Source organism: Paraburkholderia graminis C4D1M, assembly GCF_000172415.1.
GTDB classification, from domain to species: domain Bacteria; phylum Pseudomonadota; class Gammaproteobacteria; order Burkholderiales; family Burkholderiaceae; genus Paraburkholderia; species Paraburkholderia graminis.
In genome coordinates this window covers 566,029-622,635 of the sequence record NZ_ABLD01000002.1, presented here as the reverse complement: position 1 = coordinate 622,635, position 56,607 = coordinate 566,029, and the positions used below count along the sequence as shown (strand labels likewise).

Annotated in this window: 48 protein-coding genes and 1 pseudogene (1 of these 49 only partly in view); 24 read left to right on the top strand and 25 right to left on the bottom strand. The window is 62.1% G+C overall.

Going from position 1 to position 56,607, the window contains the following annotated elements; translation table 11 throughout:
* Positions 1-227 carry the final stretch of a 2OG-Fe(II) oxygenase gene (locus BGRAMDRAFT_RS05770; RefSeq protein WP_006047738.1) on the top strand. The gene continues 526 nt to the left of window position 1, outside the view, so only the last 227 of its 753 coding nucleotides appear in the window; its start codon lies off the left edge, out of view; it ends in the stop codon at positions 225-227.
* A gap of 104 nt (positions 228-331) precedes the next feature.
* On the opposite strand, the pseudogene BGRAMDRAFT_RS05765 reads toward BGRAMDRAFT_RS05770, so the two are convergent.
* The 6 genes and pseudogenes from BGRAMDRAFT_RS05765 to BGRAMDRAFT_RS05740 all read right to left on the bottom strand — a co-directional run.
* Positions 332-1,369 (bottom strand): annotated as a pseudogene (locus BGRAMDRAFT_RS05765) (SEL1-like repeat protein); the annotation flags it as partial.
* Positions 1,370-1,407: 38 nt separating this feature from the next.
* Positions 1,408-2,688: an SEL1-like repeat protein gene (locus BGRAMDRAFT_RS05760; RefSeq protein WP_457920689.1), complete on the bottom strand. Its 1,281-nt coding sequence runs from the start codon at positions 2,686-2,688 to the stop codon at positions 1,408-1,410.
* A 3-nt stretch (positions 2,689-2,691) separates the two neighbouring features.
* Complete coding sequence (locus BGRAMDRAFT_RS05755; protein ID WP_006047735.1) at positions 2,692-4,725, bottom strand: phospholipase D-like domain-containing protein; 2,034 nt, start codon at positions 4,723-4,725, stop codon at positions 2,692-2,694.
* Positions 4,726-7,368, bottom strand: coding sequence for a type VI secretion system Vgr family protein (locus tag BGRAMDRAFT_RS05750; RefSeq protein ID WP_006047734.1), 2,643 nt, complete (start codon positions 7,366-7,368; stop codon positions 4,726-4,728).
* Between the two features lie 236 nt (positions 7,369-7,604).
* Complete coding sequence (locus BGRAMDRAFT_RS05745; protein WP_006047733.1) at positions 7,605-8,417, bottom strand: CbtA family protein; 813 nt, start codon at positions 8,415-8,417, stop codon at positions 7,605-7,607.
* An 11-nt stretch (positions 8,418-8,428) separates the two neighbouring features.
* The gene (locus tag BGRAMDRAFT_RS05740) at positions 8,429-8,650 is read right to left on the bottom strand and encodes a CbtB domain-containing protein (RefSeq protein ID WP_006047732.1); all 222 of its coding nucleotides are present in this window, start codon (positions 8,648-8,650) and stop codon (positions 8,429-8,431) included.
* Between the two features lie 217 nt (positions 8,651-8,867).
* On the opposite strand from BGRAMDRAFT_RS05740, the gene BGRAMDRAFT_RS05735 reads away from it, so the two are divergent.
* Positions 8,868-9,488 carry a histidine phosphatase family protein gene (locus BGRAMDRAFT_RS05735; RefSeq protein ID WP_006047731.1) on the top strand — a complete coding sequence of 207 codons (621 nt, stop codon included), beginning with the start codon at positions 8,868-8,870 and terminating at the stop codon, positions 9,486-9,488.
* Positions 9,489-9,508: 20 nt separating this feature from the next.
* Here BGRAMDRAFT_RS05735 and BGRAMDRAFT_RS05730 read toward each other — a convergent pair whose 3' ends face one another.
* Entirely contained in the window at positions 9,509-9,949 is a 441-nt protein-coding gene (locus tag BGRAMDRAFT_RS05730) for a hypothetical protein (RefSeq protein WP_006047730.1), read from the bottom strand.
* Positions 9,950-10,115: 166 nt separating this feature from the next.
* Between BGRAMDRAFT_RS05730 and BGRAMDRAFT_RS05725 the strand changes: the two genes are divergently transcribed.
* The 6 genes from BGRAMDRAFT_RS05725 (at position 10,116) to BGRAMDRAFT_RS05700 (ending at position 18,242) form a co-directional block, all read left to right on the top strand.
* Entirely contained in the window at positions 10,116-11,633 is a 1,518-nt protein-coding gene (locus BGRAMDRAFT_RS05725; protein ID WP_006047729.1) for an ATPase domain-containing protein, read from the top strand.
* Positions 11,634-11,637: 4 nt separating this feature from the next.
* Positions 11,638-13,296 carry an ATP-binding protein gene (locus tag BGRAMDRAFT_RS05720; RefSeq protein ID WP_006047728.1) on the top strand — a complete coding sequence of 553 codons (1,659 nt, stop codon included), beginning with the start codon at positions 11,638-11,640 and terminating at the stop codon, positions 13,294-13,296.
* Between the two features lie 89 nt (positions 13,297-13,385).
* Positions 13,386-15,488, top strand: a complete 2,103-nt coding sequence (locus BGRAMDRAFT_RS05715) for an FUSC family protein (RefSeq protein WP_006047727.1) — start codon at positions 13,386-13,388, stop codon at positions 15,486-15,488.
* Positions 15,489-15,521: 33 nt separating this feature from the next.
* Positions 15,522-15,731: a DUF1656 domain-containing protein gene (locus BGRAMDRAFT_RS05710; protein WP_006047726.1), complete on the top strand. Its 210-nt coding sequence runs from the start codon at positions 15,522-15,524 to the stop codon at positions 15,729-15,731.
* Between the two features lie 7 nt (positions 15,732-15,738).
* Positions 15,739-16,704, top strand: coding sequence for an efflux RND transporter periplasmic adaptor subunit (locus BGRAMDRAFT_RS05705; RefSeq protein ID WP_044020365.1), 966 nt, complete (start codon positions 15,739-15,741; stop codon positions 16,702-16,704).
* Positions 16,701-18,242 (top strand): efflux transporter outer membrane subunit, encoded by a 1,542-nt coding sequence (locus BGRAMDRAFT_RS05700; protein WP_006047724.1) that lies wholly within the window; start codon positions 16,701-16,703, stop codon positions 18,240-18,242. Before BGRAMDRAFT_RS05705 ends, BGRAMDRAFT_RS05700 begins: the two co-directional genes overlap by 4 nt.
* A 226-nt stretch (positions 18,243-18,468) precedes the next feature.
* On the opposite strand, the gene BGRAMDRAFT_RS05695 is transcribed toward BGRAMDRAFT_RS05700, so the two are convergent.
* The 6 genes from BGRAMDRAFT_RS05695 to xylA all read right to left on the bottom strand — a co-directional run bounded on the left by BGRAMDRAFT_RS05695 (position 18,469) and on the right by xylA (position 26,794).
* Positions 18,469-18,927 (bottom strand): (2Fe-2S)-binding protein, encoded by a 459-nt coding sequence (locus tag BGRAMDRAFT_RS05695; protein WP_006047722.1) that lies wholly within the window; start codon positions 18,925-18,927, stop codon positions 18,469-18,471.
* A 14-nt stretch (positions 18,928-18,941) separates the two neighbouring features.
* Positions 18,942-21,209, bottom strand: a complete 2,268-nt coding sequence (locus tag BGRAMDRAFT_RS05690; protein ID WP_006047721.1) for a xanthine dehydrogenase family protein molybdopterin-binding subunit — start codon at positions 21,207-21,209, stop codon at positions 18,942-18,944.
* Between the two features lie 251 nt (positions 21,210-21,460).
* Positions 21,461-22,660, bottom strand: a complete 1,200-nt coding sequence (locus BGRAMDRAFT_RS05685) for a sugar ABC transporter permease (RefSeq protein ID WP_006047720.1) — start codon at positions 22,658-22,660, stop codon at positions 21,461-21,463.
* The gene (gene xylG / locus BGRAMDRAFT_RS05680; RefSeq protein WP_006047719.1) at positions 22,657-24,216 is read right to left on the bottom strand and encodes a D-xylose ABC transporter ATP-binding protein; all 1,560 of its coding nucleotides are present in this window, start codon (positions 24,214-24,216) and stop codon (positions 22,657-22,659) included. Before xylG ends, BGRAMDRAFT_RS05685 begins: the two co-directional genes overlap by 4 nt.
* A gap of 79 nt (positions 24,217-24,295) precedes the next feature.
* Positions 24,296-25,324: a D-xylose ABC transporter substrate-binding protein gene (gene xylF / locus BGRAMDRAFT_RS05675; RefSeq protein ID WP_006047718.1), complete on the bottom strand. Its 1,029-nt coding sequence runs from the start codon at positions 25,322-25,324 to the stop codon at positions 24,296-24,298.
* 147 nt (positions 25,325-25,471) lie between these two features.
* Entirely contained in the window at positions 25,472-26,794 is a 1,323-nt protein-coding gene (xylA, locus tag BGRAMDRAFT_RS05670; RefSeq protein ID WP_006047717.1) for a xylose isomerase, read from the bottom strand.
* Positions 26,795-27,062: 268 nt separating this feature from the next.
* Between xylA and BGRAMDRAFT_RS05665 the strand changes: the two genes are divergently transcribed.
* The 6 genes from BGRAMDRAFT_RS05665 (at position 27,063) to BGRAMDRAFT_RS05640 (ending at position 31,286) form a co-directional block, all read left to right on the top strand.
* Entirely contained in the window at positions 27,063-28,286 is a 1,224-nt protein-coding gene (locus BGRAMDRAFT_RS05665) for a XylR family transcriptional regulator (RefSeq protein ID WP_006047716.1), read from the top strand.
* Positions 28,287-28,320: 34 nt separating this feature from the next.
* Positions 28,321-29,394, top strand: a complete 1,074-nt coding sequence (locus tag BGRAMDRAFT_RS05660) for an aldose epimerase family protein (RefSeq protein ID WP_006047715.1) — start codon at positions 28,321-28,323, stop codon at positions 29,392-29,394.
* Between the two features lie 173 nt (positions 29,395-29,567).
* Positions 29,568-29,861: a DUF4148 domain-containing protein gene (locus BGRAMDRAFT_RS05655; protein ID WP_006047714.1), complete on the top strand. Its 294-nt coding sequence runs from the start codon at positions 29,568-29,570 to the stop codon at positions 29,859-29,861.
* A 71-nt stretch (positions 29,862-29,932) separates the two neighbouring features.
* The gene (locus BGRAMDRAFT_RS05650) at positions 29,933-30,313 is read left to right on the top strand and encodes a hypothetical protein (RefSeq protein WP_006047713.1); all 381 of its coding nucleotides are present in this window, start codon (positions 29,933-29,935) and stop codon (positions 30,311-30,313) included.
* A gap of 23 nt (positions 30,314-30,336) precedes the next feature.
* Positions 30,337-30,534: a hypothetical protein gene (locus BGRAMDRAFT_RS05645; protein ID WP_006047712.1), complete on the top strand. Its 198-nt coding sequence runs from the start codon at positions 30,337-30,339 to the stop codon at positions 30,532-30,534.
* Between the two features lie 119 nt (positions 30,535-30,653).
* Positions 30,654-31,286, top strand: coding sequence for a helix-turn-helix domain-containing protein (locus tag BGRAMDRAFT_RS05640; RefSeq protein ID WP_029971560.1), 633 nt, complete (start codon positions 30,654-30,656; stop codon positions 31,284-31,286).
* Positions 31,287-31,295: 9 nt separating this feature from the next.
* Here the strand turns inward: BGRAMDRAFT_RS05640 and BGRAMDRAFT_RS05635 are convergent, their stop codons facing one another.
* Together BGRAMDRAFT_RS05635 and pcaQ are read right to left on the bottom strand one after the other, a co-directional pair.
* On the bottom strand, positions 31,296-32,429 hold the full coding sequence (locus tag BGRAMDRAFT_RS05635) for a 4-hydroxyphenylpyruvate dioxygenase family protein (protein WP_006047710.1): 1,134 nt from the start codon (positions 32,427-32,429) through the stop codon (positions 31,296-31,298).
* A 247-nt stretch (positions 32,430-32,676) separates the two neighbouring features.
* Positions 32,677-33,675, bottom strand: coding sequence for a pca operon transcription factor PcaQ (gene pcaQ / locus BGRAMDRAFT_RS05630; protein WP_006047709.1), 999 nt, complete (start codon positions 33,673-33,675; stop codon positions 32,677-32,679).
* 107 nt (positions 33,676-33,782) lie between these two features.
* On the opposite strand from pcaQ, the gene pcaH reads away from it, so the two are divergent.
* Entirely contained in the window at positions 33,783-34,487 is a 705-nt protein-coding gene (pcaH, locus tag BGRAMDRAFT_RS05625) for a protocatechuate 3,4-dioxygenase subunit beta (RefSeq protein ID WP_006047708.1), read from the top strand.
* Positions 34,488-34,490: 3 nt separating this feature from the next.
* The gene (gene pcaG, locus BGRAMDRAFT_RS05620) at positions 34,491-35,078 is read left to right on the top strand and encodes a protocatechuate 3,4-dioxygenase subunit alpha (protein WP_006047707.1); all 588 of its coding nucleotides are present in this window, start codon (positions 34,491-34,493) and stop codon (positions 35,076-35,078) included.
* Between the two features lie 153 nt (positions 35,079-35,231).
* Here the strand turns inward: pcaG and BGRAMDRAFT_RS05615 are convergent, their stop codons facing one another.
* Together BGRAMDRAFT_RS05615 and BGRAMDRAFT_RS05610 are read right to left on the bottom strand one after the other, a co-directional pair.
* On the bottom strand, positions 35,232-36,464 hold the full coding sequence (locus BGRAMDRAFT_RS05615) for a serine hydrolase (RefSeq protein ID WP_006047706.1): 1,233 nt from the start codon (positions 36,462-36,464) through the stop codon (positions 35,232-35,234).
* Between the two features lie 167 nt (positions 36,465-36,631).
* Positions 36,632-36,898, bottom strand: coding sequence for an H-NS family nucleoid-associated regulatory protein (locus BGRAMDRAFT_RS05610; RefSeq protein ID WP_029971552.1), 267 nt, complete (start codon positions 36,896-36,898; stop codon positions 36,632-36,634).
* A gap of 452 nt (positions 36,899-37,350) precedes the next feature.
* Between BGRAMDRAFT_RS05610 and BGRAMDRAFT_RS05605 the strand changes: the two genes are divergently transcribed.
* The 4 genes from BGRAMDRAFT_RS05605 (at position 37,351) to BGRAMDRAFT_RS05590 (ending at position 40,786) form a co-directional block, all read left to right on the top strand.
* Positions 37,351-37,986: a LysE family translocator gene (locus BGRAMDRAFT_RS05605; protein ID WP_006047704.1), complete on the top strand. Its 636-nt coding sequence runs from the start codon at positions 37,351-37,353 to the stop codon at positions 37,984-37,986.
* A 319-nt stretch (positions 37,987-38,305) separates the two neighbouring features.
* Positions 38,306-38,509, top strand: a complete 204-nt coding sequence (locus BGRAMDRAFT_RS05600; RefSeq protein WP_006047703.1) for a cold-shock protein — start codon at positions 38,306-38,308, stop codon at positions 38,507-38,509.
* A gap of 291 nt (positions 38,510-38,800) precedes the next feature.
* Entirely contained in the window at positions 38,801-39,025 is a 225-nt protein-coding gene (locus BGRAMDRAFT_RS05595) for a hypothetical protein (protein WP_029971551.1), read from the top strand.
* A 201-nt stretch (positions 39,026-39,226) separates the two neighbouring features.
* Positions 39,227-40,786, top strand: a complete 1,560-nt coding sequence (locus tag BGRAMDRAFT_RS05590; protein WP_006047701.1) for a methyl-accepting chemotaxis protein — start codon at positions 39,227-39,229, stop codon at positions 40,784-40,786.
* A 101-nt stretch (positions 40,787-40,887) separates the two neighbouring features.
* On the opposite strand, the gene BGRAMDRAFT_RS05585 is transcribed toward BGRAMDRAFT_RS05590, so the two are convergent.
* From BGRAMDRAFT_RS05585 to BGRAMDRAFT_RS05580, 3 genes are all read right to left on the bottom strand, one after another.
* Positions 40,888-42,030, bottom strand: coding sequence for a porin (locus BGRAMDRAFT_RS05585; RefSeq protein WP_006047700.1), 1,143 nt, complete (start codon positions 42,028-42,030; stop codon positions 40,888-40,890).
* A 782-nt stretch (positions 42,031-42,812) separates the two neighbouring features.
* Positions 42,813-42,986: a hypothetical protein gene (locus tag BGRAMDRAFT_RS34900; RefSeq protein WP_006047699.1), complete on the bottom strand. Its 174-nt coding sequence runs from the start codon at positions 42,984-42,986 to the stop codon at positions 42,813-42,815.
* Between the two features lie 165 nt (positions 42,987-43,151).
* Complete coding sequence (locus tag BGRAMDRAFT_RS05580) at positions 43,152-43,358, bottom strand: hypothetical protein (protein ID WP_006047698.1); 207 nt, start codon at positions 43,356-43,358, stop codon at positions 43,152-43,154.
* A 433-nt stretch (positions 43,359-43,791) separates the two neighbouring features.
* On the opposite strand from BGRAMDRAFT_RS05580, the gene BGRAMDRAFT_RS05575 reads away from it, so the two are divergent.
* The 3 genes from BGRAMDRAFT_RS05575 (at position 43,792) to BGRAMDRAFT_RS05565 (ending at position 47,301) form a co-directional block, all read left to right on the top strand.
* Positions 43,792-45,111: an MFS transporter gene (locus BGRAMDRAFT_RS05575; RefSeq protein ID WP_006047697.1), complete on the top strand. Its 1,320-nt coding sequence runs from the start codon at positions 43,792-43,794 to the stop codon at positions 45,109-45,111.
* Between the two features lie 40 nt (positions 45,112-45,151).
* A complete protein-coding gene (locus BGRAMDRAFT_RS05570; RefSeq protein WP_006047696.1) occupies positions 45,152-46,102 on the top strand; it encodes a dihydrodipicolinate synthase family protein in 951 nt (316 codons plus the stop codon).
* A 107-nt stretch (positions 46,103-46,209) separates the two neighbouring features.
* Positions 46,210-47,301 (top strand): LacI family DNA-binding transcriptional regulator, encoded by a 1,092-nt coding sequence (locus BGRAMDRAFT_RS05565; protein WP_006047695.1) that lies wholly within the window; start codon positions 46,210-46,212, stop codon positions 47,299-47,301.
* On the opposite strand, the gene BGRAMDRAFT_RS05560 is transcribed toward BGRAMDRAFT_RS05565, so the two are convergent.
* The 5 genes from BGRAMDRAFT_RS05560 to BGRAMDRAFT_RS05540 form a co-directional block, all read right to left on the bottom strand.
* Positions 47,298-48,515 carry an aminotransferase-like domain-containing protein gene (locus BGRAMDRAFT_RS05560; RefSeq protein WP_006047694.1) on the bottom strand — a complete coding sequence of 406 codons (1,218 nt, stop codon included), beginning with the start codon at positions 48,513-48,515 and terminating at the stop codon, positions 47,298-47,300. The two genes, BGRAMDRAFT_RS05565 and BGRAMDRAFT_RS05560, sit on opposite strands and share 4 nt — an antisense overlap.
* Before the next feature lie 50 nt (positions 48,516-48,565).
* Entirely contained in the window at positions 48,566-49,738 is a 1,173-nt protein-coding gene (locus BGRAMDRAFT_RS05555) for an NAD(P)/FAD-dependent oxidoreductase (RefSeq protein WP_006047693.1), read from the bottom strand.
* 148 nt (positions 49,739-49,886) lie between these two features.
* Positions 49,887-51,386 (bottom strand): L-piperidine-6-carboxylate dehydrogenase, encoded by a 1,500-nt coding sequence (gene amaB, locus BGRAMDRAFT_RS05550; RefSeq protein ID WP_006047692.1) that lies wholly within the window; start codon positions 51,384-51,386, stop codon positions 49,887-49,889.
* 80 nt (positions 51,387-51,466) lie between these two features.
* On the bottom strand, positions 51,467-54,502 hold the full coding sequence (locus tag BGRAMDRAFT_RS05545; protein ID WP_006047691.1) for an FAD-binding and (Fe-S)-binding domain-containing protein: 3,036 nt from the start codon (positions 54,500-54,502) through the stop codon (positions 51,467-51,469).
* A gap of 37 nt (positions 54,503-54,539) precedes the next feature.
* Positions 54,540-55,568 carry a DUF1338 domain-containing protein gene (locus BGRAMDRAFT_RS05540; protein WP_006047690.1) on the bottom strand — a complete coding sequence of 343 codons (1,029 nt, stop codon included), beginning with the start codon at positions 55,566-55,568 and terminating at the stop codon, positions 54,540-54,542.
* Between the two features lie 113 nt (positions 55,569-55,681).
* Between BGRAMDRAFT_RS05540 and BGRAMDRAFT_RS05535 the strand changes: the two genes are divergently transcribed.
* Positions 55,682-56,587 carry a LysR family transcriptional regulator gene (locus BGRAMDRAFT_RS05535; protein ID WP_006047689.1) on the top strand — a complete coding sequence of 302 codons (906 nt, stop codon included), beginning with the start codon at positions 55,682-55,684 and terminating at the stop codon, positions 56,585-56,587.
* Positions 56,588-56,607: the final 20 nt, after the last annotated feature.

The window sequence follows — 56,607 nt, the reverse complement described above, 5'->3', positions numbered from 1 at the left end:
ACGACTTTACCGGCGGCGAATTCGTCATGACCGAGCAGCGTCCGCGGATGCAATCGCGGACGGAAGTCGTGCCGCTGCGCAAGGGAGACGCCGTGGTGTTCGCAGTTCATCATCGGCCTGTGCAGGGCACGCGCGGGGCGTATCGGGTGAATCTGCGGCATGGGGTTAGCCGGTTACGGTCGGGGCGGAGGTGTACGGTGGGGGTTATTTTTCATGATGCCAGTTGAGGGGGTTGTGCGGGTTACCTGCTGCCAATCGACGTAGTGCCGGGACAGGCAACGCCCACCACGCGAGACCGCAATGGCCTGCATGTTCTCAATGGTCAACGGCTTCGTTCGGCTTCCGCGGTTTTGGCGGGCACGAGTGGCAGCCCTGTCGCCGGGTCGAGATTCTTTTCACGCGCCAGTTTTGCAACGAGCGATTCGGCAGGCTTCTGCGGCGGCTTGGCCGCGTCCTGTTCCTTCTGCCACTGGAACGTGCCGTCCCATGCGGGCAGTTGCGCCGGCGGCAGCGGCACGATCTGGTCGACATCGGGGACTTTCGGATTCAGACCTTCGTTGTCGTCGAGGAGTTTACCGATCGCTCTGTAGCGGCGCGAGCGTTCGGGATCGTTGGGAACAGCAAGGTAGTACAGGCGATCGTCCGGCGGGGGGCCCTTGAAGCCGTTTTCCATGAACGACGCAGCTTGGCTGTTTCCCGCCAAGACGCCCTGCTGGAAAGCCCTAAGGGCCTCGACATAGAACTTATCCGTCAAACGATCAAGAGCCAGTGAGGTCGCGGCCTTGCCATGTCCCTGGTCGGCTGCACACCGGTACATCTGCAACGCAACCGCGGGGGCGGCATCAATTGGGTCCAGCTTCTCCGCGAGGTAATACTGTGCATCCGGGCTGCCGAGGTCCGCCGCCTTGCGGAAATAGCGCAAGGCCGTCACGCTATCCTGCTTAAGGCCGTAGCCGAGTTCGAGGTAATGCGCGACGTCGTAATAGCCGCCCGGCACGCCCTGTTTCACCAGTTGCACCGCCAGATCGACCGCCTCTGTCTGTGCGTTAGGTGAATCCGCCAGGCCCGTCGACACCAGCGCCTGAAGATTGGTGTTGGCCTTGTAGTGATCGTGGGCTGCCGCAATCCGGTAATACCGCGCGACATCACTGAAATCCTTTGGGCCGTCCTGCTTCTGCAGCCAGCGGGCATATTTGAACAACTGGTCCGCATCCGGATCGAGGGGGGGCAGGTGGTCGGCCTCACGCACGCAGGTAAAGGCGAGATTCGCGCGCACGGCGCTCAGGTCAGGCAGTGAAGCCAATGGGCTCCCCTTCGTGCACGCGCAGACAAGACTCGCCAGCACGGCGACAACAACGCCTCGCCTCATGAAATTGCCCCGGAATTATCAACGGCTTCATACATGGTTCAGGCTGTCTCGTCGGTGTAAGCCACAAGACGCCAGCGCGCATTGGTCCGGTAAATGCGCATGCCGAGCAGCGCGTCGAGTCCCGGAATGGGCCGGGGATTCTTCATGGCAAGTTGCGGCATCGTCTCGCCTTTTCTGAAACGGCATGTCGCTTCGAGATTCCGGTCTGCCCAGCGCCCGTCGCTCCAGATGCCGTCCTGCGGACATACCGCGCCCGTGGACACCACCGTGCCGAGCGGCACGCGTTCGGCTTCCGCGGTTTTGGCGGGCACGAGTGGCAGCCCTGTCGCCGGGTCGAGATTCTTCTCACGCGCCAGTTTTGCAACGAGCGATTCGGCAGGCTTCTGCGGCGGCTGGGCCGCGTCCTGTTCCTTCTGCCACTGGAACGTGCCGTCCCATGCGGGCAGTTGCGCCGGCGGCAGCGGCACGATCTGGTCGACATCGGGGACTTTCGGATTCAGACCTTCGTTGTCGTCGAGGAGTTTACCGATCGCCTTGTAGCGGCGCGAGCGTTCGGGATCGTTGGGAACAGCGAGGTAGTCCAGAGTATTGGACGGAGGCGGGCCCTTGAAGCCGTGTTCCATAGACGACGCAGCCAGGCTGTTTCCCGCCATGACCCCCCGTTGGTAGGCTATGAGTGCTTCGCCGTAGGACTTATGTATCGTACGGTCAATCCCTAGTTCGAGCGCCGCCTTGCCGTGTCCCTGGTCCACTGCGCATCGCCACATCTGCTGGGCAACATCCGGCGCCCTGTCGATCGGAAACAGTTGTTGAGCGATGTAATACTGCGCATCCGCATTACCCAGATCCGCCGCCTTGCGGAAATAGCGCAAGGCCGTCACGCTATCCTGTTTAAGGCCGTAGCCGAGTTCCAGGTAATGCGCGATATCATAATAGCCGCCCGGCACGCCCTGTTTCACCAGTTGCACCGCAAGGTCGATTGTCTCTTTCTGTGCGTTAGGCGAATCGGCCAGTCCCGTCGACACCAGCGCCTGAAGGTTCGTGTTGGCCTTGTAGTGATCGTGCGCTGCCGCTATCCGGTAATACCGCGCGACATCGCTGAAGTCCTTTGGGCCATCCTGTTTTTGCAGCCAGCGGGCGTATCTGAACAACTGGTCCGCATCGGAATCGAGCGACGGCAAATGATCGGCCTCATGCACGCAGGTAAAGGCGAGATTTGCGCGCACGGCGCTCAGGTCAGGCAGTGAAGTCAATGAGTTCTCCTTTGTGCAGGCGCACGCAAGGCCCGCCAGCAGGGCGATAAAAATGCCTCGTCTCACGGCTCAGTCCGCGTAAGTGCGCTTGGGCGACGTACGCAGAAAGCCCACGACAGATGCCACCGGGGGCAGCTTATTGCCCTGGTTCTGAGTGTTCCGAAAAATGACGCGACTCCACTGCTTGTACGCCTCCGGAATGTCGTCCTGCGCGCCCAGATCGTTCGTATGAAGCGCCCACAACTGCTTGCGCAGAGCGCGCGTCGCTCCGCCGTGCTCATGGCAGATATTCAGTTCGCTGTCGACTTCCATGCTGCGCCGGTTGACGTTGGCCGAGCCGTGCGTCGTAAACACGTCGTCGACAATCATCAGCTTCTGGTGGATGTAGACGTAATCCCACTCCTTACCTGCCGGCATGTCCGGGGCGACCAAAGTACAGACCAGCACTTTCATTCCGGGCATATCCTGCGGCGGCACGAGATCCCCGTCCTTCGTCAAGCCGTCCGCGCTGACGCTCGCCGTCCGGCGTTGCTCCTGCCTCGTCTGCTCGAGTTTCTGCTGTAACTCGCTCTGCCGGGCCTGTCCGTCCTGAAGGTAGTTGGCCAGCCCTTGCATATGCGAGAAATCCGCGCCCTGCATCATCGCGTGCTTGCTGGCGGCCTGTTCGTCGGCGAGCTGCTTCTCCAGCGCCTGTTCCTGCTGCGCAAGCTGGTCGTTCCTCTCCAGTTTCTCGATACCCGGCATCCGGTCGCCGTATCCGAGTGCATCGAGCATCTGGTAGGTGCTGACCGTCCCGAGCCCGATGCCGTCGTCGTTCGAATTCGTGATCACGAACAGATAGACGACGCCGTGCTTCGCGGGATTGCGTCCGCCCGCTATCTGCGCGTTGACGTTCTTCCGCAGCTTGTCCGCCACGGGCATGTAGCGGAAATACTGGTTTTCGATATACACAAACTTCGTCGTGTTGTTCACCGCCTGGAGGTACAGCGCTGAGATGTCCTTGGTGGCGTCCTTGCTGCCCTTGCCGTTCTTGCCGAACTGTGACTGCGTGCGCACAATCTGCGCCATGACCGGCGTACCGTTTTTCGGGTCGCGGCGCAGCGTCAGTCTGCCAGCCAGTGCCGCCCGAGCGTGAGTCAGGTTCTGGCCGGTTGCGTCGTCCCAAGCCTGGCAGAAGTTACGGTTCAGGCAGTCGAGGATCGGCCCCGTTACCTTGGCGGACATGTCTTGTCTGGGATGAAGGCCGTTGCGCCCCATCCGCGGCGCCTGCCTCAGGTAGGTGTGGTCGTCCCTGTCCCAGTATTCGTCAAGCGTGTTGTGCCCCATCACGAACCCGATTGCCTGTTCCGGAACCTCGTAATCGACAAGCACCATCTTCTGGTGATGCGAGGGCTCAGCCGTCATCGCCGCAGTGTTGACATCTCTAAGCTTGGGATCGCCGTGCGGGCCGCTCATCCACGTCCGCCATGCGATTTCAGCGCGTTCCCTCAGATCGAAATCGCGCGTGGCGAATTCGATGTTCTTCAATGGCTTCAACGCGCCCGGCAATGCGCCGAGTACCGCCGTGGCGGTAGACTTTGCCTTCGACAACGGATTAACTCTCGTCTCGGCTGAAGTCCGCGTCACATTATTCAGGTTAGCTCGTCGGTACCAGAGCTGATCGAACTCCTGCTGGGCACGGGTACGGCCGTCGCTTGCGGCACCCGCCAAGCCGAATATTCCGTGGTTACCAGGCATCATGTCTTCCGAGAAGGAAGCCACGTGCAGCGAATCGCTCCAGACCAGCAGCCGGATCTTGATGCCGGGTTTTTCGAGCCCCTTGAATTCGAGCAGTTCACCAATTGACGGCGAACCGTGCGCATCGCCGCCGCGTCTGAAATACATCGACGGCTGGAAACCCCAGCACAAAATATCGATGCTGTGCTCCGCCTGCCGTATCGCGTCGAACACAGCCCCAAATGCCGCCTCGCCGTTCACGAGCGGAAGGTACGTTGCGGGCGCAGGGTTGTATTCGGTGTTCTGCACAAACCACGGGGACGGGACCGTTGCACTGCGGGTGCTGGACAGCGCGACCGGAACGGTAATGGATTGTTGTTTTGTCATTCAGACGTCCGTATCAGGGTTGAGCAGCTTGTTGTAACTCGTGCGGTGTTCCGCGCGATCAACCGCCCCAGCAGCCGTACCGGGCCGGCCTTGGTGAAACGGAATGCCCTGATTGGCGAGTGCGCCGTTGTCAGCGTTGCCCCGGTATTCTTCCGCAACGGGAATCGTGTAGCTGACGCCGTTCGCGAGCTTCAGCGAGTATTCCTGCGTCGTGGGATGGTGATCGATCTGAAGCAGCCCGGTTTCATCGAATACACCCTGCTTAACCAGCGCGCCGCCAGCGAAAAGCTTGTAGGGCATGCCGGCCGACATAGCTGCTCTCGTCGCCGGCGATCCCGCTGTATTTACCGTGAACGGCACGGTCGGCAGACCGGCCAGCGAAGGATGGTTCAAGTCGAGCGGCATGTTCAGCGACGCTTTCCCCTTCTTCTGAACGGTAATGGTCTTGATGAACAGATCGAGCGGGCCGCCCAGCGTGATGCTGCCGTCCTTCAACTGGATGAACGCGCCGCCTGACTCGAGTATGAGTTCCTTCTTCGCACTGATGCGCACTGTGCCGTTGACGCTTGCCATCGTCAGGTCTTGTGCGGCGATCAGCGACATGGCATCGCTCTGCGCCTGAATTTCAACCGGGCCTTTGGCCGCAAAAATCTTCACGCCGAGCTTCTGCGCGAACAGTGAGATCTTGTCGCCCGCTGCAACCGTGAAGCGTTTCGTCACGCTCCAGTCGGCGTTCTTGCCGGCAACGGTTGAGATACTTTCCTGCGCCGCGAACTGCACGCCGTCGCCCGCGACAATGCCCGCTGATGCGGGCGTGCTCATCAGCAGTCCCGGCTTCTTCAGGCCGTCGAAATCCTCCTTCATCTGCTGCTGTGCGGCCGTGTCGGCAGGCTCGGCCTTTGCGCTGCTGGCGGACGCAGCGAGTGCCTTTGCAAGTTCCAGCGCGCTCTCAAGCTGCGCAATGGTTTCCTGCATGTCGAGCTGCTTGCCGCTCGCGCCGGGGCGGTCATAAGTCGTGACCATGATGCCCTTGCCCGCGCGCAGCGCCCCCCAACCCGATGACCTTAGCTCATAGCCTTCGCCCCGATATTCGAGCTTGCTGTTGACGAGGTAACCAAGATTGAGTTGCGACTTGCCCGAATGCTCGGTGCTCAGCTTGATGCCTTCCTGGCCCGCCCAGTCTTCCATGCGCAGCTTGTTGTTCGCCTGCGTGCGGATCATGTTGCGTGAGAGCCAGCGACGGTCATTCGTCACCAGGTCGCGCGCCTGGCTGTGATGGTGGAACGCGGTGATTTCGGGCTTGTCAGGATCGCCGTCCCGGAAGGCAATCACGGCCTCGTCGTTGTCCAGCGCGACGAAGTGCATGCCGGTTTGCAGCTTGCCCGCGAACGGCTTTGCAAGCCGCAGCGGTACGCTCTCAGCACCCTTGGGCCAGTTGCCGAAGTCAGCATCCAGACGGACGATGTAATAGCCTGCGGCATTCAGATAGCCGTAGGTGTATTTGTCCGGGCTGCAGATACGGGCGCTGAGCGTGCCAGAAATGCGGGCCCATTTGTCGGGTTCGAGCGGGAGCCGGAAACGCCGGTCGGCGGGGATCGCCTTGTAGCTGTTCGAATACGACGCATCGCGCGCGCCGCTGTGCGTGACCTCGGTAATCACCATACCTTTCGGCGCGTCGGGCAGGACAATATCCGTCTCCAGCACGCTTGCGCACTGCAATGCGAGTACGTTGCTTTCGCCCTCGTAAATGACCTGTCGTGCGATGACCGCCTCGTGGCGCAACTGCGCTTCCCACCTGGCGCCCGCCTGGTCGAGATGATGCGTGCCGTAGACATACGGCTGGCCATACGTCGTCGGGTCCTGCGGTGCGACATTGGCACTGTCCCGAAAGCGCTCCCACGCGCTCTCAGGGTTGTAGTCCGCGACCATGAACGACTGCGGCACGGTCGTCGTGTGCGTCTCGATCTTCGTCACCGCCTCCACGCCGCCCGCTTCCAGACCGGCCGCTTCGCGGTACGGCACGATCCGCTGTGGATCGTCGTAGAGGTAATGATCGATGTCATCTGCAAAGACGATCTGGTCACCGTATTCCGTTTCCACGATAAAGCAGTAGATCCCAGCCTTCTCCATCAGCATGTGGACATAATCGAAATCCGTCATCTGGTGCTGGAAGCGCCAGAGATGGACCGGATACTGACGGCGCAGACGGAACGATGTCTGGTGATCCCGGATGCCATGACGGCGCAACACCGCCATGAGGATCTGCGGTGTGGTGACGCGTTGGTAGACGTGCGTGTCCGTAACCGCCTGGAGCCGTCCGAAGTGTGACTTCACCACGACCTCGTACTTTACGTAGTCCTTCGTGGTCCGGATGGTGGAGAAGCGCTCGATGAAACCACTGAATTTCCGCACTGTTCCATCGTCATTCTCGATGCCGAAAACCGCATCAAGGTTCAGATAGTCAGCCCGTGCAAGCTGCTGCGGGTGGGTCAACTCGATGCGCACCTCGGTGGGCGCGCCCATCTTCTCGATTGCCGTGAACGACACGACCGACAGCGCCGCCGCGCTGTCCGTGCCAGGTACGTCGAGAAAATATGCCTGGCGCCCGGTTATGGCACGCAGCGCGTCTTGCAGGTCTGCCATGACCCGGCCTCCTTGCTGATTGTGGGAGACGCGGCCGGGTACATGAGGACTGCAAACGTCAGGCTGGCCGCGATCTGGAGCCATTTCAGCTCTTCACGCGTTTTTACCTGGCGGGGTGATTCACTTCAATCAGATGTGTCTGAAAGTCCGTAGTCTGTTGTCAAACGGAAAAGGGCGACCGAAGTCGCCCTGTCGCCAAAGAACTGTCATGGACCGAATAGCGTCGCCCAACAACCTCAAACCACCCTCGCCCCCACCCGCCGATTATCTGCACGCATGAATGAACTGTGCTCAACAACCGCCCCAAACAGCAACCCAATCGTCGCCCACATAATCGCCTGCATGCCAAGCGCAGCGACGCGGAATTTCCACAGCAGCGCTGCCGGAAAACCCGCAGGGACTTCATCGATAACCGGCATCGACACCTGCACAACGGCAATGATCGCGACGAACACGAGCCCAGCCACGATCGAGCCGTTCCATGCACCGAGCTTGATGGCCGCGCGGCGTCGGACCTTCAGCGAAAAGACCAGCGCGGTCAGCGAAATCGCGATCATCAGAAAGAAGAGTCCCGTGCGCGGTCCGATCGTCGCGGGGTCGCCGACCGCGGGCGGATTCGCCGGATACTTGATGTTCGGAACGATCACCAGCGCGACGAATGCACCAAGCGCGAGCCACGCCGACAACGCGCGCGCACTCATCGGGCCGACTCGCCCGTAAGCGTAGGCAAACACGAGCGAGAACAATCCGCCGAACGCCGCGCCGTACACGACCACGCCGGTCAGCAATCCCAAACCGGCTTGCGTATCGCGACTGACGAGTTCCTCCTCATGTGCATGCTGGTGCTCATCGGCATCGGCAGCAGCAGTAGCCGCACCCGCATGTCCATGCTCATGCCCATGCGCTGCACCACCCGCCTCGCCGGCTTTCTCTTCGAACGCAATCGCCTGATTGACCTGCGGCTCGCCCACCACTCGGGCGAACGCGAACGTGACGAGTCCTGCGGCGATGCCTGCAAGCATGCCGCGCAACAACAACTTACCGACCATGTTCTGCTCCGTTAGTGGCAGGGAAAGCCGAGCAGATGGCGGCCGTCGTGCACGAACTCATGCACGTACATGCCAGGCACGAGAGACGTGGCGCCCTGTTCCGCGCCGACGAAGTACAGCGCGAGCAGCAACAGCAATCCGCCGAACACGGCCCAAGGCAACAATTCGCGCAGCGGAATCGGCGTGGGCTGAACAGCGGGCTCGCGAGCGGGATCGAAAACAGCTTCAGTCATGAAGGACATCTCCTGGGGTAACGCGCCCCGTAGTCGATTGCAGAGGAATGGTGCGAAGCTCAGGTCTGGCTTTCGGCTTGCGATGCCGATTACAGTGGCGCGACCGCGCCGGGCTCTCACCGGCTTCCGCGCTTCGCAGTCCGGCTATTCTACGCGGTAAACTTCGGCGCCAGCTAGCGCGGACTGACGCGCGCGCATATTGAATGGAACGCGAAAAATGAACCTTCGGCTGCTGCTGATCAGCCATGCGCCAACCGCGGCCATGCCCGCGGGCCGCTTTCCCGCCGACGATCCACTCGACGCTCGCGGCCTCGCTGAAGCGCAAGCCGCGCAAGCGCGCTTGTCGCATCTATCGCATCTGACCGCGCTCAACGAAGCACCCGCTTTCGTCAGCCCGGCCGCTTGCGCCCGCGATACGGCCTCGGCCCTGGGTCTCAACGCGAAGGTGGACGCAGCGCTCGCCGACATCGACTACGGCAACTGGACAGGCCGTCGTCTTGCCGACCTCGCGGCGCAAACGCCAATCGACCTGAGCGCATGGATGCACAATCCCGACGCCGCCCCGCACGGCGGCGAGTCGTTTAGTCAGGCAGTGAAGCGCATCGGCGAATGGCTCGACACGCTCGACGTTGCGCTCCACGATGCACAAGGCAAAGCGCCAGGCAACGCGCGCGACGTCATCGCCGTCACCCACGCCCCGATCATCCGCGCCGCTGTCATACATGCGTTGAGCGCCTCGCCGGCCATCTTCCCACGCATCGAAATCGCACCGCTAACAGTGGTCGAACTGCATCGCTCGCAACAACGCGGCTGGACATGGTGGCCCGCATCGTCGTGAGTCTCGCAGAACACACATCGTCATTTACCCGATACCGATAAACGCAGCTTTCCCGATCCCGCAGACGTCAACGTGATCTGCGTGCGCCTCGCCGGCGCACCAAGATAAAAATGCTGACGTCCCGGCGAATTCTGATCGTGCGTCGCGTCCGGCAGACAGGAAGCAATGTCGGCGGCGACCGCTTGCAATGCGTCCGCGCTCGACCCTGCATCGCGATGCGGCGTCCACATGCACTGATAGCTTCCCCGCGCCGCCGAGCATTGCGCGTCGTCGCCATACGGTTGCGCGACGCCTTTGCCGTCGTCCGGCGAAAGCGCAGTGAATCCGTCCGGCGCCGCGGCCACGATCCGCTTCAACGACGAACACGGGCTCGGCGAATCATCGGCACTCGCGCGATACGGCGTGAGGCTTGCGAGCAGCGCGACAGCGAGCGTGCTGGTGAACAGCGTGCTGGTTTTCATAGCGGCGCGCGTGCTTGAAAGTGGCTGATGGATTGCGCCAAAGCAGCAGGCTTCGTGCCCTCGCGGCGAAGCAAAGCGAATGCACCCTGCAAATAGGCATGCAACTTGCATCCTGGCGATACCGGCTGACCGAGCCCGGTTTATTCATTGACGCCACGACTACGCCATGTCAAACGACGCGAACAATCACACGCCTAAACGCCTTTGCTCGGGAATCGACGGGATCGACGACGTGCTGGGAGGCGGCCTCACGCCGCACCGCATGTACCTCGTCGAAGGCGCGCCGGGTACGGGTAAAACTACCCTGGCATTGCAATTCTTACTCAAAGGCGTTGAGCAAGGCGAGGCAGGTCTGTACATTACGCTCTCGGAAACGCGTTCCGAGTTGATCTCGGTCGCGGACAGTCACGGCTGGGATCTCGGCCGCTTCCACATTCTCGAGCTGCTTTCCGACGAAGGCCTCGACCCGCAATTCGAGCAGACCGTGCTGCATCCGGCTGAAGTGGAACTCGGCGAGACCGTGCGCAACGTAATCAAGCAAGTCGAAGAACTCAAGCCCGCGCGCATCGTGCTCGACAGTCTCTCCGAGCTGCGGCTGCTGTCGCAGAACACGCTGCGCTATCGTCGGCAGATCCTTGCGTTAAAGCGCTATTTCGCCACGCGCGCATGCACGGTGCTGCTGCTCGACGACAACACATCCGATCCGTCCGACGTTCAGTTGCATAGCATCGCGCACGGCGTGATCTCGCTCGACAACGTCGTGCACGATTACGGCGGCAACCGGCGGCGCATGCGCATCGCGAAGATGCGCGGCATCAAGTTCCGCGAGGGCTATCACGACTTCTCGCTGGACACCGGCGGCATCAAGGTCTATCCGCGGCTCGTCGCGGCCGAACATCACGCGGACTTCGACACGCAGACGGTGAGCACCGGCACGACCGGTCTCGACGTGCTGCTCGGCGGCGGCCTGATACCCGGCACCAACGCGCTGATCGTCGGCCCCTCGGGCGTGGGCAAAACCACGACCGTGGTCTCATGCCTGATCGCGGCTCTCGAGCGAGGCGAGCGCTGCGTCTACTACGTGTTCGACGAAACGCTGGTGACGCTGATCGCGCGCTGCACGACGGTCGGCCTGAACCTGCAGCCCTATGTCGAAAGCGGGCTGCTCACATTGCGTCAGATCGATCCCGCCGAAATCTCTCCCGGAGAATTCGCGAGCGACGTTCGCATGTCCGTCGAGAAAAAAGGCGTGAAATACGTAGCGATCGACAGCCTGAATGCGTACTTGCAAGCGATGCCGGGCGAACGCTACCTGCTGCTGCAAATGCACGAACTGCTCGGTTATCTCAACCAGCAAGGCGTTATCACGATGCTTGTGCTGGGGCAGCACGGCATCATCGGCGAAATTCAGACCGACATCGACATCAGCTATCTGAGCGACGTGGTCGTTCTGTTCCGTTACTTCGAGCACCACGGCGAAGTCCTGACCGCCGTGACCGCCGTGAAGAGCCGCGCGAACGCGCACGAACGCTCGATCCGTCAGTTCAGGCTGTCGAACAACGGCGTGGAGGTGGGCGAAGCGCTGCGCGACTTCGAAGGCGTGCTCTCCGGGTTGCCGTCTTATAGCGGCAGCACCGCGCTGCTCGGTGCGACCGATCACCTCATCGATACGTCGCGGCAGTAAGCTCATGGAGCAACGCGTCCTGATTCTCGCGCCGTTTGGCCGCGACGCCGATGTCATTGCCGAAGTCCTGAGCAAGGACAAGCGGACGTGCGTCGCCTTTAGCGATGCGGACGCGCTGACCGAAGCGCTCGACGCCGGCGTGGGCACCGCGCTGATTGCCGAAGAAGCGCTCGCCGACAGCCGTGCAACGCGCCTGTTCGAGTGGCTCGAACATCAGCCCGCATGGTCCGACTTGCCGTTTATCCTGCTCGCGGCGACGCGCGTCGGTCATCGGTCGGCGCGCGGACTGGAAGTGCTCGAGCGGCTCGGCAACGTCGTCGTGCTGGAACGTCCGCTGAACTCGGAGACGCTGCGGCGAGCCGTGGCGTCGGCGCTGCGGGCGCGCGCACGGCAATACGAATCGCGCCGCCATCTCGCCGAACGGATCGAAGCGCAAGAAGCATTAGTCCAGCTAAACGATTCGCTCGAAAGCCGGATTGCCGAACGTACGCATGAACTCGCTTCGGCCAACAACCGGCTGATGATGGAGATCCACGAGCGCGCGAAGGTGCAGGCCGTGCTCGTGCAATCGCAGAAGATGGAAGCGCTCGGCCAACTCACGGGCGGGATCGCGCACGACTTCAACAATCTGCTGAACGTCATCATGGTCAACTCGGAGTTGATCGCGCGCGTGAGCGGCGACGAGCGCATTCGCGGCATGGCCGCGACCGTCAAGCGCGCGACCGAACGCGGCGCCAAACTCACGGGCCAGTTGCTCACGTTCTCGCGCAACAGCAACCTCGACCTGAAGGCCGTCGACGTGGTCACGCTGCTGCAAGGCATGCGCGACATCATTACCGTGTCGCTGGGATCGGGTATCAGCTACATCAACGACTTCGAACGCAAGGAGATGTGGACGCACGCCGACGCGAACCAGCTCGAGCTTGCGGTGCTGAATCTCGCGATCAACGCGCGCGATGCGATGCCGGGCGGCGGCGAGCTCAGCGTGCGCGTGAAGGAGCGCACTGCGCCCGACCAGACACTCGCCGAGGGCCGCTATGTCGTGATCGAAGTCGCCGACACGGGCGCGGGCGTGCCGCCCGACCTCGTCACGCGCGTGTTCGATCCGTTCTTCACGACCAAGCCGATCGGCAAGGGAACCGGCCTCGGCCTGAGCCAGGTGTACGGCATCGCGCGCCAGGCCGGCGGCACCGCGCGGCTTTTCAGCCAGGAAGGCGTCGGCACCACGGTCGAACTGTGGTTGCCGCTGCGCGAGCGCGTCGCGCCGCAGAACGCCAAGGCGTCCGATACCGAAGCGAACGCCGTCGGCGAAAAGCGCGTGCTCGTGATCGAAGACGACAGCGAGGTGCGGGCCATGCTCGTCGAGTCGCTCAAAATGCTCGGCTACAACGTGACGGAAGCCCCCGATGGCCGCGCCGGACTCGCCCGTCTGACGGACGACAACCCCGACCTGCTGATGGTCGACTTCGCGATGCCTGGCATGAATGGCATCGACGTAATCGCGGAAGCGCGTAAGATGCGCAGCGATCTGCCGGTGATTCTCGCAACCGGTTACGCCGACGTCGATATATCCGGTCTTTCGGTCGAGCGCTGCACGGTATTGCGCAAACCTTTCCAGCTCGACGATCTCGCGCGGACCGTCCGGCTCGGATTGATTGGCTGAAAAAAACCGCCTGCTTCAGCCGGCGCGCAGAAAATTTTCCAACTACATTGCTTGGCTAACGATTGTCTGACAGTGCAGCGTAACGCGCCATGATCTACCCCTCCCTTCGCGACTGGCTCTTCTCGGTCAAGACGTTTGCCGCCGCGATGATCGCGCTGTACATCGGCCTCGCACTGCAGTTGCCGCGGCCTTACTGGGCGATGGCGACGGTCTACATCGTGTCGAATCCGTTCGTCGGCGCGACGCGCTCGAAGGCGATTTATCGTGCGCTCGGCACCGCGCTCGGCGCGTCGGCGGCCGTGCTCCTCGTGCCGCCCTTCGTCGAATCGCCGTATCTGTTCAGCGTGGTCCTCGCGCTGTGGGTCGGCACCCTGCTCTTTCTCGCGATCTCGGATCGCACGGCGCGCAGCTACGTGTTTCTGCTCGCGAGCTATACGCTGCCGATCATCGCGCTGCCCGCGGTCACGAATCCGGCAGGCGTGTTCGATCTTGCGGTGAGCCGCACCGAAGAGATCACGCTCGGCATCGTCTGCGCGAGCATCGTGGGCAGCGTGGTGTTTCCGAGCCGGCTCGCGCCGACCATCATCGAGCGGACGGATGCATGGTTTCGCGACGCGGCTTTCTACTCGACGGAAACGCTGTCGGGCCGCATCGCAGGCGCGGCGATTTCCGGCGCGCGGCAGCGGCTCGCGGCGACCATCAACGGTCTGGAATTGCTGCTCAGCCAGCTCGCCTACGATCACACGCGCCCCGACCTTCTCACGCGCGCGCATGAACTTCGCGGACGCATGCAGTTGCTGCTGCCGCTCATGTCGGCGCTCGCCGATCCGCTGATCGCGCTTTACAACGCCGGCAGTTACAAGTGGCCGGAAGGGCTCGAGGCGCTGCTCGCCGACATCGTCAAATGGTTCAATGCGCCGCTGCCGGCCGCGAGCGCGGGCCATCACGCGGACCCGGCCGCGAATGCGCTGCGCGAACGCATTGCCGCGATGCAGCCGCCGCCCGAGGCGCTCACCACCTGGGACGGCGCATTGCTGTCCAGCGCGTTGTGGCGCATGAAGCAGGTGATCGACGTATGGGAGGACTGCCGCTCGCTGCGCATCATCATCACGCGTGAGGAAGGCTTGTGGCGGCCGCGTTTTCGCCATTGGCGGCTCGGCGGCACCGAGCGCTTTTTCGATCGCGGCATGATGCTGTTCTCGACCGGCTCGACCGCGGCCGCGGTGATTCTCGCGTGCAGTCTGTGGATCGCCTCCGGTTGGGCGGACGGCGCAAGCGCCGTGACGCTCGCGGCGGTCGCCTGCTGCTTCTTCGCCGCACTCGACGAACCCGCGCCGATGGTGTTCCGCTTCTTCGTCGCGACCGCGATCAGCGTGCTGGCCGCAGGTGTCTATCTGTTCGCCGTGTTGCCGCACGTGCATGACTTTCCGATGCTCGTGATCCTGTTCGCCGCGCCGTTCATTCTGGTCGGCACGCTGATTCCGCGCCCGCAGTTCAATATGGTCACGGTGCTCGTCGCCGTGAACACGGCCACGTTCATCAGCATTCAGGACGCGTACGACGCCAACTTTCTGACCTTCCTCAACAGCAACCTCGCCGGCCTCGCGGGACTTCTTTACGCTTATCTGTGGACTCGCGTGACGCGGCCATTCGGCGCCGAACTCGCGGCGGCTCGCCTGCTGCGCTCGAGCTGGAGCGATGTCGCGTTGACGGCGTCGACGCGGCCCATCGAAGACCCGCGCAATCACGCCGCGCGCATGCTGGATCGTCTGATGCAACTGATCCCACGGCTCGCCGCGACCGACGACCATCGTCATCCTTCCATCGAAAGTTTTCGCGATCTGCGCATCGCGTTCAATTCCCTCGATCTGCGCCGTCTCACGCGCAAGCTCGGCGGCGAGGCGCCGGCCGCGATCGAGCAGGTGCTCGACGGCGTGCGCGGCTATTACGAAAGCTGCGCGAACCGCCACGCGCGCGAGCCCGTGCCCGCGAGCCTGATGTCGTCGATCGATTCGGCCGTCGCGCGCGTCACCGCGCAAGGACTCACGGATGCAGGCACGCACGACGCGACCGCGCAAACTTCGGCACGTCACTTGCGCGACGCGCTGCACGCGCTGATCGGCTTGCGTCTCTCGCTCTTTCCGGCCACGCTGCAAGCCGCAACGCCACCCGCGCAGGAGGCAAGCGCCTGATGCGCCGTTCAACCCCTTGGCCCCATTCCCACGATGATCGGTGAAATAGACATCTTCGGCGTATTTGTGCCGGCCGTGCTCGTGCTGATGCTGGTCGCCTATCTGATCAATCTCGCGATTCGCGCGGTGCTCGCGCGTGTCGGCTTTTACCGCTTCGTGTGGCATCGCTCGATCTTCGATCTCGGCATCTATGTGCTGGTGCTGGGCCTTGTCGTCGTCGTTTCGCACAGACTCGTTTCGTGAAATCAACGTGAAAAAAACCTGGTTCTCCGTCGGTCAGATTCTGCTGACCCTGATCGTCGTCGTGGCCGCGGCGCTCGTGCTGTGGAAGCTGATCGGCTACTACATGTTCGCACCGTGGACTCGCGACGGACACGTGCGCGCCGACGTGATCCAGGTGGCACCGGACGTGTCGGGGCTGATTTCATCGGTAGATGTAGTGGACAACCAGCAGGTCAGGCAAGGCCAGGTGCTGTTCGTGATCGATCACGCCCGCTACGCGCTCGCGCTGCGTCAGGCGCAGGCCACCGCGCAGCAGCGCCGCGCCACGCTCGACCAGGCGCGCCGCGAAGACGTGCGCAATCGCAAGCTCGGCAACCTCGTCGCCGCCGAAGTCGCGGAAGAGAGCCGCTCGCGCGTCGACCAGGCGGAAGCGGCGCTCGCCGATGCGAACGTCGCCATCGACACGGCGAAGCTGAATCTGCAACGCGCGACGATCGTGAGCCCCGTCGACGGTTATCTGAACGATCGCGCGCCGCGTGCCGGCGAATTCGTCGCGGCGGGACGCGCGGTGCTGTCGGTGGTGGACATGCACTCGTTTCGCGTCGACGGCTATTTCGAGGAGACGAAGCTCGGCGGCATCCACATCGGACAGCCGGTCGACATCAGCGTGATGGGCGAGCCGCAGGTGCTGCGCGGGCATGTGCAAAGCATCGTCGCGGGCATCGAGGACCGCGACCGCACGCAGGGCACGAATCTGCTGCCCAATGTGAATCCTGCGTTTAGTTGGGTGCGGCTCGCGCAGCGCATTCCGGTGCGTGTCGCGCTCGATGAAGTCCCGCCCGATTTCCGCATGATCGCCGGGCGCACCGCTACCGTATCGGTGCGCGAGCTGGCGGAGGCGCGCGCCGCGCGTCCCGCGCAGGCGTCGGAGGCGTCGAGTGTCTCCGCAACCCAGCCTGCGACTGCCGCGGCGACTTCGGGCGCCTCGCAATGAAAGCGTCTCGCTTCGTGGCGTTTTTGCGCCTGCCTTTGCGCGCGTTCGCGCTGGTTCCGCTCGCCGCGTTGCTCAACGGCTGCATGAATGTCGGCCCGAACTACTCGCTGCCGAAAGACGCACTCGTGAACGCGCCGCTTGCGAATGCGCCGATCGAAGGCGCGGACTCGGCGCTCACGTCACACGCCGACGTGCCCGCGGTGTGGTGGAAGCTGTACGACGATCCGGTGCTCAACGGTCTCGTCGACGAAGCGCTGCAATCCAATACCGACTTGCGCGTCGCCGCCGCGAATCTCGCGCGCTCGCGCGAGGCGCTCGGCGTGGCTCAGGCGCAAGGCGGCTTTTCCGGCAAGACGTCGGCGGTGTTTGAGCGCGCGCAGGAATCGGCCGAACAATACCTGCTCACCGAGAAACTGCCGGTCGTGAACGAAGGCGACGTCGGCATCAGCGTCGCGTATGAAATCGATCTGTTCGGCAAGCTGCGGCGCGGCGTGGAAGCGGCGCAGGCCGACGCCGACGCCGTGCAGGCCGCGGGCGATCTCGCGCGCATCTCAGTGGTCGCCGACGTGGTGCGCGCCTACGTCGAGCAATGCTCGGCCGCCGAGGAACTGAAGATCGCGCAGCAGTCGCTCGCGTTGCAAAGACAGCGCGTGGATGTCTCGCGGCGTTTGCGTGACGTGGGCCGCGGCAATCAGACGGAAGTCACGCGCGGGCAAACCCAGGTCGATACGTTGTCCGCGGACATTCCGCGCTACACCGCACGTCGCAAGATCGCGCAATACCGGCTCGCGGCACTGCTCGCGCGCGCACCGTCCGACTTGCCGCCCGCGGTTCTCGCCTGCGAGAAGCTGCCGCAAATCCGTCAACCGATTCCCGTCGGCGACGGCGCCGCGCTGCTGAGGCGCCGGCCCGACGTGCGCGAAGCCGAGCGTCAACTGGCGGCATCGACGGCGCGTATCGGCGTTGCGACCGGCGCGCTGTATCCGACCGTGAGCATCGGCGCATCGGCGGGTTTGACGGGCGTTCTCGAAGATCTCGGCACGTCACCGACAGCGCGTTGGGGCTTCGGTCCGCTGATCAGCTGGACGTTCCCCGCCAACGGCGCGCGCGGCCGCGTGCGCGAAGCGCAGGCGTCGAGCCAGGTCGCACTTGCGCGCTTCGACGGCGTCGTGCTGACCGCGTTGCGCGAAACGGAGACCAGCCTTGCCACCTATGCATCGGACTACGCTCGCACGGAAGCGCTACAGGCCGCGCTGAAATCCGCGGCGCAATCCGCGGACGAAACGCACCGGCTGTATCGCGCGGGCCGCGAGTCCTTCATCTCCGATCTGGACGCGACGCGCACGCTCACGTCGACGAAAGCGCAAGTCGCAGCGGCTGAAGGTCAGGTGGCGATCGACCAGGTGAATCTGTTTCTGGCACTCGGCGGCGGGTGGGAGCGGGATGGGCAAGCTGCGCCTGGGGTGGCGGGGGCTTCGGCTTCGACACCGGCTTCGGCTTCGGCACGGACATCGGCAGCAAAAACCCAAGCCCCGTAGCCGCATCACCCGACCTTACGTTTTATTTTTGAATAACTTTCTTTTGCCTTTCATTTACGGTTAAATACTTGGCACTCACCACACGTTACGAGGCCAAGGTATGTCGTCATTCATGAAAAGCGCAGCAGCATTGGGCGGATGCATCGGCATCTTCACGGCGGTCGTGGCCATCGTCGAAATTCTGGCAGGCTAAGCCCGTTGCTCGCTCGCGAAGCGCCGGCTTGCGCTACGCAGGCCGGCGCTTCGCCGCTTGATGAATCGCGGCGCGCACCCGCGGATACGTGCCGCAACGGCAGACGATATTGCTCATGGCCGCGTCGATGTCGGCGTCGCTCGGATGCGGCTTCTGTTTGAGCAGCGCGCAAGCGGCCATCAGTTGCGCGCTTTGACAATAGCCGCACTGCACGACATCGAGATCGATCCACGCGGCCTTCAGTGCCTGCGCTTCGCCGCCTTGCAACCCTTCGATGGTCGTGATCTTCTGCGTCGTCAAATCGGACATGGGCGTCTGACACGACAGGCACGCCTTGTCGTTCAGATGCACCGTGCAGGCGCCGCAAATGCCGACGCCGCAGCCGAACTTCGTGCCCGTCATGCCGAGCTCGCAACGCAGCACCCACAATAGCGGCATGTCCGGCTCGACTTGCACGGCCACCGCGCGTCCGTTGATGTTGAGCGCTGCCATATCGGTCTCCGGCTTCAGGTGAACTTCAAAGGCAACGTACGCAGTCGCTTGCCGGTCAGTGCAAACACTGCATTGGCAACAGCCGGCGCAATCGGCGGCACGCCCGGTTCGCCGACGCCTTGCGGATGCAACTGGCTCGGCATGATGTCGACTTCGATGATCGGGCAATCGTTGATTCGCACAACCGGAAAGTCGACGAAGTTCTTCTGCTCGACCTGGCCGTTGACGATCGTGATCTCGTCCTGCAACGCGGCCGAGAGGCCGAATACGATTCCGCTCTCCATCTGCTGACGAATCAGATTCGGATTCACCGGCAAACCGCAATCGATCACGCAAACCACGCGGTGCACGCGAATCATCCTGTGCGGTCCGATCGATACCTCCGCGACCTGCGCGACCACGCTGCCGAATGCCTCGTGAAGCGCGACGCCACGCGCGCGCGGAGCGCCATCGGCGGCAGACGTCAACGGATGCGTCCAGTCGGACAATGCAGCGACTCGTTGCAACACCGCCAGATGCCGCGGATGCTGCGCAAGCAGTGCGCTGCGAAACGCAATCGGGTCCTGGCTGGTGGCGGCGGCGATCTCATCGGTAAAGCTCTCGGTGAAGAAGGCCTGGTGCGAGTGGCCGACCGAACGCCAGAAGCCGACCGGCACCGGCAAGTCCACGATCTTGTGCGCGACGCGCGCCGTGGGCCACTCGTAGGGCTGATCGAACGCGCCTTCGGCTGTCGTCTTGTCGAGCGGAATGCGCGGCGCGCCGTAATAACGCGCGAGCGCTTCGGGCACGATGGCCTGACTCGCGGACGCGCTGTGCCACGCGACGAGCTTGCCGTTATCGTCGAAGCCCGCCTTCAGGCGCGATACGCATGCGGGGCGATAGAAGTCGTGCGTAAAGTCCTGCGCGCGCGACCATAGCGTTTGCACCGGACGTCCGCCGGCCTCGCGCGCGATCGCGGCGGCCTGCGCAATGTAATCGGTTTCGAGGCGCCGCCCGAATGCGCCGCCGAGCAACTGCGCATGCACATGAACCTTGTCGTCGTCGATATGCAGCACTTTGGCGACGTGCCGCCGCGCGAGCGCGGGCGTTTGCGTCGATACCCAGACGGTCGCCGCGCCGTCCGCGACCTGCACGGTGCAGTTGAGCGGCTCGACCGCGCCGTGCGCGAGATACGGCGCGTGATATTCAGCCGTGATGGTGCGCGCCGCGCCGCTTAGCGCATCGTTGATGTCGCCGCGGCGGTAGTACGCGTGGCCGTCGCCGTCGTCGAGGGCGAGCGCGAGGCGGCGCTCCACTTCCGCGCTCGAAAGCGTGGCCGCGGCGCCATGCTGCCATGTCACTTTGATCGCGTCGACGGCGTTGGTCGCGCGAAATGGATTGTCCGCGATCACGGCGACGCCGCCCGTGCCGCCCGCATACGGCTCGAAAGCGAGCGCCTTCACGAAGCCGCGCATTCGCTGCGCCGCGCTCGCGTCGAAGCTCGCAACCGTGCCGCCGAGCGTAGGACACATCACGACACTCGCGTAGAGCAGGCCGTCGGGCAACACGTCGATGCCGAATCGCGCGCTGCCGTTGATCTTCGACGCGGCCTCGATGCGGCGCAACGGTTTGCCGATCAGCGTGAAATTCGCGGGGTTTTTCAACGCCACCTTGCGAGGCAGCGGTTGTTGCGCCGCCATCGACGACAACTCGCCGAAGCTCGCCTTATGTCCCGACGGATGCGTGACATACCCGCCTTGCGTCGCGCATTCGCCGGGTGCGACGTGCCATTGCGCGGCGGCCGCGCCAATCAGCATCGCACGCGCCGAGGCGCCCGCTTCGCGCATGGGCGTCCACAGGTCGTTGATGCTCGACGAGCCGCCGGTCATCATCGTGCCGGCTTCGCGCGTGAGCTTGCGCGTGTACCAGACGACCGCGCGCTTCGTGATGCTGTCGTGATCGGGACGAAACGGCAGATCGTCGATGACGTTCTGCACGCTGTTGTAGATGTTGTCGATCGGCGCGTCCTCGACACGCACGCGCGACCAATCGGCGTCGAGTTCTTCGGCAAGCAGCATCGCGAGACCGGTGTGAACGCCCTGGCCCATTTCCGCCTTGCTCATCATGATCGTCACGCTGTTGTCGGCGGCGATCTTGACCCAGCCGTTGAGCGCCGTTTGCGTGCCTTCGACGGGTAACGGCGCGTCGGTCGTGAGGCGCTGCCGCGCCGGCAGCACGGACCAGCCGACCAGCAACGCACCCACCGCGCCGGCGCCGCCGATGACGAAGGTTCTGCGCTTCATGATGAATGGCCCATCGGCTTGCCCGCCGGTAACAAGCTGCAAGGGCGCGATGCGCGCCCTGCGTCCCCACGCAATATTAGTAAGACGGAGGAACGGCCGCGGACTTAAATTCGTCGGATGAAGCCGTGCGCGCGCGGGGCGGGCGCGAGCAGCACGTTAGGCAGGCAGGCCGCCTGGCTAGCGTGCCGTGGGGCGTTTCATTAAATGTGCAGAGCGTGCGGCTTTGCTCTGCCTTGCTTTGGTCAACGGGCTCAGCGCCGGTTCGAGCCCGACACGACATCGATCCATACGGCGAGCACCAGAATGCCGCCCTTCACGATCATCTGCCAGTAGGCATCGACGTCGAGCATCGACATGCCGTTGTCGAGACTCGCCATCACGAGCGCGCCGATCAATGCGCCGTAGACCGTGCCCGAGCCGCCGCGCATCGACGTCCCGCCGATAAAGCACGCGGCAATCGCGTCCAGTTCGCCCATCGAGCCCGCCGACGGCGATCCTGCGGCGAGGCGCGCCGTATTCACGATGCCGGCGAACGCGCACATCAATCCCATCAGCGCGAAAATGGCGAGCTTCACGCGATTCGTGTTGACACCGGACAGGCGCGTCGCTTCGAGATTCGATCCGACTGCGTAAATGCGTCGGCCAAAGACGGTTTGCGTGGCGACCCAGGTAAAGATGCCGAGCAACGCGAGCAGCAGAAGAACGGGCACCGGAATGCCGCCGTAACGATCGAGCGTCGCCACGAAGCCCGCGAGAATCGCGCCCGCGCCGACCACTTTTGCAACGTCCTGCCAGACCGGCACCACGCTTAACTGATAGCGCTCGCGATTGCGGCGCTGACGTATCGTCAGAAACGCGAGCAATATAAACAGCACGACGGCAAGCGTATCGCCGGCCAGTTTCGGCAGATAGCCCTGGCCGACGAACACGAAACTGTCGGAGACCGGCGCGATGGTCGAACCGCCTGTCACGCCGAGCAGAATCCCGCGATACGCGAGCATGCCGCCGAGACCGACAATGAACGACGGCACGCGCCGGTATGTCGACCACCATCCGTTGAAGAGGCCGACGAGCACGCCGAGCAGCATCACGGCGGGCAACGTGACGCCTATCGGCCAGTGACGGTTGACGTCGAGTATCGCGGCCACGCCGCCGAGCAAACCGAGCAGCGATCCGACCGACAGATCGATCTCGCCCGCGATGATCACGAACACCATGCCGCACGCGAGCATGCCGGTGATCGACATCTGCCGCAGCAGGTTCGACAGATTGCGCGGCGTCACGAAGGCGCCGTGCGTGAGCACCGAAAAGAAAATCCAGATCGCGGCCACGGCAATCAGCAGCGCGAGAATCTTGTAGCGCGCGAACAGTTGCTGAACGCGTTGCGGACCGCCGAATGCGCCTCGCGGCGCAGTATTGTCGGCGCGTTGGGAAGTAACGTCGGGCGTCATGCTGCACTCGCTGCGGTTGGGTTCGGGACTCGCTGCACGGGACGGATCGCGGCGCTGAGAATGTCTTCCTGCGTGAGGCCGTCGTTGACGAAATCGCCGCGCAATTCGCCTTCGCCGATCACGAGCACGCGATCGCTAATGCCGAGTACTTCCGGCAATTCGGACGACACCATCACGATCGACATGCCGCGCTGCGCCAGTTGAAAAATGAGTTTGTAGATTTCGAATTTCGCGCCGACGTCGACGCCTCGTGTGGGTTCGTCGAGAATCAGTACTTTGGGATCGGTCAGCAACATGCGCGTGAGCACGGCTTTCTGCTGATTGCCGCCGGAAAGGCTCGCTATCGACAACATCGGATGAGCGGCGCGCACAGAAAGCCGCTTCATTTCCGTATGAATCGTATCGAGCTCGGCCGCCGAATCGATGCGTCCGCCCGATGCAAAGCGCTGCAGCACCGCGAGCGTAATGTTGTGGCCGACGCTCAGGCCCGGCACGATGCCGTGGCGCTTGCGATCTTCCGGCACCATGCCGATGCCCGCGCGAATCGCATCGATAGGCGCGCGAATTTTCACGGCCTTGCCTTCCATGACGACCGTCGCTTCGCTCGTGCCGGGATAGGCGCCGAAAATCGCCTGCATCAATTCCGTGCGCCCCGCGCCGACGAGCCCGGCCACGCCGAGAATTTCGCCGCGCCGCAATGCAAACGACACATCGTTCACGCGCTTGCGGCGCGGATTCGTCACGTCGAAACAGGTGACGTTGCGCGCCTCGAAAACGACGTCGCCAATCGGATGCGGCTCGCGCGGGAACAGGTTCTTGATCTCGCGTCCGACCATCAGCGAAATGATGCGGTCTGTCGTCAATGCGTGCATGGGCTCGGTGGCGACATGGCGTCCGTCGCGAATCACGCTGATCGTGTCGCAAACGGCGGCGACTTCGTCGAGCTTGTGCGAGATGTAGACACAGGCCACGCCGCGCCGCTTCAGATCGCGCACGATGTCCAGCAGAATCGCAATCTCCGAGGAAGTAAGCGACGACGACGGTTCATCCAGAATCAGCAGCTTCGCGCGTTTGTTGAGCGCCTTCGCAATCTCGATCAGCTGCTGATGGCCGCCGCCGTAGTTCATCACCGGTTGCGCCGCATTGATGCCCTGAATGCCGAGCTCGCGCAGCAATTCGTCCGCGCGTTGGTACATCGCGGCGTAATTCATGCGGCCGCCGGGCAGCGTGATTTCATTGCCGAGAAAAATGTTCTCGGCCACCGACAATTCGGGCACCAGCATCAATTCCTGGTGAATGATGATGATGCCGGCGCGCTCCGTGTCGCGTATGCCCGCTGCTTTCAGCGGCGTGCCTTCCCACGTTATTTCGCCATCCCAGGTACCGTGCGGATATACGCCGGACAGTACTTTCATCAGCGTCGATTTGCCTGCGCCGTTTTCGCCGCACAAGCCGACGCACTCGCCCGGCGCGACCGTCAGGTCGATTCCGTCGAGTGCTTTCACGCCTGAAAATGCCTTGACGATGCCGCGCATCGTCAGTAACGGTTGCGTCATTCGCTATGCCTCGCTGCAAGGCGCGCGATCGCGCCGATACGCGACAGCCGTATCGGCGCAAACCGCGCGCGCGTTACGCTCATTGGCTCGCGAGCTGGGCCTGGGTATAGAAGCCGTCCTTGACGACTACATCGACGTTGCTCTTGGTGAGCAACGTGGGCTGCAGCAGCACCGTGTCGACTTTCTTCTTGCCGTTGTCGTACTGCGCGTTAAACGCGGGCTTCTCGCCCTTCGCCAATGCCACCGAGAGCTTGGCGGCTTCGCCGGCAATCAGCTTCAACGGCTTGTAGACCGTCATGGTCTGCGTGCCCGCAATCACGCGCTTGACTGCGGCGAGGTCCGCGTCCTGACCCGACACCGGCACCTTGCCCGCCATGTGCTGCGCGGCGAGCGCCTGGATCGCGCCGCCTGCGGTGCCGTCGTTCGACGCGACGATGGCGTCGATCTTGTTGTTGTTCGCGGTCAGCGCGTCTTCGACGATGCGCAGCGCCGTGGATGCGCTCCACTCCGGCACCCACTGCTGGCCCACCACTTTGATGTCGCCCTTGTCGATGGCAGGCTTGAGTACCTTCAACTGTCCTTCGCGCAGCATCTTGGCGTTGTTGTCGGTCGGTGCGCCGCCGAGCAGAAAGTAGTTGGCCTTCGGTTGCGCGTTAAACACGCCTTGTGCCTGCAATTCGCCGACCTTTTCGTTATCGAACGAGATATAGCCGTCCACGTCGGCGTCCAGAATCAGGCGGTCATACGACACGACCTTGATCCCCGCTTTTTTCGCTTCGGCCACGACGTTGCCGAGCGTCTTCGAATTGAACGGCACGATCACGATCACATCCACGCCGCGCGAGATGAGGTTCTCGATCTGCGAGATTTGCCGCGCCTCGCTGGCGTCGGCGGATTGCACGGATACTTTCGCACCGAGTTTTTCCGCAGCAGCGACGAAATAGTCGCGATCGCGCGACCAGCGCTCGACGCGCAGGTCGTCGATACAGAAGCCGATTTCAGGGTGATCCTTGCTTGCGTGCGCAAGCGGCGCGATAAGCGAAAGGCTCGCCAACACCGCTCCACATACGAGCGAACTCAATACAGTACGACGCGTTGCGAATTTCATCTCTGTCTCCTTCTTCTGATAGCCGGAATTCCGGATTGGACGGCCTGCGCTGCGAGCCGCAGGTCCGGACAAGCGACAACCCAAAGCTTCTTTTTATGCGCGCGAGTTGCACCCGCGCGCTTTCTTCATTTGCAACGATGATGCCCTTTAGCGTCCGCTATAAATAGCCTGATTCACGATGTTTTCCATGCGCTCCTGGTGGCCGCTTGCATGCTGCGGATTGAGGTCGCGCGACAGTGCGTCTGCGGCGAGTGTCGACAGCGAGTAGTCGCCGGAAAGAATCTTGCGGCCAAAGTCGGCGTCCCAACCGGCATAACGCTCACGCTTGAATTGACCGAGACGGTCATTTTCGATCAATACGGCCGCGCGTTCGACGGCGAGCGCGAGGTTATCGATTGCGCCAACGTGGCCGTAAAAGAGATCTTCCGGATCGACGCTTTGCCGCCGCACTTTCGAGTCGAAGTTCATGCCGCCTGTCGTGAAGCCGCCGTGGCCCAGGATTTCGTAGAAGGCGAGCGTCAGTTCTTCCACGCTATTGGGGAATTGATCCGTGTCCCAGCCGTTTTGCGGGTCGCCGCGATTGGCGTCGACGCTGCCGAAAATACCGAGCGCATAGGCCGTCGCGATCTCGTGATGAAACGAGTGGCCCGCAAGCGTCGCATGATTCGCCTCGATATTCACGCGGATTTCTTTCTCGAGACCGTATTGCAGCAAGAAGCCGTGGACGGTCGCGACATCGTAATCGTATTGATGCTTGGTCGGCTCTTGCGGCTTAGGCTCGATCAACAGAGAACCTTTGAAGCCGATCTTGTGTGCATGGTCCACGACCATATGCAGGAAGCGCGCGAGTTGATCGCGTTCGCGCACGAGGTCCGTGTTAAGCAGCGTGTCGTAACCTTCGCGCCCGCCCCACAATACATAGTTATCACCTCCGAGCCGTTGCGTCGCGTCGAGCGCATGGCGCACCTGGGTCGCGGCAAACGCGAAGATGTCCGGGTTGGGACTCGTCGCGGCGCCGGCCGCATAACGCGGATGCGAAAACAGATTGGCGGTGCCCCATAGCAGTTTGATACCGGTGTCCTGCTGCTTGCGCGCGAGGTAGTCCACTATGCGGGAAAAGTTCTCGCTGTATTCTTTCAGGTTCGCACCTTCGGGTGCAACGTCGGTGTCGTGGAAAGTGTAGTACGGCGTGCCGAGCTTCGAGAAGAATTCAAAGGCGGCGTCTGCTTTCAGATGCGCCATTTCCATCGCGTCGCCCGGTTGCTGCCAGGGGCGCTTGAAGGTGCCCTGCCCGAAAATATCGACGCCCGGCCACACAAACGTATGCCAGTAACACACCGCTATCCGCAGATGTTCTTCGAGCGTTTTGCCGAGTACCTTTTTGCTTTTATCGTAGTGGCGGTACGCAAGCGGATTGTCCGATTGCGGGCCTTCATAACGGATCTCGGGAATATGTTCGAAGTAGGACATCAGCGTCTCCTTCCCATCTAAAGGGATTATGTTGCACCGCAACCCGTGCGACGTGGCCGGGGCGGTCGATAAGGTGACGCCATGCTGCCGCTTGCCGGAGGCATCGGCAATTGCGAAATTGCGCAGTGTGCTTGATGTTTCTTACCGCCCGCCATTTTGTTTGCCCCCGTGCGCTATTGGCGGCCTAGAATAACCGGACGCTTAAAAATACGGATTCAAAGGAGACAAAGGCTGTGCGGGCTTCAACGTCCGCCGGCCGCTCACCGCCATGACCCGTCCGCAAACACCACAGACGACGCATCGAATCGCGCTGCTCTTCAACGCGAACAAGGTCTACGACCGCGAGATCATTACCGGCATCGGCAACTACTTGCTGTCCACACGCGTAGCGTGGGACCTCTTTCTGGAAGACGACTTTCGCTGCCGGTTGACGGGCATCGAGCGCTTCGACGGCGACGGCATCATCGCGGATTTCGACGATCCTGCCGTAAGCGAAGCACTGCGCGATTGTCCATTGCCGGTGGTCGCAGTGGGGTCGTCATTCGAGGACCCGGCGCAATATCCCCCGGATTTACCCTATATCGCAACGGACAACAGCAAGCTCGTCTCGCTCGCGTACACGCATCTGATTGGCGCGGGCCTCGAACACTTTGCGCTATACAGCCTGCCGCAGGCGCAAGAAAACCGCTGGGCGCAGCAGCGCGAACTTGCATTCGCACATTTGCGCAATGCGGACGGCCACAGTGCCGAGCAGATTCAAAGCGAGATCTATCGCGGTCTTTCCACGAGCGCGCCTTCATGGAACCAGGCGACCGAACAACTCACCGCGTGGCTGCGCGAATTGCCGAAGCCGGTCGGCATTATTGCCGTGACCGACGCGCGTGCGCGGCATTTGCTGCAAGCGTGTCTGATTGCGGGCATTCCGGTGCCGGAAGAAGTGGCGATTATCGGTATCGACAATGATCCGCTCACGCGCACGCTCACTCGTATTCCACTTTCTTCCGTGATTCAGGGTACTGAGGAAATGGGCCGCACCGCGGCTCACCTGTTGCATCAGATGCTGCATGGCGCGCGCTTTCCTGGGCGGCGCATTCTCGTGCCGCCTGTTGGCATCAACGTACTCGAATCGACCAGGCATCAGCCGCTCGCGAGTCCCTATGTAATGCGCGCGCGGCATTTTATTCGCCAGTATGCTTGCCAGGGTATTCGCACTGAACAGGTGGCCGACTATGTCGGCGTGTCGCGTTCGTCGCTCGAAGAGTACTTTCGACGCGAGCGCAAGTGCACGGTGCATCAGGAGATCTTGCGCCACAAGCTCGATGTCGCGAAAGCGCTGCTTGCAAAACGCGATGCGTCGAGCGCGGAAGTGGCAATACGTTGCGGCTTTACGTCGCTGCAATACATGTACGCCGTATTTCGTCGGGAGCTTGGGTGTACGCCGCGCGAGTACCAGGAGCGCGCGAGTTTGACTCAGGCTTCGACGCCAGGCTGAGCATGCCTTTACTTTTTTATTTTCTATCGACGACATGATCAGCATCGCACAACTTTCTTCCGAGCCGTGGGGCACGCTCAATGGCGGCGATCCGGTACGGCTCTTTACATTGCGTAACGCGCACGGCATGAAGGTCGCGATTAGCGATCTCGGCGCGACGCTGGTTTCATGGCATGCGCCGGATCGCGCGGGACGTCTCGGCGATATTCTTCTCGGCCACGACACACCGGCTCAGTACTTCGCGGCCACGACTTTTATGGGCGGTCTGATTGGCCGCTGGGCGAACCGTATTGCCGACGCGCGTTTTACGCTCGACGGCATCGAATACACACTCGACCGCAATGAAGGCACGAAGCTGCTGCATGGTGGAAGCGTCGGTTTTCATCGCGCGATGTGGGACGTGAGCGAAGACAATGGCTCGCTGTTGATGCGGCTCGAGTCGCCGGAAGGCGACGCCGGTTTTCCGGGCAATGTCACCGCGCAAGTGCGCTACACGCTCGACGACGACGGCACCTTGACCATCGAATACGAGGCCATTGCCGACGCCGCGACGCCGCTCAATCTAACGAGTCATGGGTACTTCAACCTGACGGGCCGCGCGGGTGCCGATATTCGCGGACATATGCTGTCAATCGACGCGGACCGGTTCTTCGAAGTCGACGCAGCGATGATCCCTTCGAAGTTGGCCGACGTAGCGGGCAACGCATTCGACTTCCGGCAAAGCGCGCCGATCGGCGCACGCCTCGAATGGCCGCATGCGCAACTCGTGCAAGCGGGCGGATTCGATCATTGCTATGTGTTGCGCGATGCACCTGGCGGCGCAGGCAAGGTGCGAGAAGTCGCGTGTCTTTACGACCCCGGCAGCGGCCGCGAACTGACTGTGTCGACGGATCAGCGCGGCTTGCAGTTTTATAGCGGCAACTTTCTAAAAGGCGATGCAGGACGCGGCGGAGCTCGCTATCAGACACATGCGGGACTGTGTCTGGAAGCGGGCGGCTTTCCGAACCAGGTCAACATGCCGGAGGAACAGAATGACGTGATCCTGCGACCCGGCGACACGTACCGGCAAGTCACCGCGTACCGCGTGGGTGTGCGCGAGGGCGTTTGACAAAACGCCTTCATTTTCAGGCGCCGGGATTACAGCACGCCGACTTATCAATTGCTGCAAGAGTGAATTACTGCATTGGGGGTTTGCCCTCGAATAACCGCTTCCTACAATCCGCGCATGGTGCCGACGATCCACAGCGGCATCGGACGACACCATTCCCGGAGGGAAGCATCATGAACACGCTGATCAAGGCAGTGACTCTTGCTGTTGTGCTGACCGCGCCAGTTGCATCGTTTGCACAATCGGAACAGCCGCTCACGCGCGCGGAAGTGAAGGCTCAGTTAAAGCAGATCGAACAGGCCGGTTATAACCCGGCGGCTGCAGTGGATGCCAATTATCCCGCCGATATCCAAGCGGCCGAGGCTCGCGTTGCCGCACAGAATGCAATGGCTCAGAGCGACACGACGGGTTACGGATCGACGGCAACAGGATCGTCGCAAACAGGAGCGGCCGCGCCGGCTCAGTGACAACCGCTTTTCCGTAGATACGACATCGCACAGATTCGCTTTAAGATGACCGCTCGAAAGGAGGAGCGGTCATGGGATCAACCGTCAAGAATTCATTGCTGTGGGTGTTCGAGCCTATCGAGGACGATCCCGGTTTCATGAGGAAGCGCTTATTCGGCTTTGAAGCAGCTTATGTCGATGGCTTGCTTTGTCTCTCGGTCGGCAATGGCGAAGAGCCGTGGAATGGGTTGCTGGTATGTACATCGCGCGATCGACACGCAGATCTTATTCGCGAGTTCCCTGAGTTGGCGCCGCATCCTGTACTCGGCAAGTGGCTTTATTTGTCGCAGACGCATGAAGAGTTCGAAGCGCTAGCGGGCGCGGTGGTTGAAGTAGTCGGAAGGCGCGACTCGCGTGTCGGCGTCGAGCCCGCGGCAAGAAAGAAGAGCGCGAAAAAGAATCGCTTCGTCTGACGGCACGCGATCGACATCTCGCGATGGGTCCCATCGTCACCTACGACACGAAGATAAACGGAAAGCACCCGCTTGCGCAGTACGGCGAGTTTTATGGCAACCGCGACGGTTGCTTTTTGATCCAATCAGACGCGGGCGCGCACGCTCGTCGCGACAACTCATTCGCGCGCGGCGACTCAATCTTTCGCCTGCGCGTTTCCAATCAGAAAGGCAACGAGTAAGCACCAGCGCCGTCGCCGGTTTGCGACGAGCGCCGCGTCGGCATGCTCAGCCACGGCGAATGTTATTATCGGAAACACGCAATACAATCGCCCTTCAGTCGCAAACAAAGCAGCAACTCATGGACACGCACATCACGAAGCCCGCCGAACCCTTGACGACCGATCTGGGCCGTCGCGTACGCGCCGCCCGTCAGTCGCAAGACCTGACGCTCGAAACCGCGAGCCGCCTGTGCGGCGTCTCACGCTCGACGCTCTCGAAAGTCGAAAACGGCCTCATGTCCCCGACTTTCGACGTGCTGCAAAAAATCGTCCTTGGACTGAAGATCGAAATCGGCGAATTGTTTGGCTCTGCGCCGAAGATCAGCGCAAATGGGCGTCGCGCACTCACGCGCAAAGGCGAAGGACAGCGCCACGCATATCGCGGCTATCAAATGGAATTGCTCGCGACCGATCTCGCGCACAAAGCCATGCTGCCGTTTCGCATCCGCATTTCGGCGCACACGCTCGATGCGTTCGACGACTGGGGCCGCCACGAAGGCGAAGAGTTTCTCTACGTGATTAGCGGCAGCGTGTGCCTCTATTCCGAGTTGTATGCGCCGACGCATCTGAACGCCGGCGACAGTCTCTACTTCGACAGCCGCACCGGCCACGCCGCAGTGTCGACGAGTGAAGAGGATGCCGAAGTATTATGGATGGCGACAAGCGCCGACATTCCGCAAGCACCCGCAATAGACGAATCGCCCCGGAAATAGCGCGACGTCTCAAGCGTTCGCTTGTCCTCGCGCCTGTGCGAGCGCACTGAGATTGCCTTCGCCGAAACCATGATGTCCCTTGCGCTGAACGATCTCGAAGAAAATCTCGCCGGGTCCGCGGCGCACGAAAGTCTGGAAAAACAATAGCGGTATACCGTCCGCGCCAATCTCGCCATCCACGAGAACATGCGTGCGCTTCAGGCGCTCGACGTCGAGTCCATGTCCCGGCAAACGCGCGTCCAGTTGCTCGTAATAGCGCGGCGGCGGCTCGACAAATTGCACACCGTTGGCAAGCAACTGCTCGACGCAAGCGAAGATGTCGTCGGTTGCGAGCGCAATGTGCTGCACGCCCTCTCCCGGATGATCCGGCAAGTATTCGTGCATCAGGTCCGTACGGCGCGTGCCTTCCTCGTAAAGCGGAATGCGGATCGCGCCGCACGGCGACACCATCACACGCGATTCCGCCGACACATGCCAATTCGCGTGCAGTTCGTGAATCTCGCGGAAATTGAGCAGATCGCGATAGAAGTCGAGCCACTCCTGCATGCGGCCTTCGCCGACCGTTTGCGTCAAGTGATCCACTGCGACGAGGCCGGTGCCCGCATGGCTCAGATCCGCCTGCGCGGTGTCGATCTGGATCGGACGGAAGTCGATGTCGAAGATGGAAATATCGCCAAGCCCGCCGCGCTGGCCGCCGCGTCCGCGCCAACGGTCGACAAAGTAAATGTGTGAATCGCCAATGCCCTGAATGGCCGGAATCAGCAACTCGCCAGCGCCGATTCGCTCGCCTTCGAACGCCCACGCGCCGAGTTCGATTGCGCGGTCGAAAGCGCGCTGCGCATCGGCCACGCGAATGCCGATTGCGCAAATGCCGGCGCCGTATTCTTCGGCGTAGCGCGCGGCGAACGAATCCGGCTCCGCGTTGATCAGGAAATTCATTTCGCCCTGCCGGTATAGCGTGACGTCCTTGCTGATGTGGCGCGCAATCGCCTTGAAGCCGAGCCTGACGAACGTGTCGCCGAGCGCCTGCGGATCGCGCGAGGCGAACTCCACGAATTCGATGCCGGCAGTGCCGAGCGGATTATGCTCAGGCGCCGACACAGCGCGAAGCGCGGCCTCTGGAGTGGGCAAGTCGCTGGGCATGGCAATCTCCTTGTACTGTGTTTCGACGCTGTTTTCTGTGCAAGCTTTTGCTGAACTCGCAGTGTGACACTGCCTGCGCGTGACGCAACCGCGCGCGGTTGTCGACGGCTTTCGCACCGTGTTTTTACACCGGCTCGCGCCTGGTTCGCAACTTGAATTTGTACTGGATGGTTCACAAACACCGTGAGTCGCGCGCTCGAATATCCGGTGCTCCGGTGAGCGCAATGAGCCTGAAACGCCAACTCTGTTACTTCGCCGCCGCCGTGCGGCGCACCCGCTTGCGCACAGGCTTGCTCGCCAGTTTGCCGCCGCTCGCCGCCATCCTCGATTGCGCGACCTCTCGCACCGCGTCGATAAACGCCCGTCCCACTGGCGAAGGCTGCGTGTCCGAGCGCCGGATCAGACCGACGGGTTCGTCGGTGCCCGCAAACGGCAACGGCAAACGCACGAACATGCCGTGCGCCAACTCGTACTCCACTGCACTCAGCGGCACGAACCAGACGGCGTCGTTCTCGAGCGTCAACGCGCGCCCCGTCGACACCGACAACACTTCGACAAACGCGGACAACGGCAGCAAGCCCCATGCGCTCAGCAGACTGTCCGCCGACTGCCGGATCAGCGTGCCGAACGGCGGCAACACCACCGGGAAATCCTGCAATGCGGCGGACGGCAGGCCCGGCGTGTCGCCGAGCGGATGCCCCGCCCGCACGACGGCGATCAGCGGTTCGCTGAACAACTGCTCGAAGCTGAGGCCGACCATGCGCTCGGGATCGGCGAGCCGGCCGACTGCGAATTCAATCGTGCCCGCTTTCAGACGCTCGAGCAATTCCGGGTTCGCGCCGGTTGCCAGACGCACGATCACGCGCGGCCAGAGCGACGCAAACCGCTTGAGGACAGGCGGCATCAGCGCGGCGGCGACGGTCGGCAGAATTCCCACTTCGAGCGTGGCCGCGGCGGCGCCTTCGGCGCGCGAAAGCAGATCGACGCCTTGCCGCAATGCGCTGACACAGGCGCTCGCGTGCGGCATGAAGAGTTGACCTTCGCGCGTCGGCACGGCACCGTGACGGCCCCGTTCGAACAGTTTCACGCCGAGAATGGCTTCGAGTTCCGCGACCGTCTTGGAGACGGCGGGCTGGGTGATCGACAGGCTGTCAGCGGCCCGCTGGACGCTGCCGAACTGGGCCACGGCCAGAAAGCACTGAAGATGACGGAATTTGACGCGACTGTCCGCGAGGCTGCGTTGCATAACGGCAGGTTATACGAAAAACGCCAAAACGTCATTTTTCATAACCGGACAGTTTGGATAAAGTGGCTTCATAAACTTGCATCCCACAATCCCCGAAGGAGACATCGATGGACGATTCCTTTCTCAGCGCACGCGATTTCGCGTCGCATCCCGAGTACATTTATCCCGGCTACGGTTCGTCGGTTAAACGCGGTCCCACGCGTCCGCTGATCCCGTTGAAGGAAAAGCTGCGCGATCAGCGCGTGCCCGTCTACGGCACCGAAGACCTCGGCGCGCTCGACAACGATCTGACCCGCAACGCCGTGCGTAATGGCGAGCCGCTCGGCGAACGTATCATCGTGACGGGCCGTGTGCTCGACGAGGGCGGCCGACCGGTGCGCAACACGCTCGTCGAAATCTGGCAGGCGAACGCGGCGGGCCGTTACGTGCACAAGGTCGATCAGCACGACGCGCCGCTCGATCCGAATTTTCTCGGCGCGGGCCGCTGCATCACCGATAACGAAGGCCGTTATCGCTTTCTGACGATCAAACCCGGCGCGTATCCGTGGGGCAATCATCCGAATGCATGGCGCCCGAATCACATCCATTTCTCGCTGTTCGGCGAGCATTTCGGTTCGCGCCTCGTCACCCAAATGTATTTTCCGGGCGACCCGCTGCTGGCGTTCGATCCGATCTTCCAGGGCACGCCGGAGCATGCGCGTGACCGGCTGATCGCCAACTTCTCGCTCGACACGACGCAAGAGTCGTACGCGCTCGGCTACGACTTCGACATCGTGCTGCGCGGCCGCAACGAAACTCCGATGGAGCGCTAAGCCATGACCACTCTCAAGCAAACGCCCTCGCAGACGGTCGGACCGTACTTCGCGTACGGCCTGTGCCCGCAGCAATACGATTTCGACTTCAAGAGCCTGTTCACGCCCGTTCTCGCGGACCGCGAGGCGGCCGGCGAGCACATCACGATCGTGGGCCAGGTGTTCGACGGCGACGGCAACGTGATTGGCGATGCGATGCTCGAAGTGTCGCAAGTGGACGCGAACGGGCACTACCCCGAATCGCGCGAGGACATCCTGAAGACCGGTTTTCGCGGCTTTGCCCGCGTCGGCACGGGCACGGACCCGCACAAGCGCTTTGTCGTGGAGACGATCAAGCCCGGCCGCGTGAGTGCGGACGAGGCGCCGCATCTGAACGTGATCGTCACGATGCGAGGCATGCTGCTGCACACGTTCACACGCATTTATTTCGAGGACGAAGCGAATGCCAATGAACGCGATCCGGTACTGGCAGCGGTTCCGGCCGATCGCCGCGATACGCTGATCGCGCGGCGCGACGCGAATACGGCGAACGTGTATCGCTTCGACATCCACATGCAGGGCGACAAGGAAACGGTTTTTTTCGACCTGTAACGCGGAATCCCTATGCTTTCATATAGCTTTCGCCTACACTGAAAGCGATCCGTCAAGCGACTGGATCGCGAAACTCCGAGTAGTTGAGCCCGCCTTAGTGCGGGCTTTTTTTGCGTCCGCTGAAAATGCAGGCTCGATTTGGAGGCTCGATCATCACAACGAGCAACGCAGCCAGCGGCGGATTCTGATCACGTCCGCAATATGGTCATGCGGACCTGGCGCGCCGAGCACGACAATGTCGATCGGTCTGCCGTGCACGATCATTCGCACGACAACGCAGTGTCCCGCCTCGTTAATGAAGCCGGTTTTCTGCAATACGATCGACCGGTCGCCGCTTCTCACCAGCGCATTCGAGTTGTGATAACTCAAACGCGCGCGCGGACCGCCAGGAAATACCCATTGATCGCGATCGGTCGAATACGCGCGAATCAGCGGATAGCGGCTGGCGGCCGCCACGAGCCGAGCCAAGTCGCGCGCCGTCGACACGTTATGCGGCGACAAGCCCGTGCCGTTTACAAACGACGTATGACGCATGCCGAGCGCGCGCGCCTTGGCGTTCATCGCGGCCACGAAGCCCGGTCTGCCGCCGGCGTAATCGCGGCTCAACGCGGCAGCCGCGCGATTTTCCGACGACATCAGCGCAATGTGCAGCATGTCGTGGCGCGACAGAACCGAGCCGACGCTCAGACGCGAACCTGTGAACTTGTCGAAATCCTGATCTTGGACGGTGACGTTCAGCGGTGCATCGAGCGCGTGCCGTGTATCGAGCGCGACGACGGCCGTCATTAGTTTGGATACCGAAGCGATCGGCATCACGCGATCGGCCTGCTTTTCGGTGAGCACGGTTTGCGTTCGTTCGTCGACCACGAAGACTGAACGCGCGCGCAGCAATGCGCGGGACTTTGGCGTATATCCGCAGCGGGGCAACAGGCGGAGCGCCGCATGGGCTCCTTGCGCCGCATTCGTTGATGTACGCGATGCGGGTTCTCGAGGCTGCCGGTTGCGATGCGCGGTCACTCCGGCAGTACGCCGTCCATTGCGCGGCTCGCGCGCAATGCGTGCGGCGTGGCGGCGCGATTTCGGCGCGAGCTTGCTTGCGTGCATGGAACGCTCGTCGTCGGTGACATGCTTGCGCCTGTGCGCCTTGCGCGTGGCAACCTTGTTCGCTTTGCCGGCGCTTCGCGCTTTGGCCTTCGACGTATGCCGCGCGGGCGGCGAGATATGACGGCTCACGCGAACCGACGCATGCCGAACAGGCTCGTGAGTCGCGCCGAAGGTCCAGCCGACGTTCAGGCACAACAGGCCGAGCACGGCGACATAACGGAGCCACGCAGCAAAACGGAATTCAGGGAATGACGATGAAGGAGTGGGTCGACGGTACGGCATTCAGCTTCCAGTTCTGTGCCGCGCGCGCCCGTGATGAAGAACTGCAGCGGAGCGCGTGGCCGGCAACGACCCGGGGATGTTAAGGGAGATCGCGCACACGATCAACGGCAAATGTCCACGCCGGTTCGTCGTAAGCGGCGTGGATGCCGCGACAGCACCGCGAACGCTTAGCAGCGAAAGTGGTCGATGTTCTGTCCGGCGTAAATGGCGCGCGCGAGCCAGTCGGGCTTGTCGCCGTGGCCGTCCCACGTATTGCCGAACGCGTCGCGATACATGACCGCGCGCGTCGCGGCGGCGTCTGCGGCTATCGACTCGCCGAGCGCTTCGATCGTGATGCCGTATTCGTCCATGCGCCGGCGTATCCACGCGATCAGGCGCTCACGCGCATTCCCGTCGAGGTCGAACAGCCGTTGTTGTTCTTCTCGCTCTTTCATCATGACCGGTTGCAGCTAATAATGTTTGTGATGGAAATAAAATGGCTTGGCTAAAAGAACGCGAAGCCTATGCGCTATTCACGCATGATTGAGATGAGCCGCGTGCAATTGAGCTTGCAATGCCTCTCCCGATGCGCAAAGAAACGCATCTGGAAATCATGCCCAGCAAGTCTCGGATTTAAGGGGAATTCGCCGCTACTGCTCGAATCGCACACCGCATGGGCGGTATCCCGAAGCAGCTTCAGCGTATGAAACCAATTCTAGCATTCAAACAATTCTGCTTGCAGCCAGCGTGTACTTCTTTGCATTGCGCGGCGCTTATTGTTTATCGCATTGCGAATATCGCCGATGTGAAACCGATTCAATAAAGCAGAAGCGGCACGCTCACGCCCGTGCTATGTTTCGGCACATCCTCTGTTCATACCCAATAGAAACGCACAGGAGACACAATCATGCCTGCCTCAACCGCCATCCTCACTATTCTCGCGGCGCTGCTGTTAGGCGCAATGAGTCCGGGACCGAGTTTCGTCATCGTCGCGCGCAATGCGATTGGTCTGTCGCGCGGCGACGGTCTGGCCACGGCGCTCGGCATGGGCATCGGCGGCGTGTTTTTTAGCGGCATTGCACTGCTCGGCTTATACACGTTGCTGGCGACCGTCGAATGGCTTTATATCGGCCTGAAAGTGGCCGGCGGGCTTTACCTCATTTATCTGGCCTCGAAGATCTGGCGCGGCGCGGCCAAACCGCTTGCGTTCGACGCGACGCAAAGCGTGCCGACCAATCCACGTCGATCTTTCTGGATCGGTCTCAGCACGCAACTCAGCAATCCCAAGACAGCGGTTTATTACGGCAGTATTTTCGCGGCGCTTTTGCCGCAGCATCCGCCGCTCTGGTGTTATTTCGCGTTGCCGCCCGCCATCTTCGCCATCGAAGCGGGCTGGTACACGATCGTCGCCTTGTGCTTTTCGAGCAAGCGCCCGCGCGAAATCTATCTGCAGTGGAAAGCGTGGATCGACCGCATCGCCGCAAGCGCCGTCGCGGCACTCGGCTTGCGTTTGATCGTGACCGCGCACAAGGTCGGCATCTGACATTGTGCGGACCAACGGCTTTGCTTGCATCCACGAAAAGCCGTTGGCCGCAAACGGGGACGGCTACCAGGGCCGCATTGCCAGCCCGCGGCCGGCTGCGAGCGAACGACTGTCGAACGACTCTCCAACGATAGTTACAAGATAAGTGTTGACGCCGGTATGCCCCAGCGGTTACTGTTGCATCCGAAGTTCAAGAAGTTCGATTGCTGTTCATCAATGTCTCGCTCCCTCAGCGGTATTCGTTGTCCTCTCCCTCCTTGACGCTTCAGCCGCTCTTTCGCAAGAGCATATTTTCTATTTCTTTCCTCAAGGATTCTTCATGGATACCGGTACCGTTAAGTGGTTCAACGACAGCAAAGGCTTTGGCTTCATCACCCCGGACAAGGGCGGCGACGACCTGTTCGCGCACTTCTCCGAAATCAGCGGCAACGGCTTCAAGACGCTCGCTGAGAACCAGAAGGTGAGCTTCGAAACCAAGCAAGGCCCGAAGGGTCTGCAAGCGGCCAACATCACGCCGCTCTAAGCAAAGTTTGAAGGGCTCGGTGTCCGGCAACGGACATCGGGCTGCAGCGACATCCTCGCGGAGCTTCGTCTCCCACAGTTGGCGCGCGATCGCTTCAGAGTTGCAGCTATGTCGGCAACTCGCCCGAGCGCCAAACGCCTCGTTGCACCTCATTCCCCTTTCGGCTTCAACGCCCTTTTAGCTTTCCGGCTGCGTACTGATTCGGCTCGCAATGGCTTTGAATCGGCTCGTCCGCGCGACTCAATGACAGTTCGCATGGCGGCCGCGCACCCGTACATTATTAAAATACAAATGCAAAACAAACATATTCATCATTACAACGGCTATGCCGTTCAACCTTCGGCGCACCGTCTGCCCGATGGCACCTTCTCGTCCAACCTGCTGCTCGAACGCGCTGACAGCGCGCGCGCGGATGGCCTCTACCAGTTCTATTCGCTCGACTACTTCGCCGACGAAGAACAGGCATTGGAGCATTCTGCACGTTGGGCACGCGAGTGGGTCGATACGCGCGGTTGACGCCACGATAAGCGCGCGAAGTCAGAAGCTCTGATCTATTGCCGCTTATCGTCAAAAGCACAGGCCAGAACGGCCACGCTTTTCCTGCCCAATTTATCGGCACGCGGATAAAGAATCCGCTTCGACAGCCGTTATGCGAACTATGGCGCGGCCTCGCCCGCGCTCCCTATTTCGCGCTCAACGCACCGTCGAATCCGATAAATGAACCGTCTGACACTAAAACAGAAGTTGTGGGTGCCCCTGCTGCTTTGCTGGGTAGCGCTGCTGATCGTGACCGTCGTCAACGCGCTCGAAGCACGTAGCGCACAAATGGACGCGCGTCGCTCGGCGCTTGCCGACGTCACGGACATGGCGGCGTCGATTGTCGCGGACTACGCGAAGCAGGCGGACGCCGGCAAGCTTTCCGTCGAAGACGCGAAGCAGCAGGCCATTGCCCGCGTGACGGCACAGCGTTATGGCAAATCGGGCTACGTGACGATCGTGCGCAGCGACTCCGTAATGGTCGCTCATCCGATGAGCCCGCAGCTCAACGGCAAGGACATGAGCGGCTTTCGCGACGCCAAGGGCTCCGCGCTCTATCACGACATCGCCGCGGCGGGCGGCTCGTCGGCCGGCTCGGGCTACCTGCGTTACTGGTGGCCGAAACCCGGCGAGACCAAACCCAGCGAAAAGATCGGCTACGTGAAGCGCTTTGCGCCGTGGAACTGGGACTTCATCGCCGGCGCCTATATGGACGACATTCAGGCGCAGTTCTACGAGACGCTGCTGCGCTCGGGCGGCATGCTGCTCGTGCTCGGCGTGCTCGTGTCGTTCGTCGCGTCGCGCGTGGTGCGCAATGTCTCGCGTTCGATTGGCGGCGAGCCGTCCGCGGCTGCGCAGATCGCCATGCGCATCGCTCGCGGCGATCTCGCGACGCCTATCGACTTGCGTCGCGACGATACCTCCAGCCTCCTCTTCTCACTGCGCGAAATGCGCGATCAGCTCGCGGCCACCGTCGCGCGCATCAAGAATTCGGCCGAGACGATCACGGTTGCTTCCAAGGAAATCGCCGCGGGCAATCTGGATTTGTCGAGCCGCACCGAAGAACAGGCGGCGTCGTTGCAGCAAACCGCCGCCAGCATGGACGAACTCACCAAAACCGTCACGCAGAACGCGGACAATGCGGCGACCGCGTCCGAACTGGCGAGAGACGCGTCGAGCATCGCCGCGCGCGGCGGCGAGGTCGTCAACGACGTCGTCGAGAAAATGGCCGGCATTACCGATAGTTCGCGCAAGATCGGCGAGATCATCAGCGTGATCGAGGGCATTGCGTTCCAGACGAACATCCTCGCGCTCAACGCCGCGGTCGAAGCCGCGCGCGCCGGCGAAGAAGGCCGCGGTTTCGCGGTTGTCGCGGGCGAAGTGCGCAATCTCGCGCAGCGCAGCGCGACGGCGGCCAAGGAAATCAAGGTGTTGATCGACCAGTCCGTCGAGCAGGTCGGCGAAGGTTCGACGCTGGCCGGCAAGGCCGGCAGCACGATCGGCGAGGTCGTCGAGGCGGTGCGCCGCGTCACGGCGATCATGAACGAAATTTCGGCGGCGTCGAAGGAGCAAAGCTCGGGCATCGGCGAAGTGAACCTCGCGATTCGCCAGATGGACGACGTCACGCAGCGCAACGCCGCGCTTGTCGAGCAGGCCGCGGCCGCCGCAGGCTCGCTGGACGAGCAGACCGAGTGGCTGCGCGAGGCCGTCGCTGTGTTCAGGGTCGGGCAAGCCGGCTAATCGTTGCCGACGACACACGCACGCCCACACGTTTCTCGCACGCATAAAAAAAGGTGCCGCGAACGGCACCTTTTTGTACAACAAGCAGCTTCTGGTGAAGCTTAGAAGCGGTGACGCAGACCGACCGTAGCAGCCGTCTGGTTCTTCGACGACGACGGAGCTTGCGTGATATCGCCGCTGTAGATCGAAGCGACACCGCCGTCGCCCATTGCGTGCTGGTACACGGCTTGAGCGTAGACGTCCGTACGACGCGACAGCGAGTAGTCAGCCTGCAGGCCGATCTGGTGGTAACGAACCGAGGTCGAGCCACCGTTTGCGGCAACGCCATAGCCCTTGCCGTCGGTGAACGTGTACGCCACGCCCAGGCCGAGAGCCGGCGTCAGGTTGTACTTGCCGTTGACTTCGTAGTTGTTAGCGCGCAGCGATTGCTGAACACCTGCAACGTTGTCGATACGCGATTGCGTCCATGCCAGACCGACAGTTGCCGGGCCGAACGAGTACGAACCTGCCGCGCCGAATTCGCGCTGACGGAAGTTGCCCGTCAAGCCTGCGAACGCGCCGTCCGAAGCGCCGCCGTTGCTAGCCGTGCCTGCTGCGTTCGTTGCGCCCGGGTTGTTCTGCTGTGCGTAAGCAGCGCCCAAACGCAGACCTTGCCACTGGTAAGCAGCGCCCAAGCTGTATTCGCGGTTGTTTGCGAATGCGCCAGCCTGGTTCGAGAAGCCGTACGTGCCGCCGAACGTGAAGCCAGCGTAGTTAGCGCTCGAGTACTTGACCGAGTTGTTGACTGCGAAGCCGCCGTTCGTGTTCAGGTTGTCGTTGTTGAACGGGTGCGCGAAGTACGTGCCGCCCCAGCTGCCCGTTGCGGTCAGCGGTGCCAGGTAGTCTTGCGCTGCGTCGTATTGACGGCCCAGCGTGACCGAACCGAATTGCGCGCTCGACAGACCGACGAATGCCTGACGGTTGAACATGCCGTTGTTGTTAGCGAAACGGCCGTTGTTGATGTTAAAGCCGCTTTCCAACGTGAAGATTGCCTTCAGGCCGCCACCCAGGTCTTCCGAACCGCGCAGACCGAAACGGCTCTGATCGATGCCGCCGCTGCCGGCTGCCCACTTCGAGTTGTGAGCAACGTTGCTCGTGTAGGTCACGCCAGCGTCCAGCAGGCCGTACAGGGTAACGCTGCTTTGTGCGTGAGCAACGGATGCGAACGATGCGGCAACCGCAACGACGATGAGACTCTTTTTCATGCGTGGGACTCCTGTTCGATAAATTTTCGTTGGGGAGCGGGACCAGCCTCGGCGGTGCACGGAGGCGCCGCCGCCCTTGACGCCGCCCCGTTCTGGGACGGCCGGGCACCCTTGAAACGAAGCGTGAGTGTAGGGGGTCACCCTAATAGCGGCGCGCGCAATTCACGCAACACGGTCTTGCCCGATCCGCAATAATCGAACGGCCGTTTCCGCTAAGTTATTGTTTTTGGAGAATTAACCGGAATAAGGGACAGGCGGGCCGACTGCCTTCGCCATAAAATATTTGCAACTTTTCAATAACTCAAGTTGCGCAAATGCAACAGGTTGTAATACGCGCGAAGCAATATGAGGAGCAGGCGGGCAATTAACCGCTCGCGAAGTTTGCTTATTAATTAAGCAGCATTGCCAGCGGGTAATGCGCGGTTAGGTTTATTTACGAATTCCGGGAACTAAATCGAATTAATACTGTCTTCTCGCGTGGATTGCCTATTAAAACCGTATCCAGTTCTCGCGCAGAAAATGAAAAGCCGCCCATTAGGCGGCTTATTGCGGTTGCGGAATGACGCCGCACTCACATTATTCGATGCTGATAAGTGAATGATAAGTGAAGCCTTCAGCACGGGCGTTGCCCGGAGGTGAACTGCGGCGCCGACCGCCGCGTGACAAACCCGGTGCTGAAAGCGGACGGCAATGCATCGAACAGCCTTCCATCTACATTAACGGCACGGCCGTTCGCCTTTTCACGAGTAGTTTCCCCAATTCCGTCGGCTGGACTCCGTGATCTAGGAGTCGTCTTCGGGCAGCCCGAGCGCGTCCTCGTCCTCCGGGGAACTGCCGGGCGCCAGCGGATCGGTGTCGGGCGGCGTGTCCGGCAACGGACGCGGCTGCTCTTCCGGCGCGTCGAGCGGCTGGTTCGACGGGTCGGCAATGGGGTCGATGGTGGGATCGGTTTGCATGGTCAGCCTCCTGCGGATGGGAACATCTCCCACCGTGAGCCGCGCAACGGCTATTCCCGCGGTGTGCCGCTTCAGCGGCTTGGGCCGAAGCCCTTGATCGTCGATGTAGAAACTGCGCTTGCGCGTAGCGGAAATTTCCCGCGTCGTTGCTGCGGCGACATTCCTTTAAGGGCGATCCGCGCCGGACGTCGTCGGATTATCGGCGGCGCCTGTCAGAAAAGGCTCCAGCCCGAACAGCCACGCAAAGCAGAACGTGATGCACGCCAGCAGGCCGAGTTGACGCGACGGCGCACTGTCGACGACGCCGTGCAACGGCGTGACGAGCACGGGCTGGGACTGTGAAAACTCTGTAGCGGTCTGGTCTTGTGGCATGGCGGTTCTCGTTATTTGACTTCTATCTGTGCGCCGAGCTATAGCAAAGCGCGTGCCGCACTTGCCACTGTTCTTATTAGCGTTCGGACGAGAGCTGACGGCGGGCGCGCGGCAGGTCGGTGTTTACCCGCCAACCGCGTTTTTCGACTTGCACACACGCTCAGTGCAACACAAAATGTAAGCGCTATCATCGCGACGCGCACACTGTATATGCCGACGCCACTGTGTTCGAACGCCGCCCGACGACTCGTAATGTAAGCGCTAACACAACACTGGAACGTAGCAACAACCGCGGCAGCAGCACAGCAAGACAAGCCGCCAAGGCCCCGAACCACCGCGCGCCGCCCGCCACGACGCGCAACATCCGCCCGCCCGGCATCGCATCGGCGCGGTCGCCCAGCAAAACCGCAAACATGAAACGGAGACGACGATCATGAGCGCAACCCCGAGCCACGAGCAGGCCCCGCCCACCATCCGCCGCGCGCAGGTCGTGGCGCTCACGCTGCTGATGGTGAGCGGCATCGTCAACTATCTGGACCGCGGGACGCTGGCCGTCGCCAATCCGTTGATCCGTCACGACATGGGCCTGTCGCTCGGGCAAATGGGCCTGTTGCTTTCCGCGTTCTCGTGGAGCTACGCGCTGTTTCAGTTGCCAGTCGGCGGACTCGTCGACCGGATCGGACCGCGCAAGCTGCTCGGCATCGGCCTGATCGTCTGGTCGCTCGCGCAGGTGGCCGGCGGCTTCGTGTCCACCTTCGGCTGGTTCGTGCTTGCGCGGATCGTGCTCGGCATCGGCGAAGCGCCGCAGTTTCCGTCGGCGGCTCGCGTGGTCAGCAACTGGTTTCCGCTGCGCGCACGCGGCAAGCCGACCGGCATCTTCAATTCTGCGTCGCCGCTCGGCACCGCGCTCGCGCCGCTTTGCCTCTCGGTGCTGGTCGTGGAATTTCACTGGCGCTGGGCGTTCATCGTGACCGGCGTCGTGGGGCTGATCGTGGCGGCCGTCTGGTTCGCGCTCTATCGCGACCCGGCGAAAGCGACGATGAGCGAAGCCGAGCGCCTCTATCTGGAAGGCGACGAAGCGGACCGCAAGTCGCAGCCGACCGTCACGTTCGCGGAATGGCGCTCGCTCTTTTCGCACGGCACGACGTGGGGCATGCTGATCGGCTTCTTCGGCTCGGTCTATCTGAACTGGGTCTACCTGACATGGCTGCCCGGCTATCTGACGATGGCGCGTCACATGAGCCTGATGCACACCGGCGTGGCCGCATCGGTGCCGTTTTTCTGCGGCTTTCTCGGTTCGCTCACGGCCGGCTGGTTCTCCGACCTCATCACGAGCCGCAGCGCGAGCCCGGTCGCGAGCCGTCGCAATTCCGTGGTCATCGCGATGCTCGGCATGGTCGCGTTCACGATTCCGGCCGCGCTCGTGCAGAGCAATACGCTCGCGATTGTGTGCATCTCCGTCGTGATCTTTCTGGCCAACGCGGCGTCCGCCAGTTCGTGGGCGCTCGCGACAGCGGCCGCGCCGCCGAACCGCGTCGGCTCGCTCGGCGCGATCCAGAACTTCGGCGGCTTTCTCGGCGGTGCGCTCGCGCCCATCTTCACCGGCTACATCGCGCAGACCTGGTCGTTCGTGCCCGCGCTATTGACGGCCGCGGGCATCGCGTTCATCGGCGCAATGAGTTACCTGCTGCTGGTGCGCAAACCCATCGCCGACGAACCCGCCGCCAACGAACCGATGCAGGCGCCGGCATGAGCGCGCCGGACTCACGAACCCACTTCAGGAGCATCACACCATGACAAACGCGCAGCAAACTACCTCGTCAATCGAAGGCATCGTCCCGGTGATGCTGACTCCCTTCGACGACTCCGGCGCAATCGACTACCCCGGCCTCGAACGTCTGATCGAGTGGTACATCGCGAATGGATCGGACGCGCTTTTTGCAGTCGCGCAGTCGAGCGAAATGCAGTTCCTCACGCTCGCCGAGCGCGGCGCGCTGGGGCGCTTCGTCGTCGAGAAAGTCGCAGGCAGAATTCCTGTCGTGGTTTCCGGCCACATCAGCGACGATCCGGACGCGCAAGCCGAGGAACTCAACGTAGCCGCGGCCACGGGCGCGCAAGGCGTCGTGCTCGTGACCAACAGACTCGACCCCGCTCGCGAAGGAACGCAGGCATTCGCCGCGAATCTCGAGCGGCTGCTCGCGCGCCTTCCGTCGGACGTGCCGCTCGGTCTCTATGAATGTCCCGCACCCTACCGACGGCTTCTTTCGGATGACGAACTAAAGCTCTGCATCGACACCGGTCGCTTCATCATGCTGAAAGACGTAAGCTGCGATCTGCCGACGGTCAAGCGCCGCGTCGCACTTGCAGAGGGCTCGTCGCTGAAGATCCTCAACGCCAACGCGGCCATTGCGTGGGACGCGATGAAAGCCGGCTCCGCGGGCTTTAACGGCGTGTTCACGAACTTCCATCCTGACCTGTACAAATGGCTGCGCAACGACGCGGCGCAAGATCCCGCACTCGCCGAAGAACTCGCGACGTTCCTCGTGCTGGCTGCCGTCAGCGAATCGCTCGGTTATCCCGCGCTTGCGAAGATGTACCACCAGCGCATCGGCACGTTCGGCTCGATCCGCTGCCGCGTGATCGACTACGACGTGCGCGAACGGTTCTGGGCGCTGGATGCGATCCTCGACAAGATCGTCGCCGGCACCGAGCATTTTCGCGCGCACATCGCGGCGCTCCGCTAGTACTGCGCGCGCTATGCCGCGCCATGCGTTCCATCGCCGCGATTACGCTGTGCGAAGCGCGGCGGTAAGATGGCAGGCTTCCCGCTTCGCGTTTGCTTTTCGAACTCATGTCCGACACGCCCGAGTCACCCGCTTCCACTGCCCGAACCCAGACGAACCGCGTGCGCCGCGGCACGGGCCGCACGGTGCTGTCGGACGTCGCGAAGCTCGCGGGCGTTTCGACGGCGACCGTATCGCGTGTCTATAACGAGCCCGAGAAAGTATCCGCCGCCGTGCGCGAGCGCGTCGAGCAGGCCGCCGTCACGCTCAACTGGTTTCCCAACGCCGCCGGCCGCGCGCTCGCGTCCACGCGCAGCCACATTGCCGGCATCATCATTCCCACGCTTGACGATCAGGTGTTCGCGTCGCAGGTGAGCGGCATGCAGGCCGCGTTCGCGGCGCGCGGCATTACGCTCGTGCTCGGCTGCTCGAACTACGATCCCGCGCAGGCGCTCGTGCAGGTGCGGGCGATGCTCGCGCGCGGCGCCGAGGCGATGGCCGTGGTCGGCGAAGCGCATCCACCCGAACTCTTCGACGCGTTGCGGCTCTACCGCGTGCCGTATGCGGTGACGTACGCGTATCGCAAGGAAAGCCCGCACGTTTGCATCGGTTTCGATAATTTCGCCGCCTATGTGCAGATGACCGAGCATCTGATTGGCCTCGGTCATCGCTCGTTCGCTGTGTGCATCCAACCGACGCGCGACAACGACCGCGTGCAGGCGCGCGTCGCCGGCATTCGCGCGACGCTCGAACGCCACGGCCTCGCGGTGCGGCCGGAACACATGTGCGAAGGCGAATCCACCATTGCATTCGGGCGCCGCAGTCTGCGCGCGATCTGGGAAGCGCCATGCGAACGTCCGACTGCGATCATCTGCGGCAACGATCACATCGCGCTTGGCGTGCTGCGTGAAGCGCAAGAACTTGGCATTGCGATTCCCGATGAACTCTCGGTGACGGGCTTCGACGACCTCGAAATATCCAAAGCGATTCGGCCGACGCTCACGACAATGCGTGTGGACACCTATGAAATCGGACAGCTCACCGCGCAACATCTGCTCGACGCGCTCGACGGCAAGCGGCCGCAACGCAGCCATGAAGTGCGGGCGCTGCTGCATGTGAGAGAGTCGTCGGGGCCGGCGGCTACGCGCGCGGCCGGCTAAGCACCGCCTGCCGTCACCTCGCCATATGCGCGCTTGAGCCGCGTTACGCCTTCTTCGATGTCGGCAATACCCGGCGCTGCAAACGACAGGCGCAGCGACGCAGCGTCGACGTTGTCCGCGAAAAACGCCTTGCCTGGCACGAACATCACCTTGTTGCCGATCGCACGTTGAAGAAGCGCGGACGCGTCGATGCCGTTGCCGCTCTCACTCAAACGCGCCCACACAAACATGCCGCCTTCGGGCCGATGAAACTCGAGCGCATCGCCGACTTGTGCGTGCAGCGCGTTGCATAGCGCCTCGCATTTGCGTCCGTACATCGCGGTAATGCGCGGCAGATGCCGTTCGAGTGCGCCGTCCGCGAGATATTCGGCGGCGATGGCTTGCGTCCACGGTGCGCTGCAAAGGTCGACTGTCTGCTTGGCGATCACGCAGCGGCGCGTGATTTCGGTGGGTGCAATCGTCCAGCCTACACGCAGGCCAGGCGCAACGATCTTCGAGAGGCTCGCGAAATGAACGACCCAGTCACGCGCGCCGTCGACTTCGGACGCGAGAGAAAGGATGGACGGCACGGCGTCGCCGGAAAAACGCAGGTCGCCGTATGGGTCGTCCTCGACGATAAGGAATTGGTACTGCACCGCCAGCTTCAGCAATGCGATGCGGCGCTCGCGCGTAATCGTTGCGCCAGTGGGGTTTGCAAACGTGGGGACCGTGTAGAGCAGCTTCGGTCGCGCAAACGTACCGGACGCAAGAAGCGTGGCGAGACGGGCGACGTCGATGCCGTGCGCATCGACGGGAACCGTAACGATTTTTGCCTGCTGAAGCCGAAGTGCCTGAAGCGTCGCCGGATATGCAGGCTGCTCAGTCACCACGACATCGCCAGGACTCACCAGCACGCGAAGCAACAGGTCGAGTCCCTGCTGCGATCCGGTTGTGACCAGCATCTCGTTCGGCTCGCACGATACATTGCGGCGCGCCATCAACTGGATGAGTTGGTGCTTGAGTAAGGGTAGCCCGTCGGTGGGTCCGTATTGAAGACACAGGTTCGGGTCGTGATACGCGCGGGCCGCTGCTTGCTTTAGACCGTCTACATCGAACAGATCGCTTGCGGGATAGCCGCCGGCAAACGAAATCATGCCGGGCTCGCCGAGATACTTGAACAGTTCGCGAATCGGAGAGCCCGAGGGATTCTGGAAAGGCGCGGTGAATTCGTACATGTTGTGATGGGCTCGAAGCGGGCGATCAGACTACGTGGATAAAACGCGCGCTACACCACGTTCTTTTCCACAATAGGACGGTTTTCCAGCAAGCGCTGCCAACTCAACGAAGAGAGATCGAGCGACACATAGCGTCCGTTCAGAATCAGTTCGCTCACACCGCGCCCCGTCGCCGGACCTTGCTGAAGACCATGTCCGCTATAGCCATTGGCAAACACACAGTTTTCGATCTGCGGGTGATAGCCGATGATCGCGTTATGGTCGAACACGTTGTACTCGTAGTAGCCCGACCAGCAGTTCTCGACACGCAGCGCCTCGAACTCCGGTACGCGATGCGCGAGCGTCGGCCAGATGACGTCGTCGAAAAGCGCGTGATCGACTTCGTCGAGCGGCAGATCGTCCGGGTCGTTATCCGCGCCCGGCGATGTGCCGCAAATATAGGTCTTTCCTTCAGGGCGGAAGTACACGCCAGTCGGGTCGATCAGCAGCGGACAAGCTTGGAGCCGCGCCGGCGACGACACGTTGAAAATGCTGCGGCGGCGCGCGAACACCGGAATGTCGATGTCCATCATGCCGGCGATCTTGCGCGCCCACGCGCCGGCGGCATTCACTACCGTATCGCATGGATAGCGCTCGCCGTTGCCGGCGATTACGTGAGTAATCTTGCGGCCCTCGCGAACCACGCCTGTTACGTCGGCCGCGACATAGCGCGCGCCGAGCGACTGAGCTTTCTTGCGAAGCGCCTGCACGAGTCCGTAGCCGTCGAACCATCCTTCGCCGCTTTCGCCGAATGCACCCGACACGAGATCTTCGACATTCAGCCACGAGAATCTCGCCTTCAGCGTTTGCCGGTCCATCAGATTGATGTCCGCGCCAAGGCTCGTCTGCAACGCGTGATTCTCGCGCAGCGTCGCGTCGCCGGCGGGCGTCGCGAGAAACAGATAGCCGCCTTCATGCAGATCGATCGACGGCCTATTCCCGTCCACTTCGAGAAGCTCGCCGATATTGCGCAGAAATTCGATGCCGTACAGCGACATCTGAATCGATAGCGGCGTCGAAAACTGCTGCCGGATCGAAGCGGCCGATAGCGCCGACGACGACCTCGCATAACTCGGATCGCGCTCGATCACCGTCACCGAAACCGTCGGATCGGAAGCGCGCAGGAAGTAAGCGATAGAACTACCGATAACGCCGCCGCCGACAATAACGACTTGAGAACTCAAGACTTGCTCCCGATTGCACACGGCGAGGCGATTTCAAAAAGCGCCAGCCGACGCAGAGTAATCGACCTTGCCCGACAGACCCGCAAAAGCGGGGCCGGCTTAAAAAAACGGCCGTCTCGCAACGGCCGTTATATGCAAGGAAACCCGCTTAACCGATATTGAAGTCGATGCCCTGGGCAAGCGGCAGTGCCGACGAATAGTTGACCGTGTTGGTCGCGCGGCGCATATACGCCTTCCACGAGTCGGAGCCCGATTCGCGCCCGCCGCCGGTTTCCTTTTCGCCGCCAAACGCGCCGCCGATTTCCGCGCCGCTCGGTCCGATGTTCACGTTCGCAATACCGCAGTCGCTGCCCGACGCCGACAGGAATCGCTCGGCTTCGCGCAGGTCTGTAGTGAACACGCACGAAGAAAGGCCGTGCACGGCTGCGTTATTGCCGTCGATCGCGTCGTTGAAGTCGCTGTACTTCAGCACGTAAAGAATCGGCGCGAAGGTTTCCTTCAGTACGATCGGCGTTTGCGAAGGCATCTCGACAATGGCGGGGCGCACATAGAACGCCTTCTCATTGCCGGCCACCGCGTGACGCTCGCCGCCGAATACCTTGCCGCCTTCGCTCTTCGCCTGTTCCAGCGCGGCCTGCATGCGGTTGAACGACTGCTCGTCGATCAACGGTCCCATCAGCACGCCCTGCTCCAGCGGATTGCCGATCACGACTTTGCTATAGAGCGTCTTCAGTCGCTCGACGGCCTTGTCGTACACGCTTTTGTGAACGAACAGGCGGCGCAGCGACGTACAGCGCTGACCTGCCGTGCCGACCGCCGAAAAGACGATGCCGCGCAGCGCCAGTTCCAGATCGGCGGTGCCCGAGACGATGCCTGCGTTATTGCCGCCGAGCTCGAGAATCGAGCGGCCGAAGCGGCGCGCCACTTCGACGCCGACCGTGCGGCCCATTTCCGTGCTGCCCGTCGCGCTGACGATATTCGAGCGCGGGTCCGCAACCAGTTTCGCGCCGACATCGCGGCCGCCATTGACGACGCGCGTCAGGCCTTCCGGCGCATCGCCGAATTCCTTCAACGCGTCTTGCAGGATTTTGTCGACGGCAAGCGCGGTGAGCGGCGTTTTCTCGGACGGCTTCCAGATCACCGCATTGCCGCACACGAGCGCAAGCGCCGCATTCCACGACCACACGGCCGCCGGAAAATTGAACGCGGAAATGACGGTGCACACGCCCATTGGATGCCACGTTTCAGCCATGCGATGCCCCGGACGCTCGGACGCGATGGTGAGGCCGTAAAGCTGACGCGACAGGCCGACCGCGAAGTCGCAGATGTCGATCATTTCCTGCACTTCACCGAGGCCTTCCTGAAGAATCTTGCCGGTCTCGAGCGTGATGATGCTGCCCAGAGCATGCTTCTGCTCGCGCAGTTTGTTGCCGAGCAGGCGCACCAACTCTCCGCGGCGGGGCGCGGGCACGCTGCGCCAGCTTGCATAAGCCTTCTGCGCGTTGGCCAGCGCGGCGTCGACGTCGGCAACCGTGTTGCTCGCGACGCGGCCGATGAGTTCGCCATTGATCGGCGAGTGAACAGCGATGTCGCCCGCTTCCGCGAGGTGGGAAATGCCGAGTTCGGAGAGAATTGTCGATGCTTTCACGATTGAGACCTCTTTGAATTTCCAATACGAAATTTTGGTACGTTCGGAAACTATACACGCCCCGGTTTTAGGCGGCAACACTAAGCGTGCGGCGTGGGTTGCGCGGCGTGCGCGGGCTGCGAGCCGTCATTTCTGATCGGAAATGGCGCCGTCTGCGGCATCGGTTCGAGCGCCTTCATGACCAACTGCGCGATATGCAGCGTTTGTCGGCCCGCTCCCTGCTCGATCTGCTCCCGACAACTAAAGCCGTTCGTCACGACAATCGCTTCAGCGTGAGCGTTGCGCACGAGCGGCAAGAGCTTGTCTTCGGCGATTTTCATCGACAGTTCGTAGTGGTCGGCACTGAAACCGAACGAGCCGGCCATGCCGCAACAGCCCGTGTCGAGCAGCGTCCAGCGCACGCCCAGTTTGTCGAGCAACTCCGTGTCGCCCTTCATGCCGAAGATCGACTTCTGATGGCAATGTCCATGCACGACGACATCCGCGTCGAGCTTCGGCCATTCGAAATCAGCACGCGCGACAAAGTCGGCGAACAGAAACGTCTGGTCCGACAGCCTCTTTGCAACAGGGTCGTCGGGAAGCTGCTTGAGTAGTTCGTCCTTGAAGATGGACAGGCATCCGGGTTCGAGTCCGACTACCGGCACACCGGCCTTGATGTCGTCGGCGAGTTCATTCACGGCGCTGCGGAGCAAAGTGCGCGCTTCGTCCAGCAGCCCATAGTCGTACAACGGCCGGCCGCAACAAAGACGCTTGCGCGGCAATACGACGTGATAGCCGATGCGCGTCAGCACCTCGAGCGCGGCCGTCGCGATCTCGGGCGAGAAGTGGTCGTTGAACGTGTCGACCCACAAAATGACCTTGCGCGCAGACTCGTTTGCCGCGGCGCTGCCAGGCTTCACGCGACGCGCCTCCATAGCGCGGAACGTGCGCGGTGCAAAGACCGGCAGATGCCGCTCGCGAGCCACGCCCGCGATCCACTTGCCGATATGAGCCAGCGGTTTCGCCGACGTCATCAAATTGGTCACGCGCGCAAAGCGGCTCGCAAGCGGCGCCCACTGACCGATGCGGCCCATGAACATCGCCTGACGCGGCCGACGATGCCGCTCGTAGTAATGCGACAGAAACTCGGCCTTGTACGAGGCCATGTCGGTATGCGTCGGACAATCGGATTTGCAGCCCTTGCACGCGAGGCAGGTGTCGAGCGCCTCTTTTACCTCGGTGCTGTTCCAGCCGTCCTCGATTACTTCGCCCTGAAGCATTTCCCAGAACAGATGCGCGCGGCCACGCGTCGAGAACTTCTCCTCGCGCGTCGCGCGAAAACTCGGGCACATCGTGCCGCCGTCGAGCGAACGGCACTTACCCATGCCGATGCAGCGTTCCACCGCGCGCTGCATGCCGTCGCCCTCGCGACTCGCGAACGTGAGCTTCGTTGTCAGCGTGACCGGCTTATAAGCGGGACCCATGCGAAGGTTTTCATCGGCGCGATACGCATGAACCACCTTGCCGGGATTCATGCGATTGAGCGGGTCCCAGATCGCCTTGAACTCCTGCATCGCCTGCAAGATTTCGGGCCCATACATGATGGGCAGAAACTCGGCCTTGGCCTGGCCGTCGCCATGTTCGCCCGACAGCGAGCCGCCGAAATCGACCACCAGTTGCGCCGCCTCGCGCAGAAAGCTTCGCCATTTGCCGACGCCTTCGGCGGTACGAATATCGAACGTGATGCGCGCATGCACGCAGCCGTCGCCGAAGTGACCATAGAGGCACGTCTCGTAACCGAAGCGGTCCACGAGCGCCTGAAACTTGCGCAGATAATCGCCGAGCCGCAGCGGATCGACTGCCGCATCTTCCCAGCCGACAACCGGGTCGGGCTTCGACGGATCGATCGACAAAGCGACCGCCGACGCGCCCGTCTCGCGTATCGACCAGATCTTCTGCTGCTTGTGCTTGTCTTCGACGACAAGCCCGCTGATGTCCGCGCCCGCCGCGCCCGATTTGAAGTACGCAGCCGCGTCGTTCGCTTGCGTGAGCGCGTCGGCAACCGTGTCCGAACCGAATTCGAGCACGACCCATGCGTCGCCGTCCGGCAACAGCGCGATTTCGTCGCTCTTTAAACCGCGCGCCTGCAAGCCGCGAATGATCGCGCGGTCGAGTCCTTCAATCGCGATCGGAGAAAAACGGTTGAAGTGCGGGACGGCATCGGCGGCGGTATAGATGTCGTTGAAACCGAGCACGAGCAGCACACGGCACGCCGGGCTATGCACGAGACGCACCTTCGCTTGCAACGTCACCGCACAGGTGCCCTCGGTGCCCACGAGCGCACGCGCGACGTTAAAGCCGTTTTCCGGCAGCAACTGATCGAGATTGAAGCCGGACACGCGGCGTCTGATTTGCGGAAACTCACCGCGGATGCGCTCGGCGTAGCGGTCGCGCAAGTCGCGCAACTTCGCGTAGATTTCGCCCTGGCGTCCGCCTGTCGCGATGATGTCGTCCAGTTCTGCGTCGCTGGTCGGGCCGACCCAGAAGCGCGCGCCGTCATACGTCGCGATCTCCAATGCCTCGATATTCTCGACGGTCTTGCCGCCCATTACCGAGTGTGCGCCGCATGAGTTGTTCGCGATCATTCCGCCGAGCGTGCAACGGCTGTGCGTGGCAGGGTCCGGCGCAAATGTGAGGCCGTGTTCCTCGGCCGCATCGCGCAGCGTGTCGCAAATCACGCCCGGCTCGACGATCGCCGTTCTGCCTTGCGGATCGACGCTGACGACGCGATTCACATACTTGCTCGTGTCGGCCACGACCGCGACGTTTACGCACTGCCCGTTTTGCGACGTGCCGCCGCCGCGCGTCAGAAACGGCACGTCGTTGCGGCGGCAGACTTCGAGTGCTGCGACGAGATCGTCCACGTCCGCGGGCACGACGACGCCCAACGGAATCTGCCGATAGTTCGACGCATCCGATGCATACAACGCTTTCGAGCCCGCGTCGAAGCGCACTTCGCCTCGCAGCGCGGCGCGCAGATCGGCCTGGACGTGTTCGAGCAGGCGCGTGCTTGCGACGAACGGTGCGGCCGGCAACGGCGCGGCGGGCTTTGATGCATTTGCGGGTGCGTCGCTCATCGCTCCCTCGACCGTTTCGTTCAGCGCATTATCCACTCTACTGCGCCGCGTTCGCGGTCATTTTGAAAATGCCTTGTGCGTTGCCGGCATCGAAACGCAGATCGGTCACCCAGCTACGCGACGCCTGATCGAACGTGCGCTTACGCGTGATGAACTCGTAGAACGAACCAGGAACATCGCGCGTGACGAGCTTGCCGCCGACGGACCTGAACTGACGCTCGACCGTATCGGCGCGATAGGCCGTCTGAAACACGCGGCCGGAGCGCGAACGCTCGACCTCCGGCTTCATCGGCCGGCCCTTGTTCTTCTCTTCGTCCGAAAGCGTGAAGACGTCTTCGACGCGATCCGTCGCGTGATTGAACGCATTGCCTTCGGTTGAAATCCATGCCATTTCCGCCGATTCGCGCAACAGCACTTCGTAGTCCGCCTCGTTCGGCACACCGTGCTGACGCGCGAACGCGCCGACAATCACCGGCAGCAGCTTGTGAGCCGCGTCCATAGGAAGCGAGCCTTCGCGCTCAAGCTCCCAAAGCTGCGAAACGGCGAGCGGCGTCAACGGATCTTTCGACGAACTCACCACATTCGTCACCGCCTGCTGGAATTCCGCGGAGAAGCGCTCGGGATGCAACTCGCTCACGAAGAACTGCGCGATTTCGTCCGGTGCATCTTCGTGCGCGTACGCGCGGCCGGTCATGCCCAGTTTGTCGAGCGGATAACGGCCATTCAGTTTGAAGCCAAGCGGCCGGAGGATGCGGGTAAACGCCGCCTCGCCCGGAGGCAATGCGCCGTTGTTGTCCCAACGCACCGTGCGCAATGCGCCGTGATCGAAGTAGACGGAACCGCCGTTCGCGATTGCCTCGTTCGTGTAAGCGCGGCCATTCGGCGAACGCTCGAGCAGATCTTCGAACAGCGCCATGTTCATGGCCTGGGCGAGTTCGGCTCGGGTGACCGTGCCGTCTTCCCAGTCGCTCAGTGCGGTTGGGAATGTCAGCGTCGCAAAGAGCGACTCCGTTTTTGCCGGACCCAGCAGCTTCAATAACAGGCGTTCAACGTTCGAATTGCGCATTGGTTTTTCTCTCACTACGGGCTAGCCCGACATACGTGAACCGCATTATTCAAACTGTTGCGCACCTCGTAAAGCGAGATTAAATTGTCACTTGATGACTTTTCGGAACTAACATGCGCAAGTTCAAGATTCCCAACATGAGTGCGCTGCTCGCCTTCGAAGCTGCCGCGCGGCACGAGAGCTTCACTCATGCGGCAAAGGAACTGTTCCTCACGGAGAGCGCGATCTCACGGCAGATCGCGACGCTCGAATCGAATCTCGGCGTGCGTCTTTTCGTTCGCTCGAAGCAGCGCGTGATGCTCACTCGCGCCGGACGTCTATATGGCACACAGGTGCGCCGCGCGCTGGAGAATCTGGATCGCGACACGCTGTCCATCATTGCGCACGGCAGCGGCGGCGGCTACCTCGAACTCGCGGTGCTTCCCACGTTCGCGTCGCAATGGCTGATTCCGCGAATGAAGGATTTCAACGACCGCAATCCGGACGTTCGAATCAACATGGGCATTCGCACCGACCTGTTCTCTTTCGAGGAGTCGCATTTCGAAGCCGCCATTCACTATGGCAAGCCGACGTGGCCGGGCACGTCGTCGGACTATCTGTTCGGCGAGGAAGTCGTGCCGGTGTGTGCGCCGTCGCTGCTTGCAAAGCGCATCCGCAAGCCGCACGAACTGCTGAATTATCCGCTGCTGCATTCCACCACGCGCCCCGATGCCTGGTCGCGCTGGTTCGCGAATCTCGGCGTCGAAGACAACGCCACGATGCAGGGCGTGCGCTACGAACTGCATTCGATGCTGATCAGCGCGGCCGCCGCAGGGCTCGGCATCGCGCTGGTGCCCAAATTTTTCGTCGACGAACAACTGACGCAGTTGGGTCTTGTCATTCCGTTCGCGGCCACGGCGGTCGAAGAATCCGCGTACTACCTGGTCTATCCAACCGAGCTCAGTCACGGCAAACCACTGGAACTGTTCAGGACATGGTTGCTCGAGGAAGCCGCCGCGTACAACGCGCAAAGCCGCTAGTGCGCGCGGACCGACTCCCT

Excerpts from the sequence above, each read along its gene's own strand:
- BGRAMDRAFT_RS05755 (WP_006047735.1), bottom strand. The coding sequence starts at position 4,725 with ATGACAAAACAACAATCCATTACCGTTCCGGTCGCGCTGTCCAGCACC.
- BGRAMDRAFT_RS05750 (WP_006047734.1), bottom strand. The coding sequence starts at position 7,368 with ATGGCAGACCTGCAAGACGCGCTGCGTGCCATAACCGGGCGCCAGGCA.
- BGRAMDRAFT_RS05745 (WP_006047733.1), bottom strand. The coding sequence starts at position 8,417 with ATGGTCGGTAAGTTGTTGTTGCGCGGCATGCTTGCAGGCATCGCCGCA.
- BGRAMDRAFT_RS05740 (WP_006047732.1), bottom strand. The coding sequence starts at position 8,650 with ATGACTGAAGCTGTTTTCGATCCCGCTCGCGAGCCCGCTGTTCAGCCC.
- BGRAMDRAFT_RS05735 (WP_006047731.1), top strand. The coding sequence starts at position 8,868 with ATGAACCTTCGGCTGCTGCTGATCAGCCATGCGCCAACCGCGGCCATG.
- BGRAMDRAFT_RS05730 (WP_006047730.1), bottom strand. The coding sequence starts at position 9,949 with ATGAAAACCAGCACGCTGTTCACCAGCACGCTCGCTGTCGCGCTGCTC.
- BGRAMDRAFT_RS05725 (WP_006047729.1), top strand. The coding sequence starts at position 10,116 with ATGTCAAACGACGCGAACAATCACACGCCTAAACGCCTTTGCTCGGGA.
- BGRAMDRAFT_RS05720 (WP_006047728.1), top strand. The coding sequence starts at position 11,638 with ATGGAGCAACGCGTCCTGATTCTCGCGCCGTTTGGCCGCGACGCCGAT.
- BGRAMDRAFT_RS05715 (WP_006047727.1), top strand. The coding sequence starts at position 13,386 with ATGATCTACCCCTCCCTTCGCGACTGGCTCTTCTCGGTCAAGACGTTT.
- BGRAMDRAFT_RS05710 (WP_006047726.1), top strand. The coding sequence starts at position 15,522 with ATGATCGGTGAAATAGACATCTTCGGCGTATTTGTGCCGGCCGTGCTC.
- BGRAMDRAFT_RS05700 (WP_006047724.1), top strand. The coding sequence starts at position 16,701 with ATGAAAGCGTCTCGCTTCGTGGCGTTTTTGCGCCTGCCTTTGCGCGCG.
- BGRAMDRAFT_RS05695 (WP_006047722.1), bottom strand. The coding sequence starts at position 18,927 with ATGGCAGCGCTCAACATCAACGGACGCGCGGTGGCCGTGCAAGTCGAG.
- BGRAMDRAFT_RS05690 (WP_006047721.1), bottom strand. The coding sequence starts at position 21,209 with ATGAAGCGCAGAACCTTCGTCATCGGCGGCGCCGGCGCGGTGGGTGCG.
- BGRAMDRAFT_RS05685 (WP_006047720.1), bottom strand. The coding sequence starts at position 22,660 with ATGACGCCCGACGTTACTTCCCAACGCGCCGACAATACTGCGCCGCGA.
- xylG (WP_006047719.1), bottom strand. The coding sequence starts at position 24,216 with ATGACGCAACCGTTACTGACGATGCGCGGCATCGTCAAGGCATTTTCA.
- xylF (WP_006047718.1), bottom strand. The coding sequence starts at position 25,324 with ATGAAATTCGCAACGCGTCGTACTGTATTGAGTTCGCTCGTATGTGGA.
- xylA (WP_006047717.1), bottom strand. The coding sequence starts at position 26,794 with ATGTCCTACTTCGAACATATTCCCGAGATCCGTTATGAAGGCCCGCAA.
- BGRAMDRAFT_RS05665 (WP_006047716.1), top strand. The coding sequence starts at position 27,063 with ATGACCCGTCCGCAAACACCACAGACGACGCATCGAATCGCGCTGCTC.
- BGRAMDRAFT_RS05660 (WP_006047715.1), top strand. The coding sequence starts at position 28,321 with ATGATCAGCATCGCACAACTTTCTTCCGAGCCGTGGGGCACGCTCAAT.
- BGRAMDRAFT_RS05655 (WP_006047714.1), top strand. The coding sequence starts at position 29,568 with ATGAACACGCTGATCAAGGCAGTGACTCTTGCTGTTGTGCTGACCGCG.
- BGRAMDRAFT_RS05650 (WP_006047713.1), top strand. The coding sequence starts at position 29,933 with ATGGGATCAACCGTCAAGAATTCATTGCTGTGGGTGTTCGAGCCTATC.
- BGRAMDRAFT_RS05645 (WP_006047712.1), top strand. The coding sequence starts at position 30,337 with ATGGGTCCCATCGTCACCTACGACACGAAGATAAACGGAAAGCACCCG.
- BGRAMDRAFT_RS05640 (WP_029971560.1), top strand. The coding sequence starts at position 30,654 with ATGGACACGCACATCACGAAGCCCGCCGAACCCTTGACGACCGATCTG.
- BGRAMDRAFT_RS05635 (WP_006047710.1), bottom strand. The coding sequence starts at position 32,429 with ATGCCCAGCGACTTGCCCACTCCAGAGGCCGCGCTTCGCGCTGTGTCG.
- pcaQ (WP_006047709.1), bottom strand. The coding sequence starts at position 33,675 with ATGCAACGCAGCCTCGCGGACAGTCGCGTCAAATTCCGTCATCTTCAG.
- pcaH (WP_006047708.1), top strand. The coding sequence starts at position 33,783 with ATGGACGATTCCTTTCTCAGCGCACGCGATTTCGCGTCGCATCCCGAG.
- pcaG (WP_006047707.1), top strand. The coding sequence starts at position 34,491 with ATGACCACTCTCAAGCAAACGCCCTCGCAGACGGTCGGACCGTACTTC.
- BGRAMDRAFT_RS05615 (WP_006047706.1), bottom strand. The coding sequence starts at position 36,464 with ATGCCGTACCGTCGACCCACTCCTTCATCGTCATTCCCTGAATTCCGT.
- BGRAMDRAFT_RS05610 (WP_029971552.1), bottom strand. The coding sequence starts at position 36,898 with ATGAAAGAGCGAGAAGAACAACAACGGCTGTTCGACCTCGACGGGAAT.
- BGRAMDRAFT_RS05605 (WP_006047704.1), top strand. The coding sequence starts at position 37,351 with ATGCCTGCCTCAACCGCCATCCTCACTATTCTCGCGGCGCTGCTGTTA.
- BGRAMDRAFT_RS05600 (WP_006047703.1), top strand. The coding sequence starts at position 38,306 with ATGGATACCGGTACCGTTAAGTGGTTCAACGACAGCAAAGGCTTTGGC.
- BGRAMDRAFT_RS05595 (WP_029971551.1), top strand. The coding sequence starts at position 38,801 with ATGCAAAACAAACATATTCATCATTACAACGGCTATGCCGTTCAACCT.
- BGRAMDRAFT_RS05590 (WP_006047701.1), top strand. The coding sequence starts at position 39,227 with ATGAACCGTCTGACACTAAAACAGAAGTTGTGGGTGCCCCTGCTGCTT.
- BGRAMDRAFT_RS05585 (WP_006047700.1), bottom strand. The coding sequence starts at position 42,030 with ATGAAAAAGAGTCTCATCGTCGTTGCGGTTGCCGCATCGTTCGCATCC.
- BGRAMDRAFT_RS34900 (WP_006047699.1), bottom strand. The coding sequence starts at position 42,986 with ATGCAAACCGATCCCACCATCGACCCCATTGCCGACCCGTCGAACCAG.
- BGRAMDRAFT_RS05580 (WP_006047698.1), bottom strand. The coding sequence starts at position 43,358 with ATGCCACAAGACCAGACCGCTACAGAGTTTTCACAGTCCCAGCCCGTG.
- BGRAMDRAFT_RS05575 (WP_006047697.1), top strand. The coding sequence starts at position 43,792 with ATGAGCGCAACCCCGAGCCACGAGCAGGCCCCGCCCACCATCCGCCGC.
- BGRAMDRAFT_RS05570 (WP_006047696.1), top strand. The coding sequence starts at position 45,152 with ATGACAAACGCGCAGCAAACTACCTCGTCAATCGAAGGCATCGTCCCG.
- BGRAMDRAFT_RS05565 (WP_006047695.1), top strand. The coding sequence starts at position 46,210 with ATGTCCGACACGCCCGAGTCACCCGCTTCCACTGCCCGAACCCAGACG.
- BGRAMDRAFT_RS05560 (WP_006047694.1), bottom strand. The coding sequence starts at position 48,515 with ATGTACGAATTCACCGCGCCTTTCCAGAATCCCTCGGGCTCTCCGATT.
- BGRAMDRAFT_RS05545 (WP_006047691.1), bottom strand. The coding sequence starts at position 54,502 with ATGAGCGACGCACCCGCAAATGCATCAAAGCCCGCCGCGCCGTTGCCG.
- BGRAMDRAFT_RS05540 (WP_006047690.1), bottom strand. The coding sequence starts at position 55,568 with ATGCGCAATTCGAACGTTGAACGCCTGTTATTGAAGCTGCTGGGTCCG.
- BGRAMDRAFT_RS05535 (WP_006047689.1), top strand. The coding sequence starts at position 55,682 with ATGCGCAAGTTCAAGATTCCCAACATGAGTGCGCTGCTCGCCTTCGAA.